The 56,847-nt window shown below is 69.9% G+C and carries 52 protein-coding genes and 1 tRNA gene (1 of these 53 only partly in view); 24 read left to right on the top strand and 29 right to left on the bottom strand.

Features of this window, described 5'->3' with window-relative positions; all coding sequences use genetic code 11:
- From C5C17_RS05610 to C5C17_RS05595, 4 genes are all read right to left on the bottom strand, one after another.
- Nucleotides 1-564, bottom strand: partial view of an ABC transporter ATP-binding protein gene (locus C5C17_RS05610; RefSeq protein ID WP_104252405.1) — the 5' portion only. 534 nt of this gene lie to the left of the window's left edge; 564 of the gene's 1,098 nt are visible here — the first part of the coding sequence; the start codon lies at nucleotides 562-564; its stop codon lies off the left edge, out of view.
- 4 nt (nucleotides 565-568) lie between these two features.
- Nucleotides 569-2,446, bottom strand: a complete 1,878-nt coding sequence (locus C5C17_RS05605) for an iron ABC transporter permease (RefSeq protein WP_219819763.1) — start codon at nucleotides 2,444-2,446, stop codon at nucleotides 569-571.
- Between the two features lie 211 nt (nucleotides 2,447-2,657).
- The gene (locus C5C17_RS05600) at nucleotides 2,658-3,029 is read right to left on the bottom strand and encodes a RidA family protein (RefSeq protein WP_104252404.1); all 372 of its coding nucleotides are present in this window, start codon (nucleotides 3,027-3,029) and stop codon (nucleotides 2,658-2,660) included.
- Between the two features lie 107 nt (nucleotides 3,030-3,136).
- Nucleotides 3,137-5,056, bottom strand: a complete 1,920-nt coding sequence (locus C5C17_RS05595; protein ID WP_258065985.1) for a BCCT family transporter — start codon at nucleotides 5,054-5,056, stop codon at nucleotides 3,137-3,139.
- A 270-nt stretch (nucleotides 5,057-5,326) separates the two neighbouring features.
- On the opposite strand from C5C17_RS05595, the gene C5C17_RS05590 reads away from it, so the two are divergent.
- Complete coding sequence (locus tag C5C17_RS05590) at nucleotides 5,327-5,782, top strand: YbhB/YbcL family Raf kinase inhibitor-like protein (protein ID WP_104252402.1); 456 nt, start codon at nucleotides 5,327-5,329, stop codon at nucleotides 5,780-5,782.
- A 51-nt stretch (nucleotides 5,783-5,833) separates the two neighbouring features.
- Here C5C17_RS05590 and C5C17_RS05585 read toward each other — a convergent pair whose 3' ends face one another.
- From C5C17_RS05585 to C5C17_RS05575, 3 genes are all read right to left on the bottom strand, one after another.
- Nucleotides 5,834-6,409 carry a hypothetical protein gene (locus tag C5C17_RS05585; RefSeq protein ID WP_104252401.1) on the bottom strand — a complete coding sequence of 192 codons (576 nt, stop codon included), beginning with the start codon at nucleotides 6,407-6,409 and terminating at the stop codon, nucleotides 5,834-5,836.
- A gap of 19 nt (nucleotides 6,410-6,428) precedes the next feature.
- Nucleotides 6,429-7,577, bottom strand: coding sequence for a zinc-dependent alcohol dehydrogenase (locus tag C5C17_RS05580; protein ID WP_104252400.1), 1,149 nt, complete (start codon nucleotides 7,575-7,577; stop codon nucleotides 6,429-6,431).
- Between the two features lie 140 nt (nucleotides 7,578-7,717).
- On the bottom strand, nucleotides 7,718-8,491 hold the full coding sequence (locus C5C17_RS05575; protein WP_258065983.1) for an MBL fold metallo-hydrolase: 774 nt from the start codon (nucleotides 8,489-8,491) through the stop codon (nucleotides 7,718-7,720).
- Between the two features lie 151 nt (nucleotides 8,492-8,642).
- On the opposite strand from C5C17_RS05575, the gene C5C17_RS05570 reads away from it, so the two are divergent.
- From C5C17_RS05570 to C5C17_RS05560, 4 genes are all read left to right on the top strand, one after another.
- Nucleotides 8,643-9,410, top strand: a complete 768-nt coding sequence (locus tag C5C17_RS05570; protein WP_104252398.1) for an alpha/beta fold hydrolase — start codon at nucleotides 8,643-8,645, stop codon at nucleotides 9,408-9,410.
- A gap of 149 nt (nucleotides 9,411-9,559) precedes the next feature.
- The gene (locus C5C17_RS18540) at nucleotides 9,560-9,730 is read left to right on the top strand and encodes a hypothetical protein (protein ID WP_181028498.1); all 171 of its coding nucleotides are present in this window, start codon (nucleotides 9,560-9,562) and stop codon (nucleotides 9,728-9,730) included.
- 52 nt (nucleotides 9,731-9,782) lie between these two features.
- Nucleotides 9,783-10,631 (top strand): phosphatase PAP2 family protein, encoded by an 849-nt coding sequence (locus C5C17_RS05565; protein WP_104252397.1) that lies wholly within the window; start codon nucleotides 9,783-9,785, stop codon nucleotides 10,629-10,631.
- A gap of 74 nt (nucleotides 10,632-10,705) precedes the next feature.
- A complete protein-coding gene (locus C5C17_RS05560; protein WP_146079087.1) occupies nucleotides 10,706-10,969 on the top strand; it encodes a hypothetical protein in 264 nt (87 codons plus the stop codon).
- A gap of 125 nt (nucleotides 10,970-11,094) precedes the next feature.
- On the opposite strand, the gene C5C17_RS05555 is transcribed toward C5C17_RS05560, so the two are convergent.
- Nucleotides 11,095-12,306, bottom strand: a complete 1,212-nt coding sequence (locus C5C17_RS05555; RefSeq protein ID WP_104252395.1) for a carbamoyl-phosphate synthase large subunit — start codon at nucleotides 12,304-12,306, stop codon at nucleotides 11,095-11,097.
- A gap of 183 nt (nucleotides 12,307-12,489) precedes the next feature.
- Here C5C17_RS05555 and C5C17_RS05550 point away from each other — a divergent pair, with 183 nt between their 5' ends.
- A complete protein-coding gene (locus C5C17_RS05550; protein ID WP_104252394.1) occupies nucleotides 12,490-13,575 on the top strand; it encodes an NERD domain-containing protein in 1,086 nt (361 codons plus the stop codon).
- Nucleotides 13,576-13,651: 76 nt separating this feature from the next.
- On the opposite strand, the gene C5C17_RS05545 is transcribed toward C5C17_RS05550, so the two are convergent.
- From C5C17_RS05545 to C5C17_RS05530, 4 genes are all read right to left on the bottom strand, one after another.
- Nucleotides 13,652-13,726 (bottom strand) — tRNA-Gln (locus C5C17_RS05545).
- A gap of 98 nt (nucleotides 13,727-13,824) precedes the next feature.
- On the bottom strand, nucleotides 13,825-14,910 hold the full coding sequence (locus C5C17_RS05540) for an NAD(P)/FAD-dependent oxidoreductase (RefSeq protein ID WP_104252393.1): 1,086 nt from the start codon (nucleotides 14,908-14,910) through the stop codon (nucleotides 13,825-13,827).
- Nucleotides 14,911-15,418: 508 nt separating this feature from the next.
- On the bottom strand, nucleotides 15,419-16,942 hold the full coding sequence (gene gltX / locus C5C17_RS05535; RefSeq protein WP_104252392.1) for a glutamate--tRNA ligase: 1,524 nt from the start codon (nucleotides 16,940-16,942) through the stop codon (nucleotides 15,419-15,421).
- A 41-nt stretch (nucleotides 16,943-16,983) separates the two neighbouring features.
- On the bottom strand, nucleotides 16,984-18,102 hold the full coding sequence (locus C5C17_RS05530; protein WP_104252391.1) for a GNAT family N-acetyltransferase: 1,119 nt from the start codon (nucleotides 18,100-18,102) through the stop codon (nucleotides 16,984-16,986).
- Nucleotides 18,103-18,295: 193 nt separating this feature from the next.
- Between C5C17_RS05530 and C5C17_RS05525 the strand changes: the two genes are divergently transcribed.
- From C5C17_RS05525 to C5C17_RS05505, 5 genes are read left to right on the top strand one after another with little or no spacing between them, the layout of a single operon-like run.
- On the top strand, nucleotides 18,296-19,240 hold the full coding sequence (locus C5C17_RS05525; RefSeq protein ID WP_104252390.1) for a siderophore-interacting protein: 945 nt from the start codon (nucleotides 18,296-18,298) through the stop codon (nucleotides 19,238-19,240).
- Nucleotides 19,237-20,250 (top strand): iron ABC transporter permease, encoded by a 1,014-nt coding sequence (locus tag C5C17_RS05520; RefSeq protein ID WP_104252389.1) that lies wholly within the window; start codon nucleotides 19,237-19,239, stop codon nucleotides 20,248-20,250. Before C5C17_RS05525 ends, C5C17_RS05520 begins: the two co-directional genes overlap by 4 nt.
- Nucleotides 20,247-21,317: an iron chelate uptake ABC transporter family permease subunit gene (locus tag C5C17_RS05515; protein ID WP_258065979.1), complete on the top strand. Its 1,071-nt coding sequence runs from the start codon at nucleotides 20,247-20,249 to the stop codon at nucleotides 21,315-21,317. The genes C5C17_RS05520 and C5C17_RS05515 overlap by 4 nt, the downstream gene beginning before the upstream one ends.
- A complete protein-coding gene (locus C5C17_RS05510) occupies nucleotides 21,314-22,180 on the top strand; it encodes an ABC transporter ATP-binding protein (protein ID WP_104252388.1) in 867 nt (288 codons plus the stop codon). The genes C5C17_RS05515 and C5C17_RS05510 overlap by 4 nt, the downstream gene beginning before the upstream one ends.
- Before the next feature lie 54 nt (nucleotides 22,181-22,234).
- On the top strand, nucleotides 22,235-23,269 hold the full coding sequence (locus C5C17_RS05505) for an ABC transporter substrate-binding protein (protein WP_104252387.1): 1,035 nt from the start codon (nucleotides 22,235-22,237) through the stop codon (nucleotides 23,267-23,269).
- 121 nt (nucleotides 23,270-23,390) lie between these two features.
- Here the strand turns inward: C5C17_RS05505 and C5C17_RS05500 are convergent, their stop codons facing one another.
- The 10 genes from C5C17_RS05500 to C5C17_RS05455 all read right to left on the bottom strand — a co-directional run bounded on the left by C5C17_RS05500 (nucleotide 23,391) and on the right by C5C17_RS05455 (nucleotide 33,106).
- The gene (locus C5C17_RS05500) at nucleotides 23,391-23,933 is read right to left on the bottom strand and encodes a heme-degrading domain-containing protein (protein ID WP_104252386.1); all 543 of its coding nucleotides are present in this window, start codon (nucleotides 23,931-23,933) and stop codon (nucleotides 23,391-23,393) included.
- Nucleotides 23,926-24,978: an L-glyceraldehyde 3-phosphate reductase gene (mgrA, locus tag C5C17_RS05495; RefSeq protein WP_104252385.1), complete on the bottom strand. Its 1,053-nt coding sequence runs from the start codon at nucleotides 24,976-24,978 to the stop codon at nucleotides 23,926-23,928. Before mgrA ends, C5C17_RS05500 begins: the two co-directional genes overlap by 8 nt.
- Nucleotides 24,979-25,011: 33 nt before the next feature.
- On the bottom strand, nucleotides 25,012-25,623 hold the full coding sequence (locus C5C17_RS05490) for a bifunctional 4-hydroxy-2-oxoglutarate aldolase/2-dehydro-3-deoxy-phosphogluconate aldolase (RefSeq protein ID WP_104252384.1): 612 nt from the start codon (nucleotides 25,621-25,623) through the stop codon (nucleotides 25,012-25,014).
- Complete coding sequence (locus C5C17_RS05485) at nucleotides 25,616-26,365, bottom strand: IclR family transcriptional regulator (protein ID WP_104252383.1); 750 nt, start codon at nucleotides 26,363-26,365, stop codon at nucleotides 25,616-25,618. Before C5C17_RS05485 ends, C5C17_RS05490 begins: the two co-directional genes overlap by 8 nt.
- Before the next feature lie 13 nt (nucleotides 26,366-26,378).
- Nucleotides 26,379-27,329 carry a sugar kinase gene (locus C5C17_RS05480; protein ID WP_258065977.1) on the bottom strand — a complete coding sequence of 317 codons (951 nt, stop codon included), beginning with the start codon at nucleotides 27,327-27,329 and terminating at the stop codon, nucleotides 26,379-26,381.
- A complete protein-coding gene (locus tag C5C17_RS05475) occupies nucleotides 27,298-28,806 on the bottom strand; it encodes a tripartite tricarboxylate transporter permease (RefSeq protein WP_104252382.1) in 1,509 nt (502 codons plus the stop codon). Before C5C17_RS05475 ends, C5C17_RS05480 begins: the two co-directional genes overlap by 32 nt.
- Nucleotides 28,803-29,315 carry a tripartite tricarboxylate transporter TctB family protein gene (locus tag C5C17_RS05470; RefSeq protein WP_146079086.1) on the bottom strand — a complete coding sequence of 171 codons (513 nt, stop codon included), beginning with the start codon at nucleotides 29,313-29,315 and terminating at the stop codon, nucleotides 28,803-28,805. Before C5C17_RS05470 ends, C5C17_RS05475 begins: the two co-directional genes overlap by 4 nt.
- A gap of 13 nt (nucleotides 29,316-29,328) precedes the next feature.
- Nucleotides 29,329-30,306, bottom strand: coding sequence for a tripartite tricarboxylate transporter substrate binding protein (locus C5C17_RS05465; RefSeq protein ID WP_104252380.1), 978 nt, complete (start codon nucleotides 30,304-30,306; stop codon nucleotides 29,329-29,331).
- A gap of 351 nt (nucleotides 30,307-30,657) precedes the next feature.
- Nucleotides 30,658-31,428, bottom strand: a complete 771-nt coding sequence (locus C5C17_RS05460; protein WP_104252379.1) for a fumarylacetoacetate hydrolase family protein — start codon at nucleotides 31,426-31,428, stop codon at nucleotides 30,658-30,660.
- A gap of 76 nt (nucleotides 31,429-31,504) precedes the next feature.
- A complete protein-coding gene (locus C5C17_RS05455) occupies nucleotides 31,505-33,106 on the bottom strand; it encodes an APC family permease (RefSeq protein ID WP_104252378.1) in 1,602 nt (533 codons plus the stop codon).
- A 199-nt stretch (nucleotides 33,107-33,305) separates the two neighbouring features.
- Here C5C17_RS05455 and C5C17_RS05450 point away from each other — a divergent pair, with 199 nt between their 5' ends.
- Nucleotides 33,306-34,619, top strand: a complete 1,314-nt coding sequence (locus tag C5C17_RS05450) for an LCP family protein (RefSeq protein WP_181028497.1) — start codon at nucleotides 33,306-33,308, stop codon at nucleotides 34,617-34,619.
- Nucleotides 34,620-34,735: 116 nt separating this feature from the next.
- Here C5C17_RS05450 and C5C17_RS05445 read toward each other — a convergent pair whose 3' ends face one another.
- From C5C17_RS05445 to C5C17_RS05435, 3 genes are read right to left on the bottom strand one after another with little or no spacing between them, the layout of a single operon-like run.
- Entirely contained in the window at nucleotides 34,736-36,316 is a 1,581-nt protein-coding gene (locus tag C5C17_RS05445) for an APC family permease (protein ID WP_104252376.1), read from the bottom strand.
- Entirely contained in the window at nucleotides 36,313-37,239 is a 927-nt protein-coding gene (locus tag C5C17_RS05440) for a universal stress protein (RefSeq protein ID WP_104252375.1), read from the bottom strand. The genes C5C17_RS05445 and C5C17_RS05440 overlap by 4 nt, the downstream gene beginning before the upstream one ends.
- 51 nt (nucleotides 37,240-37,290) lie before the next feature.
- Nucleotides 37,291-38,661, bottom strand: coding sequence for an NAD(P)/FAD-dependent oxidoreductase (locus tag C5C17_RS05435; protein ID WP_104252374.1), 1,371 nt, complete (start codon nucleotides 38,659-38,661; stop codon nucleotides 37,291-37,293).
- Between the two features lie 181 nt (nucleotides 38,662-38,842).
- On the opposite strand from C5C17_RS05435, the gene C5C17_RS05430 reads away from it, so the two are divergent.
- The 9 genes from C5C17_RS05430 to C5C17_RS05390 all read left to right on the top strand — a co-directional run bounded on the left by C5C17_RS05430 (nucleotide 38,843) and on the right by C5C17_RS05390 (nucleotide 49,683).
- On the top strand, nucleotides 38,843-39,505 hold the full coding sequence (locus C5C17_RS05430) for a TetR/AcrR family transcriptional regulator (RefSeq protein WP_258065973.1): 663 nt from the start codon (nucleotides 38,843-38,845) through the stop codon (nucleotides 39,503-39,505).
- Between the two features lie 121 nt (nucleotides 39,506-39,626).
- Nucleotides 39,627-41,249, top strand: a complete 1,623-nt coding sequence (locus tag C5C17_RS05425; RefSeq protein ID WP_104252373.1) for an NCS1 family nucleobase:cation symporter-1 — start codon at nucleotides 39,627-39,629, stop codon at nucleotides 41,247-41,249.
- Between the two features lie 4 nt (nucleotides 41,250-41,253).
- Nucleotides 41,254-41,985, top strand: a complete 732-nt coding sequence (locus C5C17_RS18755) for an aspartate/glutamate racemase family protein (RefSeq protein ID WP_104252372.1) — start codon at nucleotides 41,254-41,256, stop codon at nucleotides 41,983-41,985.
- Nucleotides 41,982-43,328: an allantoinase AllB gene (allB, locus tag C5C17_RS05415; protein ID WP_219820475.1), complete on the top strand. Its 1,347-nt coding sequence runs from the start codon at nucleotides 41,982-41,984 to the stop codon at nucleotides 43,326-43,328. Before C5C17_RS18755 ends, allB begins: the two co-directional genes overlap by 4 nt.
- On the top strand, nucleotides 43,325-44,518 hold the full coding sequence (locus C5C17_RS05410; RefSeq protein WP_104252370.1) for an acetamidase/formamidase family protein: 1,194 nt from the start codon (nucleotides 43,325-43,327) through the stop codon (nucleotides 44,516-44,518). Before allB ends, C5C17_RS05410 begins: the two co-directional genes overlap by 4 nt.
- Entirely contained in the window at nucleotides 44,515-46,212 is a 1,698-nt protein-coding gene (locus tag C5C17_RS05405) for an AtzH-like domain-containing protein (protein ID WP_104252369.1), read from the top strand. The genes C5C17_RS05410 and C5C17_RS05405 overlap by 4 nt, the downstream gene beginning before the upstream one ends.
- A 5-nt stretch (nucleotides 46,213-46,217) precedes the next feature.
- Entirely contained in the window at nucleotides 46,218-47,465 is a 1,248-nt protein-coding gene (locus C5C17_RS05400; RefSeq protein ID WP_104252428.1) for an alanine--glyoxylate aminotransferase family protein, read from the top strand.
- Nucleotides 47,462-48,874 carry a Zn-dependent hydrolase gene (locus tag C5C17_RS05395; RefSeq protein ID WP_258065972.1) on the top strand — a complete coding sequence of 471 codons (1,413 nt, stop codon included), beginning with the start codon at nucleotides 47,462-47,464 and terminating at the stop codon, nucleotides 48,872-48,874. Before C5C17_RS05400 ends, C5C17_RS05395 begins: the two co-directional genes overlap by 4 nt.
- Entirely contained in the window at nucleotides 48,871-49,683 is an 813-nt protein-coding gene (locus C5C17_RS05390) for a sulfite exporter TauE/SafE family protein (protein WP_104252368.1), read from the top strand. Before C5C17_RS05395 ends, C5C17_RS05390 begins: the two co-directional genes overlap by 4 nt.
- Nucleotides 49,684-49,951: 268 nt before the next feature.
- On the opposite strand, the gene gabT is transcribed toward C5C17_RS05390, so the two are convergent.
- Nucleotides 49,952-51,301 (bottom strand): 4-aminobutyrate--2-oxoglutarate transaminase, encoded by a 1,350-nt coding sequence (gene gabT / locus C5C17_RS05385; protein ID WP_104252367.1) that lies wholly within the window; start codon nucleotides 51,299-51,301, stop codon nucleotides 49,952-49,954.
- A gap of 138 nt (nucleotides 51,302-51,439) precedes the next feature.
- On the opposite strand from gabT, the gene C5C17_RS05380 reads away from it, so the two are divergent.
- Both C5C17_RS05380 and C5C17_RS05375 read left to right on the top strand, forming a co-directional pair.
- Nucleotides 51,440-52,894 carry a PucR family transcriptional regulator gene (locus C5C17_RS05380; RefSeq protein WP_181028496.1) on the top strand — a complete coding sequence of 485 codons (1,455 nt, stop codon included), beginning with the start codon at nucleotides 51,440-51,442 and terminating at the stop codon, nucleotides 52,892-52,894.
- A 48-nt stretch (nucleotides 52,895-52,942) separates the two neighbouring features.
- A complete protein-coding gene (locus C5C17_RS05375; RefSeq protein ID WP_104252365.1) occupies nucleotides 52,943-53,455 on the top strand; it encodes a hypothetical protein in 513 nt (170 codons plus the stop codon).
- Here the strand turns inward: C5C17_RS05375 and C5C17_RS05370 are convergent.
- The 3 genes from C5C17_RS05370 to C5C17_RS05360 form a co-directional block, all read right to left on the bottom strand.
- Complete coding sequence (locus C5C17_RS05370) at nucleotides 53,452-53,811, bottom strand: hypothetical protein (RefSeq protein WP_104252364.1); 360 nt, start codon at nucleotides 53,809-53,811, stop codon at nucleotides 53,452-53,454. The two genes, C5C17_RS05375 and C5C17_RS05370, sit on opposite strands and share 4 nt — an antisense overlap.
- A gap of 64 nt (nucleotides 53,812-53,875) precedes the next feature.
- The gene (locus C5C17_RS05365) at nucleotides 53,876-55,021 is read right to left on the bottom strand and encodes a branched-chain amino acid aminotransferase (RefSeq protein ID WP_104252363.1); all 1,146 of its coding nucleotides are present in this window, start codon (nucleotides 55,019-55,021) and stop codon (nucleotides 53,876-53,878) included.
- Nucleotides 55,018-56,100, bottom strand: coding sequence for a 3-isopropylmalate dehydrogenase (locus C5C17_RS05360; RefSeq protein ID WP_104252362.1), 1,083 nt, complete (start codon nucleotides 56,098-56,100; stop codon nucleotides 55,018-55,020). The genes C5C17_RS05365 and C5C17_RS05360 overlap by 4 nt, the downstream gene beginning before the upstream one ends.
- A gap of 73 nt (nucleotides 56,101-56,173) precedes the next feature.
- On the opposite strand from C5C17_RS05360, the gene C5C17_RS05355 reads away from it, so the two are divergent.
- Nucleotides 56,174-56,707 carry a hypothetical protein gene (locus tag C5C17_RS05355; protein ID WP_104252361.1) on the top strand — a complete coding sequence of 178 codons (534 nt, stop codon included), beginning with the start codon at nucleotides 56,174-56,176 and terminating at the stop codon, nucleotides 56,705-56,707.
- Nucleotides 56,708-56,847 lie beyond the last annotated feature (140 nt).

Below are 56,847 nucleotides of genomic sequence, written 5' to 3'. Positions count from 1 at the left end.
GTTGTGGATGCGCTTCAGCTCGGTCCGCATCTCCAGGCGCAGCCGGGAGTCGAGGTTCGACAGCGGCTCGTCCAGCAGCATCGTGTCCGGCTGCACGGCGAGCATGCGGGCGAGGGCCACGCGCTGCTGCTGCCCTCCAGAGAGCTGCGCCGGATAGCGATCGCGGTAGTCCGTGATGGAGAGCGAACGCAGCACCTCGTCGATTCGTTTCGCACGGGCCGCCTTGTCCAGCCTCCGGAGCTTCAGGCCGTAGTCGATGTTGTCGGCGACCGTCAGGTGCGGCCAGAGCGCGTAGCTCTGGAACACGAGACCCAGGTCGCGCCGCTCAGGAGGAACGAAACGAGCGGCTCCGGGTTCGTCGACGGCGCGGTCGCCGATGCGGATGGATCCGCTGGTCGCGTTCTCGAGGCCGGCGATCATGCGGATCGTGGTCGTCTTCCCGCATCCGGACGGGCCGAGGAGGCACATGAAGTCGCCGTCCTCGATGGTCAGATCGAGGTCGTCGACAGCGTTGGAGGCTGCCCCGTAGTTCTTGACGATGCTCTTGAGATCGATGGTGGGCATGGGGTTAGCCTCCTAGGCCGCGGGACAGGTCGGTCTTCATGATTTTCTGGACGGCGTAGGTGCCGAAGAAGGCGAGGGCGGAGACGACGAGGACGACCCCGTTGCCGGCTTGCGTGTACCCCACATCCAGAAGACGGATGGACAGTGTGGTGAGCACTTCGAGGCCGGGGACCGCGAGGATGACGACCAGGCTCAGGCTCTTGACGCCGGAGATGAAGGACATGAGCATCGACGTCGCCACGGCGCTCTTCTGGACGGGCAGGATGATCGTGCGGAAGCGGTGGAACCAGCCTGCGCCTGCGACTCGCGCGGCCTCCTCGGTCTCGCTCCCGAGCTGCATCATCGCGGAGATGCCGGCCCGCGAGGCGAAGGGCATCTGCTCCGTGAAGTAGATGATCACCAGCAGCGCCGCGGTCCCGTAGAGGGCCGGCACCGGCCCCCGCTGTACGGCGAACAGCGACAGGTAGGCGGTCGCGAACGCGATGCCGGGAACCAGGTACGGGAAGAACAGCATCTGTCGCAGCGTCCCGGAGAGGAGCCTCGACTCCGACCTGACGATGACGTAGCCGACGAGCAGCCCGACGACGCCGGCCATCACCGACGACAGCCCGACGATCCAGAACGTGTTGAAGGCCGCGCTGAGGACTTCCGCGTTGAGGAGGATCCCGTTCGGGAATCCGAACGTCTGCAGGTTCGTGCCGATCCAGAAGTCGAGTGTGAAGTTGTCGGGCGCGAAGCTGCCCGGCACGCGCATGACGGTTGAGAGCGCCAGCACGAGAATGGGGAGCGCCACGCTGACCGTGAAGAGCGCGACGCAGGCCAGGGTCGCGAAGATGCGAGACCTGCCGAGCCGCACCTCGTTTCCCGCCGAGCCGCTCTTCCCCGAGATCGTCACGAAGCGCTTCGCTTCCTTGAGGAAGTGCATGTCGACCCACAGCGAGATCGCGCCGATGAGCACGATCGCCGCGACGATGACCGCCGCAGAGCCTTGCTGGTTGCTGTAGACGCTCCGGTAGAGGCTCGTCGCGAGGACGTTCATGTTGACGGGCAGGCCGAGGACGTAGGCGACGCCGAACTCTCCGAGCACTTTGGCGAGGATGAGCGTCACCGCTGAGATCAGCGAGGGTCGGAGGATCGGCAGGACGATCGTGAAGGCGGTCCTGATGCGTGATGATCCGAGAATCTGGGCCGACTCCTCGAGTGTGGAATCGAAGCGCTTGAGGGCGTTGCCGACGAGCAGGATCACGAACGGGACGAAGTGGATCGCGAAGATCAGGATGATGGGCACTCGGCCGTAAGCGAGCCAGTCCGGGACGACGACCCCCATCGCCTCAAGCCATCCGGCCTGGCCTCCCGCTGAGCGATTCTTGAACATCGTCAGCCAGGCGAGCGCGAAGGTCCAGGCCGGGAGCATGTACGGCACGATGAGCGCGGTCGCGAACCACTTGCGACCCCACATGTTCGTGCGGACGAGCAGCCAGGCGGCGCACACGCCGATGACGAGCGCGAGCGCCACGCTGCAGACCGCGATGACGACGGTGTTGCCGAGCGGCCCCCAGAATATGGCGGCGGCCTGCGGCGAGAAGAGCACCCGCCAGAGGTAGTAGGAGGTGAACGACCCTTCCTCCTGCTGGGTGATCGCTGTGTCGGCCCGGTCGACCGTGATCCCGTCTCCGAGCAGCGAGATGATCGGCGCGACGATCAGGTAGGTGAAGAGCAGCAGGGCCAGGATGCCGATCGTCGTCGTGGGGTTCGTCGAGAGGACCCTGAGCCGGTACGCGAGCGGCGTCTTCGTCTTCGGTGGACGCTTGCCGCGCCTGGCTCGCGGGGGCACGGGCGGTTCCCCCTCCGGCGTCTCCGGAATGATGATGCTGGTTGTCAAGACATCCTCGTCTCACAGTGCAGGTGAATTGGTACCTTATTAGGTATGTTTAGAGGAAACACCCACCCCACCAAAATGTCAAGACAATAGATCGAAGTGACACCTCATTTCCGCGCCGGTCCAACAGAGCCCGCTGCGTCGGTGCGCACAACGGACTCGGGGCGGTGAGCCGAAGCCCACCGCCCCGAGAGACGTCCGAGAGAGACCGAAGCTACTCGCTGATGACGGCGTCGACCTCGACCTCGAGCAGCAGGTCCTTCGCAACCAGGCCGGCGGTGCCGATGAACGCGCACGCCGGGCGGATGTCGCCGAAGACTTCGCCGTGCACGGCGCCGACGGCGTCGAAGTCGCGCTCGATGTCGACGAGGAACACTCGCGTGCGTACGACGTCGCTCAGTGAGGCGCCCGCCTGCTCGAGCGCGGCCCCGATGCGTTCGAAGATCTCCCGCGCCTGCTCTTCAGCGTCGACACCCGGGGCCGTCGTGCCCGCCACGAAGACGAGCTTGCCGACCTTCACGGCCCGCGAGTAGCCGACCGTCGCCTCGTAGGGCGAGCCGGAGGAGATGTTCGTGCGTTCGGTCATGGGGGCTCCTTCTTGTGGTCAGGTTCCGCATCCGTCTGGGGAAGCGCGTCCTGGCAGGCGATGTCAGGGAGAGCATGCCATGCGGGCGGGCGCCGCGTGAACCCGCCTCAGACTCCGACACGGCCCCCGTCGTCATCGCGGTCCAGCTCCGGCTCCCCGGACTCGAGCGCCGCCCGAGCAGTCGGCGCCTCGATCCGCGCCGGGTCATCGGCATCCCGTCGGTCCGTGTCCCGTCCCTCCGCATCGGCCTTCACCACGTCGAGCATTCCCGTCGTGGCCTCCGTGTACCACTCGGTGAGCGCCGGGTCCGCGGTATCGAGCCACGCGCCGGCCCCATGCTCCGCCTCGACGACGCTCGCACCGAACACGAAGTCGTCCCCGTGCTCGGCGATACCAGCGCGCACGCCCTCGTCGATGGCCTCCTTCGCGTACCGGCGGCGCATCATGTACGGGTCCATGCGCAGGTCCTTCGCCCACGCCCACATGATGCCCATCACGACGAACGCGAACGGCAGCGCCGTGACGACCATGATCGCCTGCAACCCCGACAGCGCATCCCGGCCGCCCGCGAGCAGCAGCGACGCAGCGATCAGGCCGAGCATGAGGCCCCAGAAGATCGTGACCCAACGCGATGGCTCGGCCTTGCCCTGCTGGCTCATCGACCCCATGACGATGGACGCGGAGTCCGCGGAGGTGACGAAGAAGATGACGATCGATACGAGCGCGACGACACTCGTGATGGCCCCCAGTGGGAGCTCCGCCAGCAGGGTGAAGAGCTGCGCCTCCGCCGAGCCGGCCGCACTCACGCCAGCGCCCTGCGTCTCCAGCCACATCGAGGTTCCCCCGACGATGCCGAACCAGACGAGGCACACTGCGGACGGTACGACGATGACGACCGTCACGAACTCGCGCAGCGTGCGCCCGCGGGAGATCTTCGCGATGAACAGGCCCACGAACGGCGTCCACGACACCCACCACGCCCAGTAGTACGTGGTCCAGGCCTGCATGAACACCTCCGTCTCCTCACCCATGGAGGCGTTGCGCATCAGCATGGTGCCGAGTTCGCTGAAGTACGTGACGCCGGCGGCTGGGATGAGGTTCGCCAGCAGCAGCGTCGGCCCGGCGACGAGCACGAACAGGCCGAGGAGGCCCGCCACGACCATGTTGATGTTCGAGAGGATGCGGATGCCCCGCTTCACGCCCGACACGGCGGACAGGATGAAGAGGGCCGTGAGCACGGCGATGGCCCCGATGATGAAGCCGTTGCCGAGCGTGCCGAGCCCCGTCACCATCTCCACGCCCGACGCGATCTGCAGGGCGCCGATCCCCAGCGAGACGGCCGTGCCGAAGAGCGTCACGAGGATCGCGAAGACGTCGATTAGCGGGCCGAACCAGCCCTGCGTGCGCTGCGAGAAGACCGAGTCGAACAGGGCAGAGATCAGCGGTGGACGACCGCGGCGGTAGGCCGCGTAGGCGATGGCACCGCCGACGAGCGCGTAGTAGGCCCAGGCCATCGGCCCCCAGTGCAGCACGGTCTGCGCGACCGCCGTATGCATCGCATCCACGCTGCCCGGCGCGACATCGAAGCCGTGGGGCGGCGCCAGGAAGTAGGTGAGCGGTTCCATCGGCCCGTAGAAGAGCAGACCGATGCCGATGCCAGCGGAGAAGAGCATCGCGATCCAGGAGACCATCGAGAACTCTGGCTTCTCATCGTCCGCGCCGAGGCGCACCCCGCCCGTGCGGCCGTACCCGACGACGAGCATGAAGATGGCGACGACGATCGTGAGGAGCGAGAACAGCCAGCCGAAGTTCTCCGTCACCCAGTCGAGCGACACGGAGCCGACGGCCGAGATGCTCGCCGGGTCGACGAGAGCCCAGGCGATGACCGCGACGACGCCGGCGCCGGCGACCCCGAACACCCCCCAGTTCGTCCGGAACGACCTCCCAGTCTCCTCGACGCCGATGCCGGGGATGAGCGCTGGATGCAGCGGATCCGGATCGATCACCTCCCGGATGATGCGCGACATGGGCCTGCGTTGAGGCCCGAACGTCGCCGGCTCCTGCGCGAATCGGGAGGGTGGTGCGTCCTGTGAGTTCATGGCGTGCGGTGCATCCGTTTCTCTCGGGGGAAGGCAAACGGGGTGCAACGTTACCCGAAGGGCTTCCCGGCGCCGAGTCGAGCTCGCACCGCCGCGACCGTCTTCGCACGCGGCGACCGGCGCTGAGCAAGCTCGGAGGCCCGCGCGCAAGACTTGTCGGAGTCACGACGCTCACATCCCCAGCATCGAGGAGACCCAATGCCGCTCAACATCGCCGACCTCACGATCAGCAGCCCCGACTTCGAGGCCGGAAGCCGCCTCGCGGACACGTTCAGCGCCGACGGGGGCAACACCGCCCCTCGGCTCGAGATCACGGGCGTCCCGGCCGACGCCGTCGAGCTGGCCCTCATCGTGCACGACCCGGATGCGCCCATGCCGCTCGGCTTCACGCACTGGATCGTGTACGGCCTCCCAGCCCAGGACGGACCCGTCGACGCCACCGCCGACCACGCCAGGACCGCCGAGAACACGGCGGGCAAGAGCGAGTACATGGGGCCCCAGCCGCCGGAAGGCCACGGCGACCACCACTACTACTTCACGGTCTACGCCCTCGACCACCACGTCGAGGGAACGCCGTCCCGAGAGGAGTTCCTCGACGGGTACGCGCACGCGATCATCGAGCAGAACCGACTCGTCGGCGTGTACTCGAACTAGGCACTCTGTCAGCGAGACACGGCCGCCCTCGCGAGGAGCCCGCGCGCCCGCCTATCTCCGCCGAGCGCGCACGATGCGGGCGGCGCCCACGGCGAGGAGCGCGCCGCCGGCGATCCACGGCCCGGCGACGAGCAGCGGGTCGACCCACGCGTGCCGCTGGTCGACGCGTCTCGTGCGCAGCCGATCCGCGCCTGCCCCCTCCTGCAGCTCCGCGAGCGCACCCGTCTCCCGCAGCGGCAGGTCGGGACGCCCTGACAAGACCGAACGTGCGGCAGCTCCTGCCACGTCGAGACGGTCCGCGAGCATCAGCATCAGCCAGTGCGCCGCCCGCGCCTCGCTGAACCGCCGGTAGGCGTACCGGCGGACGGCGCCTGAGACCCCGTGGAGGGGCTGCGCCGTCCCGAACACGGGCGTCAGGAACGCATGCTCGATCGAACGCTCCCGCGGCGCCTTCTCCTCCTGCCGCTCCGGGAACTCCCAATGCGCACCGGTCTCCTCGGGGGCGAACCGCTCCCGGGGAACCGCGGGACGGTCGGCCGGGTCGAGGTCGGCGCCCCACCCGGGGATGCGGCGCCGGAGCTCCTCGGCGGTCGGCGGCGGCGTTGGCGTGTCGGCGACGTAGGCCATGATGCGCTGCTCCTTCTGGTCAGTCCGTGGGTGGAACGATGACGGGCTTGATGCAGCCGTCGAGCTTCGCGGAGAACAGGTGGTACGCCTCGGGTATCTGATCGAGCGGGATGCGGTGCGTGATCATGTCCCTCGGCGACAGGTAGCCGGCGCGGATGTGCTCGAACAGTCGCGGCCACTGACGCTTCACGGGTGCCTGGTTCGTCCGGATCGTGAGGCCCTTGTTGACCGCGTCGCCGAATTTGACGGCGCTGAAGATGGGCCCGTATGCCCCCATCACCGAGACCGTGCCGCCCTTGCGGACCGAGTCGATCGCCCAGTTGAGCGCGATCGGGGAGCCGCCCTGCAGCTTCAGCTTGGCGCCAGTCACGTGCTGCAGCAGGTTGCCGTCGGCCTCCGCCCCCACAGCGTCGATCGCCACGTCGGCGCCCCGGTGGTCGGTGAGGCGCTTCATCAGCACGACGACGTCGTCGTGCTCCGCGAAGTTGACGGTCTCGGCGAACGCGAACTCCCTCGCCTTCGCGAGCCGGTACTCGAGGTGGTCGATGACGATCACCCGACCGGCCCCCATGAGCCATGCCGACCTGGCGGCCGCGAGCCCCACGGGCCCCGCGCCGAACACCGCAACCGTGTCACCCTCCGCGATGTCGCCGAGCTGCGCCCCGAAGTAGCCGGTGCTGAAGGCATCCGTGAGCATGAGCGCGTCCTCGTCGTGCAGCCACTCCGGGATCACCGTCGGTCCGACGTCGGCGAAGGGCACCCGCACGCGCTCCGCCTGACCGCCGTCGTAGCCTCCCGCCGTGTGCGAGTAGCCGTAGATGCCACCGGCGGCCGTGGCGTTCGCGTTCACGTTGTGACAGTTCGAGATCAGTCCCCTGACACAGAACCAGCACGAGCCGCAGAAGATGTTGAACGGCACCATGACCCGGTCGCCCACCTGGAGCCGCTCCACGGAGGAGCCGACCTGCTCGACCCGGCCGATGAACTCGTGGCCGAAGGTGTGACCGACTCTCGTGTCGGGCAGGAGCCCGTGGTAAAGATGCAGGTCGCTGCCGCAGATCGCTGCGAGCTCGACTCGCACGATCGCGTCGTTCGGGTGCTCGATCACCGGGTCCGGCTTCTCGTCGACGCGGACCCGGTACGGCCCACGGTAGACCATGGCTCTCACGACGCCTCCCTCGGTCGCTGGTGCATCTTCGCTGGTGCCTTGCGCCCGACGCTAGGCGGGCGGCCGCCCGATTTCAGGGCGTTGCCTTTGCCGGAATCGTTTGCTATGCGGGCCCCTCGAGAACCGCGGCACCGTCGCCGCTACGAACGCCCCGCGGCTCTCGCGGCGGCGACGGCGTCGCTCAGCTCCCCCGTCCACGCAGCCCCGTGCCCGGGGAGCATCGTGCGCCGCCCGAGCTCGGCGATGGCGGCGAGTGAGCGCAGCGCTCGAGGCGAGTCGGCCGTGGCCGCTCCGGCGATGATGCGCGGCCCCTCGTGCCCCGTATAGGGGTCGAGGGTCACGAGCGCGTCGCCGGTGATCGTGGCGCCTCGGTCCGGGAAGTCGAGCGCGCAGTGCCCCGCGGTGTGCCCCTGCGTGAGGATGACGTTCGGACGACCAGGGAGCTCGGACGGCCCGGCAGGAAGTCCCTCCGGGATGCGGTCGAGGCCGCGCACCCGCAGCGCCCCGGCGCGCGCCATCCGCAGCAGCTGCGCCGCGCCCTTCGGATACCGGAGCGGGTACCCGAGACGCGGCCGCTCGTGCCGGTAGCGGTACGGGTGGAGCGCGAGGTACGCATCCGCCAGATGCACGTGCACGCTGCACCCCACCTCCTCCTGCAGCCGCCTCGCCATGCCGACGTGGTCGAAGTGGGCATGTGTCAGCACGATGGCCCGGAGCTCGGCGGGGGTACGCCGCAGCTGACGCAGCGCGTTCAAGAGATGCGGGTACGTGTTCGGTAGGCCGGCGTCGACGAGCAGCAGGCCCTGCTCGGACTCCACCAGGTACGTGTTCGTGTGCGCCTGCGTGAGGCGGTGGATGCCGGGGGCGACCGACTGCGTGAAGGTGACGTCTGGGGATGCGAGTCCAAGAACCACGATGTCCGTCCGATCTGTCAGCGTGACTGGGCCTTCCATCCGTACCACCGACGATGGCCAGGAAGGGGGCCTTGCCATTCGACGTCCGACTGTGCTCACACTGTGGACTTCCACTCCCTTCCCCTGACCATCGCGGAGAGCGAGGTGCACGATGCCGCCCAGCGGCGACCCCGAGCGCACGGTGCGCACGGTCACCGTCCGAGGCCTGGACTTCCGCGTCCACGAGGCGGGACCTGTCCGTGCCCATCAGGTGTTTGTGCTCGTCCACGGCATCGGCATGTCCCACCGGTATCTGCGCCGCCTGCAGGTTTCGCTCGCGACCGATGCCCTCGTGCTGACGCTCGATCTCCCCGGGTTCGGGTCGTCGCCGCGGCCGAAGCGCCCGATCAGCATCCCGGAGATGGCGACTGCGCTGGGCCAGCTGCTCGGGATGCTCCTGCCCTCGAGAGCAGTGCTCGTCGGACACTCCATGGGCACGCAGTGGATCACGGAGCTGTCCATCCTCGAACCGGCACTCGTCTCCGGCGCTGTGCTCATCGGTCCCGTCACCGACCGGCGCCGCCGGGCTCTCAGCGCTCATCTCCTGCGGCTGGCAGCTGACTGCACCCGCGAGCCAGCGGACGCGAACGCGCTCATCTTCGGCGACTACCTGCGCTGCGGCCTGGTCTGGTACCTGCGGCAGGCGCGCGCCATGATCGCGTACCCGCTCGAGGATCGGCTCGCGGACGTGTCTGTGCCCGTGCTCGTCGCCCGAGGAGCCCGCGACCCGATCGCTCCGCACGACTGGTGCCTCCTCCTCGCCGCCCGCGCGGTATCCGGCAGGCTGCTGACGATCCCCCACCACAGCCACGCGGTCCAGCACACCGCCGCTCCGGCCCTCGCGGGCGCGCTCCGAGCGTTCGCCGACGCTGCGCTGTAGCACAAGCAGCGCGGACGCCGACTGCCCACCCCGGGCCGGAAGTGGCGACGCCGGCAACCGAGGCGCACCACATTCCACGCGGATTCTCTACCCCTCATATTCGGCTTCGCCCTCGGAAAGACTGAAGCGCACGAGACGAGGAGGCGGCCATGTCCGACCATGCTGAATCGCCGGGCCTCCCTGCGGACCCCGCAGCGGATGAAGACCAGTACTGGGACGTCTACTTCCGGTCGGCGATGCCTGATGAGATCCTCGCCCTGTGCGCGATCACGGCCATGCTCACCGTGATCGTCGGCATCGTGGTCCTCGTCCTGGCGTGAACCGTGGGAGGTCCCAGGCAGCACCCCGGCGCCTGCCCCTACATTGGGGGCCGTGACCCACCCCCGCGATTCCTCCCAGGGTGTCGAGGGCGAGCTCGCCCAGGACACCGCATTCGACGACCGCGTCGCGCGAAAAGCCGACTCCAGAACGGCGGTTGCCGTCCGCCAGAGCATCCAGCGCGTCGGAGACAAGGTCGGTCCGAACAGCGCGCTGATCCTGCTCCTCGTGATCGGCGCGGCGATCATCCTCGGCCTGAGCATCCTCGCCGCCGAGATCTACGAGGCCGTCACCGACCGGGACGGCGTCGCGGGCCTCGACCAGCCGCTGCTCGACTACGCGATCACCCTCAGATCACCGCAAGCCGACTCCATCATCACCTCGTACACCGACATCGCCGGGCAGATCGGCATGCCCGTCATCGCCGTCGGAACACTGCTGATCCTGTCCATCCGCCGCCGATCGTGGACACCGGCCATCCTCATCGTCGCCGCGGGCGGCGGCTCGCTGCTCATGACGGTCGCCGGCAAGAACTTCATCGGGCGCGTCCGCCCCGAGCAGTCGGAGGCCGTGCCCCCGTACGAGACCTCGGCGTCGTTCCCCAGCGGGCACACCCTCAACGCGGTCGCCGTCATCGGCGTCATCGCCTACCTGCTCATCCTGCGCCGCCAGACCAGGCGCGCCCGAGTCCTCATCGCCCTCGGTGCCGCGCTCTTCGCCATCACCGTGGGCCTGTCCCGCGTGTACCTCGGGCATCACTGGTTCACGGATGTGCTCGCCGGCTGGGTCCTCGGAGCCGCCTGGCTCGCACTCGTCATCTGCGCGCACCGCCTGTACCTGCTCATCCGCGAGCAGCGCCATGCCAGGCAGCTCGAGCAGACGGCTCAGGACCGCGCCATCTAGGGCGATGCGTCCTGCCACGAGTCTCCCAGGAGGCTCAGACGACTCGTGGATGCACGCTCGCTACGGTCGCCGGCATGGTTAATCTCAAGAAGCGGGTGTCCACTGTCATCGCCGGTGCCGTCGTCGCGGGTGGCCTCATGTTCGGCGGGGCGACCGCCGCCCAGGCGGTGACGCCCAACTACAGCGTCGGCCCGTTCGCCACGGTGAGCGAGTGCGAGGCCGCGAAGATCACCTACATCTCCTCCTGGACGAAGATCAGCCAGGGCTGCACGTACTACCCGCAGCAGGGTGGCTTCGTCGACAACGGCTACTACTTCCACTACCGCGCGATCGCCTGATCGGGGTCGCCGGCACCACACGACCCAGCGAGCGATGCCCTCCGCCACACCGAACGTGGCGGAGGGCATCCTCGTTCATAGGCCGCCGCAGTTGCCGACAGTGGTGCGGGCGGCGGCCAGACAGCTCAGACGCGCTGCTCGTGCACGGCCTCGAGCGCCGCGCGGTCCTCCGGCAGCATCCCGTCGATGGGCTCGCCGTTCCAGACGATGTCGGCACCGAGCGCGGCGAGCAGCTCCGTGCGCTCTCCGTGCGAGAGCTGGGCCCCGTGCACGATCGTCGCCGGGCTCCACAGCATCGCGAGCTCGTCGTGCCACCCCGCGCCGACGTCGCGGACGTGGAGCAGGTCGTGGAGCGACTTCGGGAGGTGCCTGATGGGCTCGGCGAACGCATCCGCGAGCACCGCCAGCTTCACCTGCCGCTCGACGCCGGGCGCGACCACGAACGGCTCGGGGTTCGTGCCAGCGATGGCCTGCGAGACCTCCTCAGCCTCCAGCAGGATGACGCCGCTCGTGGGCCGCGGGTTGCATTCGATGGCGAACAGCCCGCCGTCGTTGTCGACGAAGTCGAACGACAGCTGCCCCGTGTAGCTGGAATCGAGCGCGTCGACGAGCTTCTGCGTGTAGTCGAGCGTCTCCGCGCTGTCGATCGCGAGGAACGAGATGCCCGTGCTGTGCGCCCACTGCTCGGGCGCGCGGTAGGTGCAGTGCGCCGTCACACGGCCGTCGACGACGATGCTGTACGTGCAGATCATCGGCCCATCCACGAACGGCTGCACGAGCCACGGCTGGTCGGGGGTCGGAACAGCGTCGTCCACCGACATCTTGCCAGCGAGCGGTCCCGTGTTCGTGAGCAGCCCCACCCCGCCGCGCGAGAACGCGGCGCGCGCGAAGTACCTCGGGTACTGGTCGATCGCCGCCTGCAGTTCCTCAGGACTGTTCGCCACGATCGTCTCCGGCACGGGGACGCCGGCCTCGATGGCGAGGCGCTTGAAGCTGGCCTTGTCGTGCAGGCGGGCGAGCTGCTCAAACCCGCCCGTGAAGACGCTCGTGCCGTCCGGCAGCTCGTGGCCGCGGGCCGCGAGGTAGAAGGCCTCCTCGAACGTCGGGATGATGACGTCGATCCTGTGCTCTTCCACGATGTTCACGAGGTCTTCGATGAACTCGTCCGTGTTGAATCGCGGCGAACTCGTCACGAAGTGCCCCGCGAGGTACCTGGAGTGGTTGCCGATCGCTCCGGCGTACGTGTCGCTCGCGAACACCGTGTGGCCGGTGCTGCCCAGCTTTCGGATGAGGTCGAGCGCGAACGTGTTCCGGGAACTGGTGACGAGCACTCGCACGGGGAGATCCTCTCGAAGGGGAATCGGGGTCCCGCCAGCCTAGTGAGGCTGGCGTCTGCGCCGGAAGCCTGAGTGTGTTCGGCTCCCTGCAACTCCCCGTCGAACTCCCCTGATCATCCCCACGCGTGCGCCGCCCGCCCGGCGTTCCCGCCCGATGTCGGGGGCCGGTGCTGTACTTGGCGTATGGAAACTCAGGGGTGGGTCGCGGTGAGCTTCGTGCTCGGCGCAGCAGTCGCCGTCATCGTCGCGCTCGTCTTCAGGGCTCGGGCGAACAAACGCTGGAAGGCCACGCTCGATGAGCGCGAGAACGCTGCAGAGGCTGAACGGAAGGCGCTTGCCGTCGAGGCGGAGCGAGCACACGCAGCGTTCGACGAGCGACAGCGGGAGCTCCTGCGGACGACGGATGCCCGTCTTGAACAGCTCGCGCAGGCCCACGACCAGGAACTCCAGCGACGCCAGATGGAGCTCGACCACCACCAGCGGCAGGCCAGGCGCTCCCTGGAGTATGAGCTCATTTCGATGGCGGCGATCCTCCAGGGCTGCGCGACCCTTGGGCTGGACGGGGTACTCGCGACCAATACGTGCATCCTCGTCGAGGCAGGCTTGAGCACCAACCGATACGTGACGCAGATCGACCACGTGCTCATCACAACCGCCGGGGCGCTCATCGTCGAGCACAAACGCTGGCGCGGAACCATCTTCGACGGCATCCGACCGAGCGCCGCGAGCACCTCGTACAAGAACCTCATCGACGACTCCAGACTCGATCCACCCTTCGCCGTGCAGATCGCACCCCGAAGCGGCCCGTTCCGAGGCGGCGAAGAGGAAGCCGGCGGGCTCGTCGTGCGCACGCACCTCGGCTCCAAGTCACCGCGCAAGCAGGTCAGAGCGCAGGCCGTGCACCTCTCCAAGCACCTCGACGAGCACCTCGGCGGTGCTCCCTGGATCGAGACGTGCGTGTTCTATTCGAGTTCCGACGCGACCGTCTTCACCGAGACGCGAGCCGGCACCGCGCAGGAGGACAAGACAGCGGTCGTCGCGGGCGAGCGGGAGTTCCTCGACCTCCTTGTGCGCCGAGAGCGGACCACGCGGGAGCGCCTCGACCATGACCTCGTGGAGCGGATGGCGGCGCTCCTGCACGCGGGCGGGGCCAAGATCGATGGCTTCGGAGCGTTCTCGCGCGGACCGGTACCGCTCCTCGCCAGTGAGGTCAACCCGGTGCTGGACACCCCGCCCTCCCCGGCGATGGTCGATGCGCCCACGGGGTGACCCGGACGACCGAGCGCAGCTACGCGAAAAGGCCCCGCTCGGCGGGGCCTTTTCGCGTTGCTTCTGTTGCTCAAACTGGCTGGGGTACCTGGACTCGAACCAAGAACAAAGGTACCAGAAACCTCCGTGTTGCCAATTACACCATACCCCACTGGCACCGAAGCGCCTCAGAGAGCATAGCGCACTCCCGGAGGCTGAACAAATCAGCGTGTCAGCGACCGGAGACGAGAGCCGCGCTCCAGAGCCGAGCTACAGGCCCAGGAGGTCACGATCGACGGCCATGCCCGTCTCCGCGCCGTTGCCCGCGGCGACGATCAGCATCTGCGGGCCAGGGCCCGTCAGCTCTCCGGTCGCGTAGATCCCCGGCACGCTGGTGCGGCCGTGCGCATCCGCGGCCACGAGCCCGAGGCCGTCGAAGTCGATGCCGAGCCCACTCGCGAAGTCGAGCTTCGCCACGTAGTTGGGGCGCACGAAGACCGCCTCCGCGGTCACGACGTCCCCGTCGGCGAGGGCGACCCCCGTCACTCCCCCTGGGCCGCCCTCGACGTCGACCACCTCACGTGTTTCCACGACCACGCCGCGATCGACGAGGTCGAGCTCCTGCAGCGCCCCAAGCTGCCCGTGCCCCGCGAACACGGTCAGCGCGCCGGTGAAGCGCGTCAGCTGCACCGCCCGCTCGTACAGATCCGTCACCCCGGGCGCCGCGATGACCGAGACTCGGCGGTCCCGCTGCGTCCACCCGTCGCACTCGACGCAGCTGTGGATGCTCGTGCCGTAGAAGGCGCGCAGCATCGGCAGCGCCGGCAGCACCTCCGTCAGCCCGGTCGCCAGGATCACCGAACGCGCGAACACCGCCCGGGCCGGCGTACCGCGCACGCCCTTCGCCTCGACCGCGAACCGGTACGGCACGCGCACACCACCCCGGCGACGAGACGCGATCTCGCGCGGATCCGTGCTGACACTCGAACCGTCCTCGGCGGGGACGCCACCCGCCACGAACGCGAACGACCCCTCGAACGCTGCCCCCTGCGAGGCCTCCGCGCCCACCGACTCCTCGTCGCTCAGCGCGCGCACCCGAGAAACCTGGGCGAATTGGATCTCCGCATCCTCGTACGCCTCGACGTCCTCACGCCCCAGCCTGCGCAGCTCGTTCGGAGCCGTGTGGTCACGCGTCAGGAAGCCGTGCGCCTCGAGCGTCGCCGAGTGCCGGGGCCGATTGCCGTCGAGCACCAGCGTCGAGTACCGGTGCCGCGCGAGGATCAACGCCGCCTGCAACCCCGCTGGCCCACCCCCGATGACGACGACGTCGTAGTGCGTGCCCAAGGCCTCGGTCATGCAGTCCTCCCGGAGTCTCCCGCCCGCAAGCTCAGGCCAGCGGGCATCCTCTGAGGGTATCCTCACCCGTCCCGACGTGCGAGGGGCGGCGCGATCCGCGGGCGTCCGGGCGCCATCGGGACCACCCACTCTGCCCCACTCGCGTCCGCTCGCACCTGAGCGCCACAGTCCCGGACACGAGTTTCGGGATGGGTTAATCGCTTCGGGATGGGAAAGAAACCATCCCGAAGCGCGTAACCCATCCCGAAACGAGGTGCGTGCGCGCCCGACGAGCCGCCGAGCGTTCCGCGAAACCTGCGGGCGCCATCGCATACGCCCACTCACGCCGACTGCGCGACTTCACTAGCCCCTCGCCCCCGGACACAAGTCTCGGGATGGGTTAATCGCTTCGGGATGGGAAAGAAACCATCCCGAAGCGCGTAACCCATCCCGAAACGAGGGGGTGAGTGCTCGACGAGCGAGGACGCGCGCGAGGACGCGCGAGCGGACGCGCGCGAGCCGGCGCGCGCTACGCGGCGAGGCGCGAGGCGAGCGAGCGGATGCGCGCGAGCGACTGCTCGCGGCCGAGCAGCTCGAGCGACTCGAAGAGGGGCGGGGAGATCTTGCGGCCGGAGACGGCGACGCGGATCGGGCCGAACGCGACGCGCGGCTTGAGGCCGAGGCCGTCGATGAGCGCGCCCCGGAGCGCCGCCTCGATCTGCCCCGTCGTCCACGCATCCGGCGCGTCGAGCGCGTCGAGGGCCGTGATGGATGCGTCGAGCACGCCGGAGACGTCGCCCTTCAGCGACCCGACCGCCGTGTCCTCGACTTCGAGGTCTGCAGCGTCGACGAAGAGGAAGCCGAGCATCTCCGGGGCCTCGCCGAGGAGCTGCATGCGCTCCTGCACGAGTGGCGCGGCGCGGCCGAGCAGCTCGAGCTGCGCATCCGTCGTCTCGAGCGGGAGCACCCCGGCGAGCTGCAACGGGGCGACGAGGCGTGACGCGAAGTCGTCGGCGCCGAGCAGGCGCATGTGCTCGCCGTTGATGGCCTCGGCCTTGGTGAGGTCGAAGCGCGCCGGGTTCGGGTTGACGTCTTCGACGTCGAACGCGACGATCATCTCGTCCATCGTGAACACGTCGCGGTCGGCGGCGATGGACCAGCCGAGCAGGGACAGGTAGTTGAGGAGCCCCTCGGGCAGGAAGCCGCGGTCGCGGTGGTGGAAGAGGTTCGACTCGGGGTCGCGCTTCGAGAGCTTCTTGTTGCCCTCGCCCATGACGTAGGGCAGGTGACCGAAGCGCGGGATGAACTCGGCCACTCCCACGTCGATGAGCGCGTGGTAGAGCGCGATCTGGCGGGGCGTCGACGAGAGGAGGTCCTCGCCGCGGAGCACGTGCGTGATGCCCATGAGCGCGTCGTCGACGGGGTTCACGAGCGTGTACAGGGGCTTGCCGTTCGGGCGCACGAGCACGAAGTCGGGGAACGACCCGGCCTTGAACGTGATCTCGCCGCGCACGAGGTCGTCGAACGAGAGGTCGGTGTCCGGCACCCGCAGGCGCAGCGCCGGCTCGCGGCCCTCGGCCTTGAGGCGGGCGATCTCGTCGGCGGACAGGTCGCGCTCGTAGTTGTCGTAGCCCATCTTCGGGTCGCGACCTGCGGCGATGTTGCGCGCCTCGATCTCCTCGCCCGTCGCGAAGGACTCGTACAGGTGGCCGGCGTCGCGGAGCTTCTGGATGACGTCGAGGTAGATGTCGGTGCGCTGCGACTGGCGGTACGGCTCGTGCGGCCCGCCCACGTTCACGCCCTCGTCCCAGCCGAGGCCGAGCCAGCCGAGGCCGTCGATGATCTGCTGGTAGCTCTCCTCGGAGTCGCGCTCCGCATCCGTGTCCTCGATGCGGAACACGAAGGTGCCCCCGGTGTGCTTCGCGTAGGCCCAGTTGAAGAGGGCCGTGCGGATGAGCCCGACGTGCGGGGTCCCCGTGGGAGACGGGCAGAAGCGGACGCGGACGTCGCTGCCCGTTGCGGTGGTTACGAGCGAAGAAGAGGATGCAGTCATGAGGCCCCCAGCTTACCGGGGCGTGCGACGGCGCCGGGTGCTCAGTCGAGCACCTTCCGCCAGGCGCCCTCGCTGATGAACGGACGGAAGCCGAGCGCCTCGTTGACGTTCAGCATCGGCCGGTTCTCTTCGGCGTTGTACGTGTAGACGCGCTCGACGTCGGGGTGCAGGCTCCTCCACGCGAGCAGGTTCTCCGCCTTCACGAGCAGGCCGAGCCGGTGGCCGCGGTGCTCGCTCAGCACGAGCGTGTCCTCCTGGTCGGCCCGCTTTGTGCCGTCGGCCATCCGCTGCAGCTCGGTGAAGGCCACGAGCTCGCCGCTCGGGAGGTGCTGGATCGCGCCGACCAGCACCTGGTCGCCGCGGGCGATGGCCGTCGACTCGAGCTCCTCGCGAACGCGCTTCGCGTCCCACGACTGCTCGTCCTCGGCGAGGTCGCCCTGCGGGGCGTCCGTGCTCATCCGCGCCTTGAGCTGCGCGTAGCCGTCGATGTGCTCCTCGGGCGTCGGGTAGGCCCATGACACGTAGCGGTAGTCGTCGCCGGCGATCTCGGCCGCGCCGTCGCGCAGCCCGCGGAGGCCGGCGTCGCGCCCCTCCCCGAGCTCGAGCACGCTCATCCGCTCGACCTGTCCCAGCTCGAAGCCGCGCCCGAGCAGCATCTGGGCGGCCGGGTCGAGGGCGGGGATGTCGCCGACCCCGGTCGGTGACGGGATGCGCGGCCCGTCGACCTCCCGGTGCACGGCCCAGGTGCGGATCTCGGTGCGGCCCGCTTCTCGCACCAGGCGCTCACCCAGCTCGTAGGCGGCGGCCCCGAACCCGCGGCGTCTCGCCTCCGGGTGGATCTCGAGCATCATCTTCGCCACGTTGATGTCTTCCGTGAGCGGGAGGTTGCAGAGGACCCGGCCGACGAGGCGCCCGTGCTCCCGGATGAGACGACCGTCGCGGCGCTCGTACTCGCTCGCTTCGTACCCCGGAAGCAGCACCTCAGCTGGGAGGACGAAGTCGTCGTTGCGGTACGTCTCCCGGGCGACGGTGTTGCGCAACGCCGTCATCTCGTGGAACGCATCGGCCGACGCATCGCCGAGCGATGAGGGGATGTCCAGGGGTTCGGCGGTGAATCCGTCTGGCTGGGTGGAATCGGGGGCGGTGGTGTCGAGCGACATCGGATGCTTCCTGTTGGTGCGGTGAAGCTGCGGCATCGCAGCCGGTCAGGATATCGGGGCTGGGATGCGCACCTCAACGGTTCGGCGTGGCGACCCGATGGATGGGCGACGCGAACGCCCCGCGGAGCGACCACGACGACCAGAACCGTTCCAGAACTGGACGCCAGGGTAAGGCAAGGCTTATCTTTGCTGGGTGACTGCTTCCGCTGCTCTTCAGACCCGCCCCGCCTACCGGCCGTACTGCGCCGAGGTCCGCTCGGTGCAGCATCTGTCGCCGGCGTTCACTCGGGTGACCTTCACGTGCGAGGAGTTCGAGCACTTCGGCACCACCGGGCTCGACCAGCGGATCAAGCTCATCCTTCCCATGGCCGACGGCACGACCAGCGACTTCGGGCAGCGCGACCAGGAGGTCCTCGACGCCGGCCTCTGGTACGAGCGCTGGCGCGAGACGCCGACGGCAGAGCGCAGCCCCCTGCGCACGTACACGGTTCGCCGAGTCGACCCGGATGCACGCGAGATCGACGTCGACTTCGTCGTGCACCACGGTGCTGGCCCCGCGGGAGCCTGGGCCGAGACCGCGAAGCCCGGCGACGACCTCGTCATCGTGGGCCCCGACCAGCGCAGTGAGCACTCGCACCTCGGCGCCGACTGGCACCCCGGTACAGCCAAGCGCCTGCTCCTCGCGGGCGACGAGACCGCGGTCCCCGCGATCGGCTCCATCCTCGAGTCGCTCGACGGGCGGTGCGAGGTGGATGCGCTCCTCGAGGTGCCGACGAGCGCCGACATCATCCGCATCGACGCGCCCGCGAACTTCCGCATCACGTGGCTGCCGCGCGACGGCGCCAAGCACGGGGCGCGCCTCACGGAGGCCCTGACCAGCTGGTGCGAGGCCTCCCCCGACGCGCTCGCGCAGGCCGCATCGCCCCGCCCGCAGCAGATCGCCGACATCGACGTCGACGTCGACCTCCTTTGGGACAGCCCAGCAGACGGCGAAGGTGAGTTCTACGCGTGGATGGCGGGGGAAGCGGCGACCATCAAGACGCTCCGGCGCCACCTCGTGACCGTGAACGGCGTCGACCGCAAGCGCGTCGCCTTCATGGGGTACTGGCGCCTCGGCCAGTCCGAGCACCAGGAATGATCGCGGGCGCACGCGCGCGCCGCATCCGCCTGGTCGCCGTCGGCGCCGTCGCGCTGCTGATTGCCGCCGTGATCCTGAGCCTCCTCATCGGAGCCCGCCCCATCGCCCCCTCCGTGGTCCTGGATGCGCTGCTCTCCCCCGATCCAGAGCTCGCGGACCACACCGTCGTGCGGGACCAGCGCATCCCCCGCACGCTGATCGGCCTCCTCGCGGGCGCGGCGCTCGCCGTCGCGGGCACCCTCATGCAGGGCATCACCCGCAACCCGCTCGCCGACCCGGGACTCCTCGGCATCAACGCGGGGGCCTCCGTCGCCGTGCTCGTGGCCATCACGTTCTTCAGCATCTCCGCGCCGACCGGATTCGTGTGGTTCGCGTTCGCGGGAGCCGCCGTCGCCGCCGTGGTCGTGGCCTTCGTCGGCACTCGGGGGCCCGACGGCGACAACCCGGCGAAGCTCGCGCTCACCGGGGCCGCGTTCACCGCCGGCCTCACCGCGGTGACCACCCTCATCTTGACGACCTCCATCGTGGCGCTCGACGTCTTCCGCTACTGGCAGGTCGGAGGGCTCACCTCGCGTGGCCTGGACACCGTCGCCGTCGTCGCCATCCCGCTCCTGGTCGGCGGCATCATCGCCGTCGCGAGCGCGCGCGGCCTCGACCTCATCGCCCTCGGCGCCGATACCGCGGCAGGCCTCGGGCAGAACGTGGCCCGCACCCGCGCGCTCGGCATCCTCGCGACCGTGCTGCTCTGCGGGGGCGCCACGTCGATCGCCGGCCCCATCGTCTTCATCGGGCTCCTCGTGCCCCACGCGCTCCGCGCCATCGTCGGCGACGACTACCGGCGCCTCCTCCTCATCGGCGCTCCCCTCGGCGGCGCCGTCCTGCTCATCGCCGACATCGTCGGCCGCGTCATCGCCCTCCCCGGCGAGGTGCAGGCCGGCGTGGTCGTCGCCTTCGTCGGCGCCCCGGTCCTCATCGCGCTCGTGCTGCGCCGAAAGCAGGTGGCGCTGTGACCAGGCTCGATGCGCTCCCCATCACCCCCGCCGATGGGGCGGACACGAGAGCATCCCCCCTCGAAGCGGTGCGGGCGCGCGTCCGCCGCCGCCGTTCAGCCGTCCTCATCGGACTCAGCGCGGCCCTGGCCGCGGTTGTCCTCATCGGCGTGACGACGGGCGACTACCCGCTGACGCTCGAGCAGCTCAGCCGCACCCTCTTTGGCGGCGGCGACCGCCTCGAGACGTACGTGCTGTTCCAGGTGCGACTCCCCCGGGTCCTCATGGGCGTCCTCGTGGGGGCCTGCCTCGGCGTCGCCGGCGCCCTGCTGCAGGGCGTGCTGCGGAACCCCCTCGCGAGTCCCGACCTCCTCGGCATCAGCGGTGGCAGCAGCGTCGCCGCCGTGTTCCTGCTCCTCGCCTTCGGCGTCACCGGGCCGCTCCTCGCCGCCGCCGCGTTCGCCGGAGGGCTCGCCGTCGCGCTCGTCCTCCTGCTCGCAGCCGGCCGGCGCGGCGAAGCCGGCTTCCGTCTCATCCTCGCCGGCATCGGCATCTCGTTCCTCTGCGTCGCCATCATGAACTACCTCATGGTCCGCAGCCAGGTCGAGCTCGCGCAGGCCGCACTGCTCTGGGTCACGGGCTCCCTCGCATCCACCGCCTGGTGGCACCTCCTCGTCGTCGGCGTCGTCGCCGCCGCCGCGCTCCCCGCCGTGACGCTGTCGGCCCGCTGGCTGCCCATCACGCAGCTCGGCGCATCAACGTCCGCCGGACTCGGCGTCAGCACCAGTCGGGTGCGGATGATCGCGGTCCTCACCGCAGTCCTCCTCACCGCCGTCACCTGCGCCTTCGCGGGCCCCATCTCCTTCATCGCCCTGTGCGCGCCCGCCATCGCCAGGTCGCTGCTCGGCCACGGCGCCATCGGCGTCGGCGCGAGCGCGGTCACCGGAGCGGTCCTCCTCACCGGCGCCGACCTCGTCGCGCAGTTCGCGATCCCCGAGACCTCACTGCCGGTCGGAGTCGTCACCGGCGCCGTCGGCGCCGTGTTCCTGCTCTGGCTCCTCGCCTCGACGAAAGGACGCCAGCTGTGACCGGCGACGACTCCGCGCTTGCCCCCACCGTCGACCCTTCCGCGACCACCGGTCCGGGCCCGCGCCTCTCGGCACGCGGCCTGTCCGCCGGCTACCCGGGCCGCACGGTCATCGAGGGGCTCGACCTCGACATCACCCCCGGCCGCATCACGATGATCATCGGCGCCAACGCCTGCGGCAAGTCCACCCTCCTCGGCGTGCTCGCCCGCCTCACCGCACCCCTCGCGGGCAGCGTTCACCTCGACGACCTCGACGTGGCGAGCATCCCGAGGCGCCGGTTCGCGCAGACCGTCGGGATGCTCCCCCAGCATCCGACCGCCCCCGACGGTCTCACGGTCGCGGAGCTCGTCTCCCGCGGACGCCACCCCCACCGCGGACTCTTCGGCCGCTGGGGTCAGGCCGACACGAAGCACGTCGACGAGGCCATGCGCCGCACCGGCGTCGCCGAACTCGCCGACCGCCCCGTCGGCGACCTCTCCGGCGGGCAGCGCCAGCGAGTGTGGATCGCGATGTCGCTCGCCCAGAACCCCGAGGTGCTCCTCCTCGACGAACCCACGACGTTCCTCGACCTCAGCCATCAGCTCGAGGTCCTCGACCTGCTCGTGAGCCTCAACCGGCGCGAGGGCACCACCATCGTGGTCGTGCTCCACGAGCTGAACCTCGCCGCCCGCTACGCCGACGAGCTCATCGTCATGCGGGACGGGCGGATCGTCGCAGGCGGAGCCCCCACCGACGTCCTCACGAAGGAGGTCGTCGCCGACGCGTTCGCGCTGGACGCACTCGTCATGCCCGACCCTCTCACCAAGACCCCCCTCATCGTCCCCGTCCCGGGCGGCGCCCACACCGGCAACGAGCCCGCCTAGTCCCGCCGCACCCCGACTTCCTCACTTCACACCCCCGCTCGAAAGGAACCACCCATGCACCGAATCCTCCGACCGATCGCCGCAGCAGCGGTCGCAGTCGCGGCGCTCGCGCTCAGCGCCTGCGCCCCCGCCGCCACCGCCACCGACGCGGGGGCGGCGGCCGCCGCCCCCGGCGACGCATCCAGCTTCCCCGTCACCTTCGAGCACATGTACGGCAGCACCACGATCGAAGAAGCACCGACCCGCGTCGCGACGTGGGGCTGGGGCGTCACCGACGCGGTGCTCGCCCTCGGCATCGTCCCCGTCGCCATGGCCTCGATGGACTACGGCGGAGGCGAGGACCGCATCGCGCCGTGGGTGTCCGACAAGATCGAGGAGCTCGGCGGCGAGACCCCCGTCATCCTCGACAACGCCACCTACGAGCTCTCCGTCGAAGCGCTCCTCGCCACCGACCCCGACGTGTTCATCGCGTCGTACTCGGGGCTCACGCAGGAGGAGTACGACGCCGTCACGGCAGCCGGCGTGCCGGTCGTCGCGCCGGAAGAGGCCATCTGGTCGACGCCGTGGCGCGACGTCATCACCGACACCGGGAAGGCACTCGGCCTCGAGTCGGACGCCACCGCGGTCCTCGCCGACCTCGACCAGCAGGTCGCCGACCAGGCCGCCGAGCACCCCGAGTTCGAGGGCACCACCATCGCCTACGCCTCAGAGGACGTCGACACCTTCTACCTGCTGCTCGAGAACGACCCGCGCGTCGAGCTGCTCACCGACCTCGGGTTCACGAGCGCGCCGTCCGTCGCGGAGCTCGCCACCGGAGAATCGACCTTCTCCACCACGGTCTCCAGCGAGAACCTCGACCGGATCGACGCGGACGTCGTCTTCACGCAGACCGAGACCGAGGAGCAGCTGCAGACGTTCCTGACCTCGGACCGCACGAAGCTCATCCCGGCCGTCTCGAAGGGCGCCGTCGCGGCACTCGTCGGCGAGGAGAACGGCGCGGCCATCTCGCCGACCGCGCTCTCGATCCCCTTCTTCCTCCCGACGCTGGTCGAGCAGCTCGCCACCGCCACGGAGGTCGCGAACAGCTAGCCGCGGCGCTCACGCGCGCGCAGCGAAGATCGCTGCCAGTCGATTCGCCCTTCGGGGCACCCCGGAAGGGCGAATCGGCTGGCAGCGATCGTGCTGTCCGAGCCCGATTCTGCGCGAGCCGCTACGCCTCGGCGAGGAACTCCCGCAGCTGCTCGACGACGAACGCGTGGTCCTCGACCTGCGGCAGGCCAGAGACGCCGACCGCGCCGACGACACCGACCCCCTCGATGCGCACCGGAAACACCCCACCGTTCGCGGCGACCTCGTTGGGGTCGAGCCGCGCCTCCTGCTCGTACACCCGGCCGAGGGAGCGGAACAGCGCGCCGACGCCAAGCGATGACTGCTCGAAGTGCAGAACCGCCCGCGTCTTGCGCTCGAGCCACGCGTCGTTGTCCGGCACAGCCCCATCGAGCGCAGCGTGGAAGACTCGCTGCTGGCCGACGACGATGCCGATGACCACCGGCAGCGAACGAGCTGCCGCCGCCTCGCGCATCCGGGAGCCGAGCCGCCACGCGTCATCACGCGAGAACCGGGCGAAGATCAGCTCGGCCTCCTCGGCGCGGATGCGCGTGAGGTCGGCCCGCGCGCTGGCTTGGGCCCCGCTCTCCTGCAGCTGCTCCGGCGCCCGCGCCTCGGGCTGGACCCGCGCGTGCGCGTCAGGCATCCGACGACGCCGTCCAGATGTTGATGCCGCCGTCGACGGCGTGCGTGTCGATCTCGGCCAGCTCAGCCTCGGTGAACGGCGCGGCGTCGAGGCACTGCACGAGGTCGTCGAGCTGCGAGGTGCGGGACGCGCCGATGAGGGCCGAGGTGACCCGCTCATCCCGCAGCACCCACGCGATCGCGAGCTGGGCCAGCGTCTGCCCGCGGCGCTCGGCGATCGCATTGAGCGCTCGCACCCGCTGGAGGTTCTCCTCGCTGAGCATGCCGTCGCGCAGCGTCTTGCCCTGCGTCGCCCGCGAGCCCTCGGGAACTCCGCCGAGGTACTTGTTCGTGAGCAGCCCCTGCGCGAGCCCGGAGAACGCGATGATGCCGGCGCCGGCCGCCGCGTTGGCCTCGAGCACGGACGGCTCGCCGTCCTCGATCCAACGGTTGAGCAGCGAGTACGACGGCTGCGAGATGAGCAGGGGCGTGCCGAGCTCACGCAGCAGCCCAGCGATCTCGGCGGTGCGCTCCGCGGAGTACGAGGAGATGCCGACGTACCGAGCCTTCCCGCTGCGCACGATCGCATCGAGCGCCGACGCCGTCTCTTCGAGGGGTGTCTCTGGATCGAACCGGTGGCTGTAGAAGATGTCGATGTAGTCGGTGCCGAGCAGGCGCAGGCTGTTCTCGAGGCTGCCGATGAGGTGCTTGCGACCGCCGCCAGAGCCGTTCGGCCCCGGGTAGACGGGGTAGCCGGCCTTCGTCGAGAGCACGAGCTCGTCGCGGAGCCCCGCGAAGTCCTCGCGCAGGATGCGGCCGACGTTGGCCTCGGTCGAACCGAAGGGCGGGCCGTAGCCATTCGCGATGTCGAAGTGCATGATGCCGAGGTCGAAGGCGTGGCGCAGCAGCTCCCGCTGCTTCGCGATCGGGGTGTCGTCGCCGAAGCCGTGCCAGGTGCCGAACGAGATTGCGGGCAGCTTCAGGCCGCTCCGGCCGACGCGGCGGTACTGCATGCGCTCGTAGCGGTCGTCTGCGGGGCTGTAGCGGGGGGTGAGTTGGGCAGTCATGGGTTCTCTTCCAGTCGAGTGCGGCGGGCGGGTTCAGCGGGTGGCGGCGGATGCGCCGAGCGCGGAGAGGAGGGGCAGCTGCGCTTCGTCCTCGAGGGCGCTCCCGACGGCCACCACGTCGGCGCCTGCGCCGAGGTATTCGGCGGCGTTGGCGGCGCTGATGCCTCCGGTCGCGACGATGCGCACCTCTGGGAACGGGCCGCGCATCGCCGAGAACCAGTCGACGCCGAGGACGCTGGCGGGGAACGCCTTGACCCAGGTGAGGCCGAGACTCTTGGCGAGCTGGATGTCGGTGCCGCTCGCCACGCCAGGCAGCGGCGCCAGACCGGCCTCGAGCGCGGCCTCGATGACGGCGGGGTCGAGGCCTGGTGCGACGGTGAAGGATGCGCCCGCCTGCTTGGCGTCGCGCACGTGGGCCAGCGAGATGACGGTGCCGGCGCCGACCGCGTGACCGCCAGGCTCGGCGGCGCGGACCACCTCGCGCAGCGCCTCGAGCGCCCGCTCGTTCTGGATGGGCACCTCGACGCTCGAGATGCCAAGCGACCAGGCGAGCCTCGCGAGCTCGACGCTGCGCTCTGGGGTGTATCCGCGCAGGATCGCCATGACGGGCGACGTGGCGAACATGGTGTCGAAGGTGTCAGTCATGTGGCCTCCAGCCGATGTCGTGGGAGATGGCGAGGACGACGTCGTTCAGTCGCTCCTGCCATTCCGCGAGCGCCTCGAGGTCGGCGCTCGCCTTCAGTGCTGTGATGGACACGGCCGCGACGACCGTGTCGCTCGCATCGCGGATTGGCATCGCGATGCAGTTGATGAAGTTCTCGTACTCCGCGTCGTCGACCGCCCAGCCCCGCTCGCGGGTGCGCTCGAGGTCGGCGTCGAGGGCGGCCCGGGACACGAGCGTGTTCTCCGTGTACGGCGTGTACTCGTAGCCCTCGAGCATCCGGTCGGTCTTGGCCGCATCCTGGTTGGCGAGCACCGCCTTGCTCACACCCGCCGTATGGAGGAGCACTGGCTGCCCGATCTGCGAGTACAGGCGGACCATGCCAGGCTGCTCGATCTTGTCCGCGTAGACGATACGGTCTCCCTCGAGGACGGCGAGGTGCACGGTGTGCGTGCAGTCCCTGCCGAGTTCTTGCAGCACTGGGCGGGCGATGTTGCGGAGGTCGAACTGGTCGCTCGCCGCCCGCGCGAGGCCGCTCAGTCGGTAGCCGACTCCGTACCTGCTGTCGGCGTGCCGGCGGGTGAGGCCGGTCTCCGTCAGCGTCTGCAGCATCCGCAGCGCCGTCGACCGGTGCACGCCGAGCTTGGCCGCGATCTCCGACTGGGTGCGCGGCGCGAGGCTCACGTACTCGAGGATCTCTGCAGCGCGGTGGATGCTCTGGGACATGGTGGTGCTCCGATCAGGCCGGGACGAAGTCGTGCGTGCTCCCGAGGGTGCGGGCTGCGAGCCCGTGCCCCCGGTTCAAGCACACGTCGACGGGTTCGCCGCCAAGCATGGCACCGAGGTAGCCGGCGGTGAAGGCGTCGCCTGCCCCGACCGCTTCCACGACGTCGACCGGATGCGCGGGAACGAACTCGACCGTGGTCCCGCTGTCCGCGGCCGCGACCTCTGTGGCCCCCACGCTGCCGTCCTTCACGACGAGCCTGCCGCGCAGGCCGAGCGAGGCGTGCAGCGTCTCGGGATGCCCCTCACCCCAGAGGGTCTCGGCTTCGTCGCGGCCGACGAAGACGAGGTCGGCGAGGGTCGCGAGCTCGGCGAGCCGCGGGGCGGCGGCTTCCACGCTCCAGAGCCCCGGCCGGTAGTTGACGTCGAAGGACACGACGATTTCGCGACGCCTCGCCTCGAGCATGACGGCCTCGAGCATCCCGGCGCAGCCCGCGGAGAGCCCCGCGGTGATGCCTGTCACGTGCAGGGCCGCGACGCCCCGCCAGTCGAGCTGTTCGAGCACCGTCGAGTCCATGCGGGACGCGGCCGAGCCCGCCCGGTAGTAGTAGACGGTCGTCTCTCCCTCGCCTGGGTCCTTGAAGTACACCCCGGTCGGTGCTCCCGCGATGAGCTGCACCCCGGCCACGTCGACGCCGCTCGCGCGGACCTCGTCGAGGAGGCGCCACCCGAGCGGGTCGTCGCCGAGCCAGCTGACCCAGCTCGCCGGCACGCCCGAGTCGGCGAGGTACATGGCGACGGTGGATTCGGCGCCGCCCGCCTTGACGGCGAAGCTCACGGCCTCGCGCAGGGGCGCCACGTGCGTCGGGGTGACCATGGCCATCGTCTCGCCGAGGCACAGCACCCGGCCAGCGTCCGGCCCAGGTGCGGACGGGCTACTTGAGAATGGGCTCTTCGGTGCGCTCACGCGACGACCGTCCTTTCAGCAGGGCGCGGATGCGCGGGGCGAGGACGGCGATGATGCTCAGGATGATGAGGGTCAGCGCGATGGGGCTCGTGAAGACCGCGCCGTAGCCGTCGATGAGCAGCGCGCGTCGGAGGTTGCCCTCCGCGAGCGGCCCGAGGATCAGTCCGAGCACCAGCGGGCCAGGCGGGAAGCCGAAGCGCCGCATCGCGAGGCCGAGGATCCCGAAGGCGAACATCAGCACGACATCGAAGACGGAGTTGGAGACGGCGAACGTGCCGACCATGCAGAACGTGACGATGACCACCGAGAGGTAGCGCTTCGGCATGGCGAGCAGCTTCACGACCCCGCGCATCCGCACGAGGGCAAGGGCGAGCGCCAGCACGGTCGCGACCAGCATGATCGCGGAGAGGCTGAACACGAGGTCAGGCCGGTTCGCGAAGAGGCTCGGTCCTGGCTGGAGGCCCCAGACGATCATGGAGCCGAGCATGACGGCCATGACCGAGTCGCCGGGCACGCCGAGCGACAGGGTCGTCGTGACCGAGCCGCCCATGGTCGCGGTGCTCGAGCTGTCGGCCGCGGCGACTCCTTCGAGCGCCCCCTTGCCGAACTTCTCCGGCGTCTTCGACGCGCGGCGGGCCTGGTCCCAGGCGATGACGCCTGCGATGTCCCCGCCGGCGGCCGGGATGACCCCGACGACGGCGCCGATGCCGGTCCCGATGGCCGTGGGCTTGCGCAGCAGCTTCCGTTCCGACTTGCTCGGCCACCACTTGCCGAGCTGGGTGATGGGCTGCGGTTCTGGCCCCTGCTTGGCGGAGATGACCTGGTTGAACACCTCGGCGATGCCGAAGAGTCCGATGATGGCCGCGATGAACGGCACGCCGCTCGACAGCTCCGGGATGCCGAAGGTGAAGCGCTGGTCGCCCGAGATCGGGTCGTTGCCGATCGTGCCGAGCCACAGGCCGAAGGCTCCGGCGGCGAGCCCCTTCATGACGCGGTCGCCTGAGACGCCGATCATCATGGTGAGCCCGAAGACGACGAGCGCGAACATCTCGATCGGGCCGAAGCTCAGCGCGAAGCCCGAGATGGGTTGGGCGAGGAACACCAGGATGAGGATGCCCGCGAACGAGCCGACAGCTGAGACGAGCGCCGAGCTCGTCAGCGCGATGCCCGCCTTGCCCTGCTTCGCCAGCGGGTATCCGTCGAAGGTCGTCGCGATGGACGCGGGCGTGCCGGGCGTGTTGATGAGGATGGACGGCACACGGTCCCCGAACTGCGCCGCGATGTAGATCGAGAGCAGCACGGCGAGACCCTGCAGCGGCTCCAGCGTGAGCGTGAAGCCCGCCGCGAGGGCGACGGCCATCGTCGCTGTGACCCCGGGGATCGCGCCCACGAGCGTCCCGAGGAGCACGCCGATGACGAGGCACAGCGCGATGGTGGGGTCCATGAGGGCGCCGAGGCCCTCGGTGATGCCGTTCACAGCGGCACCCCCAGGAGGACTCCGAAGACGCCGTAGAGCACAACCGTGACGATGACGGGGAACAGCGCGAGGTCGCGCCAGCCGCGACCCCCGAGCACGAACGTGAGGCCGGCGGCGAGGAGCAGCGTGACGATCACGAAGTGCAGGAAGTACCAGGCGACGCCGTAGGCCGCGATGGCGGCCAGCATGAGGAGCATCCGGACGAGGCCGCGCCTCGTAGGGGCATCCTCACTCGCCGCGTCCGGTCTGCGGATGGCGACCCCGACGAGCAGCGCGCCGAGGACCACGATCCCCACGCCGAGCAGGGTCGGCCACCAGCGTGGGCCGAATGGGTCGCCGCCCGTTGCAGGCACGACCGCGAAGGCCACGGCGATGGATGCACCGCCGACGGCGATCACGCCCGCCGCGATGAGCAGCTCCCTGCGCCGGCTGACCGGCCGCGAGTCGGTGGACTCCTCGTTGATCCCGAGGGCCACGTCGAGAGGGTTCGCCTCGACTGATCTGTCCATGACGGTCACGTCTCTACTCGCCGAACAGCTCGGCGAAGCGCTCGTGCTCCGCCGTCACGAAGTCGGTCGCCTCGTCGCCGGGGATGAACACGGGGATGTTGCCGCCGGACTCGATGAGCTCGATGTACTCGGAGCTGCCCGCGGCAGTCTCGATCGCCGCCTGGAGCGACTCCTTGACGGCGGGGTCCAGTCCTGCCGGGGCTCCGATGGCCGCCCAGCTGCCGATGACGACGTCGTAGCCCGCTTCTCCGGCCGTGGGGACGTCTGGCAGTGCGGGGGCGCGCTCCTCGGTGAAGACTGCGAGCACGCGGAGGCGGCCGTCCTCGTTGGCAGGCGCAGTCTCGCCGATACCGGCGACGACCGCGTCCACCTGTCCGCCGACCGCGGCCGTGACCGCGGGGGCGCCGCCGTCGAAGGGCACGCCTTGGAACTCGACGCCCGCGACGTTGCCGAGCTCGGTCGCACCAGCCTCCCAGATCGAGCCGGGGCCGGCGTTCGAGATCGTGACGCTGCCCGGGTTGGCCTTGGCCGCCGCGACGAGGTCTTCGAGGGTCTCGTACGGGCTGTCCGCGGGAACCGCGATCGTGCCTGGCTGCTCGTTGACGATGCCCAGGAAGTCGTAGTTGGCAGGGTCGATGTCGTAGCCCTGGTGGCCGAGCATGCTCACCTCGACGGGGAAGACCATGATCGAGTACCCGTCGGCGGCCAGGCTGGCGACGTGCGTCATGCCGACAGAGCCGGCCCCGCCCGGGCGGTTGTCGACGACGATCGACTGGCCGAGCTCCGCCTCGAGCTGACTCGCGAGCGTTCGCGCCGTGAGGTCGGTCGCGCCGCCCGCCTGGGTGGGCGTGTAGAAGGTGATCGACTGCGCGGGGAAGTCCTCGCCGCCGGCCGTGCCGCCCGCACGGTTCGCGCAGCCGGAGAGGGAGAGCACTGTCGCCGCGGCGGCGAGCAGCGCGAGGGGCGCCAGTTTCGAAGGACGTCGCTTCATCGGGGTTCCATCCACTTCATCGGGAATGTGTTGCACATGTTGCAACGCGGTTGCACTTACTGCACACATCGTATGAAACAGTGGATTCACGCGCAAGCCCCGCCCGGCAATCTCGCTGTCGCTCCGAGCGGCGCGGCCGAGCCCCGCATCCCGTGCGCACGCCGCACAACGCACGACGCACGACGCACAACGCACAACGCACAACGAGGATCGCCGCCAGTCAATGTGCCCTTTCGGGGCGCCCAGACGGGCACATTGACTGGCGGCGATGGGCCAACGCAAGGTCGGCGGGGCTCCAGCTACGGGCGGCGAGCGCGGCTCAGCGCGGCGAACTCTGCGGAGAGCGCGGCCCTAGCGGGCGGTGACGGGGTTCGAGAGCGAGCCGATGCCCTCGATCGTGCAGGTGACGGTGTCGCCCTTCGCGAGGGGACCGACGCCCGCGGGAGTTCCGGTGAGGATGATGTCGCCGGGCAGCAGCGTGAACACGCTCGACGCGTACTCGACGAGCTTCGCCACCGAGGTGATCATCTGCGAGAGGTCGCCTTCCTGGCGCAGCTCCCCGTTGACCTCGGCCGTGATGCGGCCCTTCGACGGGTCGAAGTCGGTCTCGATGATCGGGCCGAGCGGGCAGAACGAGTCGAAGCCCTTCGCGCGGGCCCACTGGCCGTCGCTCTTCTGCAGGTCACGGGCCGTCACGTCGTTCGCGATCGTGTAGCCGAAGATGACCTGGCCTGCATCGGCAGCCGGCACGTTGCGGGCGACCTGGCCGATGACGACGGCGAGCTCAGCCTCGTGGTCGACGCGCTCGGACTGCGGGGGCAGCACGATGGGGTGGCGTGGGCCGATGACCGAGGTGTTCGGCTTGAGGAACATCATCGGGACCTCGGCGGCCTCGTTGCCGAGCTCGTTGGCGTGCTCCGCGTAGTTGCGGCCGAAGCCGATGACCTTCGAGCGGGGCAGTACGGGCGACTGCAGCTGCACCTGGTCGATCGGGATGCGTTCGTCGAGCGTCTCGTAGCCGAGGTAGAGGGGGTCACCCGCCAGCTTGACGTAGACCTTCTCCTCCTCGTCGAGGATGCCGAAGGTGAGCTGACCCTGGTATTCGAAGCGCGCGATCTTCACCGGGCCAGCCTACAGCGGCCCCGGCCGCCCGCGGTCGGGCGACGCCCAGCCGCGTCGCGCCAGGTCGCGTCGCGAGCTACTGCAGGGCCGGGGCCGGCTCCGCGTCGCCGTCGGCGCCCGTCTTGATGGTCTCGCCGCGGAAGAAGCCGGGGCTGCGGAAGTACTGCACGACCATGAGCACGACCCCCAGCAGGAGCACCCCGACGCCGAGCACGAACACGAGGCCGATGCCGTCCTGGGCGATGCCGTCCGCGTCGTAGCTGGTCGCGAAGATCGCCGAGCCGGATCCGAACGACGGCGAGAGCGACGCCCTCGCGGTCTCGAAGAAGAAGTAGAGCAGCGCGAGGCCGCCGAGCAGCGGGAACAGGAACCGGAAGAACACGTTGCGCGTGGATGCGAACAGGGAGCGACGGAAGTACCAGACGCAGGCGAGCCCGGTGACGCCGTAGTAGAAGCAGACCATGAGGCCGAGGGCCGCGATCGTGTCCCACAGCGCGTTCTCGGAGAGGAGGCGCAGCACGATGTAGAAGGCGATGGCGGCAACGGCCGAGGCGATCGTCGCGACCGACGGCGACTTGAAGCGCGGGCTGACGCTCGCGTACGCCTTGGGTAGCGCCCCGTAGTGGCCCATGGCGAGCAGCGTGCGCGACGGAGACACCATGGTCGACTGCAGCGAGGCGGCCGAGCTGAACATGACGGCGACGGTCATGAGCAGCGCGAACGGGCCCATGATCGGCTCCGCGAGGGAGGCGAGGATGCTCTCCTGGTTGTCAGGGTTGCCTGCGCCGAGCCCCTCCTCGCCGATCCCCGCGTAGGCGAGCACGGCCAGCGTCATGAGCACGTAGATGGCGACCATGACGAAGATGGTGAGCATGGATGCGCGTCCCGGGGTCTTCTCCGGGTCCTTCGCCTCCTCGTTCATCGTGATGACCGTGTCCCACCCCCAGAAGAGGAAGATCGACAGCGAGACTCCCGCGGAGATCGCGGCGAGGGAGCCCACCTCGAACGGGTTGAACCAGGACAGCTCGATGGGCGTCGCGTCGAACGCAGTGCCGTTCCCGACGTGCACGAACGCCGCGATGATGAACCAGACGATCGCGATGAGCTGCACCACGACGAGCACGTACTGCACCTTCTTCGTCGACTCGACGCCCCGATACGAGATCCATGCCGCGAGCGCCGTGAAGATCACGGTCATCGGGATGTTGATCCACAGCACGCGGGTGAGGTCGGCGAGCTCCGGGTTCTGGAGGATCTGCGCCAGCATGATGAAGAAGAAGTCGACGGCGACCGCCGCCAGGTTGGAGAGCACCAGCACGGTGGCGGCGATGAGCCCCCATCCGCCCATCCACCCGATCCACGGGCCGAACGCGCGGGTCGCCCACGTGAACGAGGTGCCGGAGTCGGGCATCGCCGTGTTGAGCTCCCGGTAGCCGAAGACGACGAGCAGCATCGGGATGAAGCCGACCAGCATGATCGCCGGCGTGTACACGCCGACCTCCGCGATGGTGGGGCCGAGACCGGAGGTGACCGCGTAGGCGGGGGCGATGCAGGAGACGCCGATGACCGCGGCTCCGAGCACGCCGACCTTGCCGGCGGAGAGGCCCTTCGCGCTCAGTCCCCCACCGTGGAGCTCCTCGTTGAGCTTCGTGGCGGCTGAGGTTTCCGATGTTGTCATTTGGTGATGATGACCCATGACCGGGGACCCGTCAATGGGCCGAAACGGCCCGGAAATAAACGCGAATCGACAGAACGGCCAGCGGACGTTCCGGGGCCGTCGGTTTGCAATCCGGCCGGGCCCGCGAGACATTGGCACCTGCTCGCGCGTGTCCTCCCCCTCGAGAGTTGGTGGGCAGCACCCTCGACCGAGAGGCACCATGAAGAGGCCGACAGACCCGCATCCCGTCATCGAGACCCTGCTGGACGGTGCCGACGACGACGCAGCCCGTCCCAGCCCGCGGTCGCCGAGGCGCGCATCCGCACCCTCCGCCCGCCGCCCCAGGACTGGCGAGGGCCGCCACGTGTCCAGGCGCAGGCGGACGAGCTCGAAGTTCGTCAGACGCCGCATCATGGTCGCCGCGGCGGCGGCGGTCTGCGTGACGATGGTCGCCGGCATCAGCTTCGTGTCGGCCACGTACTTCCAGGTCGTCGGCAACCTCGCCGACAACGCGGTCGGCCGCGCCGACGGAACGGGCACCGAGATATCCGGATGGGACGGCGCCGTTAACATGCTCATCATGGGCTCCGACTCCCGGGACGGGCAGACGAGCGCCGACTATGGGGAGGCGGGAGGGGACAGATCCGACGTCATGATGCTCCTGCATGTGTCGGCAGACCGCGAGGACGCGACGCTCATCAGCATCCCCCGCGACACGATGCTGCCGACCCCGGAATGCACGACCCCGGCGGGCGACATCGTGCCAGCGCAGGAGGCCGCGCAGATCAACGCCGCCCTCGAGAACGGGCCGTTCTGCTCGCTCGACACGATCCGCGCCTTCACGGGGCTCCCCATCGACCATTTCATCGTCGTCGGCTTCGACGGCGTCATCGGCATCACGGAGGCGATCGGCGGGGTCGACGTGTGCGTCGAGAACGACATCGCCGACGACTACTCCGGCCTCTACATGACCGCCGGCACGCACAGCCTGCAGGGTGAGGCGGCCCTCGCGTTCCTCCGCACGCGCCACGGCTTCGCAGACGGCAGCGACCTCGGCCGCATCCAGGCGCAGCAGGCGTTCCTCGCGTCCCTCGCACGCAAGGTGACCAGTGCCGGCACCCTCACGAACCCGGGCGCCCTGTACGGCCTCGCCGACTCGGCGTCCAAGGCCATGACGGTCGACGAGGCGCTCGCGCAGCCGAGCAGTCTCGTTGCCCTCGCGCAGACGCTCTCGAACGTCGACCTCGGCCGCATCGTCATGCTGCAGCTGCCCGTCGTGCCGTACTGGGCAGACGCGAACCGCGTCGAGCCGCTGACCGAGGAGACCGACGCGATCTTCGCGACGCTGCGAGCTGACCTGCCGTTGTCGTTCCAGGACGACGAGGCTGCGGATGCGGCCGCCGGGGTGGCCCCGGAAGCCCAGCCCGACGACGCGCAGCAGCCCGATGGGGTGGCGGATGCCCCGAGCGAGCCCCTGACGCTGTCCGACGACATCGTCGGCCGGACAGCGGAGGACACCACCTGCGCGAGCTGACGAAGCACCGCGCACGACGGCAGAAACTGGAGGTGCGCATCCCGATCAGGTGATCGGGATGCGCACCTCCAGTTTCTGTCTCAGGCTCGGCGCGGGCCGGGCGGGAGCGCCGGGCGCTAGTCCTTCAGCACCTCGATCGACTGCGTGTCGCGGTCGTTGCCGATCTGGATCGTCTCGCCGCGGAAGAAGCCGGGGTTGCGGAAGTACTGCACGACCATGATGACGACGCCGAGCAGGAGCACCCCGATGCCGAGCACGAACACGAGCCCGATGCCGTCCTGGGCGATGCCGTCGGCGTCGTAGCTGGTCGCGAAGATCGCCGAGCCGGATCCGAACGACGGCGAGAGCGACGCCACTGCGGTCTCGTAGAAGAAGTAGAGCAGCACGATGCCGCCGAGCAGCGGGAACAGGAACCGGAAGAAGAAGCTCCGTGCGGAGGCGAAGAGGCTGTGCCTGAAGTACCAGACGCAGGCGAGGCCCGTCACGCCGTAGTAGAAGCAGATCATGAGGCCCAGGGCCGCGATCGTGTCCCACAGCGCGTTCTCGGACAGCAGCCTCATGACGACGTAGAAGACGACGGCGGCGATGGCCGAGGCCAGGGTCGCGACCGACGGCGACTTGAAGCGAGGGCTGACGTCCGCGAACCGCTTCGGCAGCGCCCCGTAGTGCCCCATCGCGAGGATCGTGCGCGACGGGGAGACCATCGTCGACTGCAGCGATGCCGCCGACGAGGAGAGGATGGCGAGCGACATGAGCAGCGCGAACGGGCCCATGACCGGGCCGGCGAGCGCCGCGAAGATGCTCTCCTGGTTGTCCGGGTTCCCCGCCCCGAGGCCCTCGGTGCCGATGCCCGCGAAGACGAGCACCGCGAGGGTCGTGAGCAGGTAGATCACCATGATGATGATGATCGTGAGCATGGCGGCGCGGCCCGGGGTCTTCTTCGGGTCCTTCGCCTCCTCGTTCATCGTGATGACCGTGTCCCAGCCCCAGAAGAGGAAGATCGACAGCGAGACGCCGGCGGCGACCAACGACATGTCACCCAGCTCGAACGGGTTGAACCAGGACAGCTCGACGGGAGTCGGGTCGAAGGCAGTGTTGTTGCTCAGGTGCATGAACGCGGCGATGATGAACCAGGCCAGCGCGATGACCTGGAACGCGACGAGCCCGACCTGGATCTTCTCGGTCGCCTCGACACCCCGGTACGAGATCCACGCGGCAAGCGCCGTGAAGAGGATCGTGACGGGGATGTTGATCCACAGCACCCTCGTGAGGTCGGCGAGCTCCGGGTTCTGGAAGACCTGCGCCAGGAGGATGAACAGGAAGTCCACCGCGACGGCGGCGAGGTTCGAGAGCACCAGGACGGTTGCCGCGATCAGCCCCCATCCGCCCATCCACCCGATCCACGGCCCGAACGCGCGCGACGCCCACGTGAAGGTCGTGCCGGAGTCGGGCATCGCCGAGTTCAGCTCCCGGTAGCCGAACACGACGAGCACCATCGGGATGAAGCCGATGAAGAGGATCGCGGGCGTCTGCACGCCCACCTGCGCGATGGTCGGGCCGAGGCCCGAGGTCAGCGTGTAGGCGGGGGCGATGCAGGAGATGCCGATGATGGTGGCGCCGATGACGCCGACCTTGCCGGCGGAGAGGCCCTTGGCGCTGAGCCCGCCCCGCTCCGTGCTGTCTACTGTCTTCGTCATCGCCCTGTTCCTGTCTCAGTGGGTTCGGCACCGCGGGCGCGCTTCGGGGTCTCGGCGGGGAGCACCGCGCGCGGCACGACGATGACCGGCACCGTCAGCACCCGCAGCAGTCGTTGCGCGCGGGCGCCGAGGAAGATCCGGCCTCCCTGCGCGAGTCGGCTGGAGCCGACGAACGCCACGTCGCCCGCACTCCAGTTCGCCTTCTCCAGCGCGGCCTCGAGGTTCTCGCCCTCGACGGTCTCGACGGTCGCCTTCCCGGACTCGAGCAGCGCCTCCGCACGGCCCGCGAGCACGGCGCCGCCGAACTCGCGCACGAATTCCTCGACCTCCTGCACCTGGCTCGGCGGAACGCGGTCGAGCTGCACGAGCGAGAGCAGGCGCAGCTGCACGTCGCGCTGGAGCGCGCTCTCGACGGAGGTGCCGATGAGCGCGGCCGCGCCGGAGCGTGTCCCGAAGAGGGTCGTGATGCGGGTGACGGGGCCCTCCTCCGCGAAGCCGGCCGGCGCGAGCGCCACGGGCAGCGGGGAGGCGTGCAGGAGCGTGGATGCGACGGTCCCGACCGTGAACTGACGCAGGAGCGCCGTCGTGGCCGCCCCGATGACGATCGCGACCGCACCGAACTCAGCGGCGACGTCCATGAGGCCCTGCGCTTCGCCGGAGGCGCTACGCACGACGCCCTGCGCCTGGATGCCCGCAGGCACCTGCGCGAGCGCTTCGCTCATCCACGTGTCGATCTGCTTGCCGATGATGCTGTCGGCGTCGTCGAGCGGCAGCGGGTGCGTGCCGCTGTACGGCGACGTCTCCGGGGTGATCATCGCGATGATGAGCTCCGTGTCCGTGCCCTTGGCGAGGAAGGAGGCGAGAGCCAGGGCGTCGTGCCCTCGGTCGCTCGCGATGTAGCCCACTACGAAACGCTGCGTCATGCTGCCTCTCCAGTTCTTCGGGTGTCGTCCGATTTCACGTGCCGTGGGCGCTCAGGACTCGAGGATGCGCTTCGCCGTAGCTTCGCCCATCCGCACTGCGCCGTCAACGTGCTGGTAGCCCTCGGCCGCGAGGTCGGAGCTGGACCAGAAGATCGGGCCGACCGGGTCGTGCTGGATGGCGCCCCAGCGGGCGAGCCCACCGAGGTCGTAGCTGGTGGCGTACGCGCCTCGCGTCCACTCTTCCGCGCCGAAGTCGGAGAGGTAGAACACCTCGGGCTCGAGGGCCTTCGGGCCGAGGAATTCGGCGACGGCGCCGAGCACGGCCGCCTTGCGCTCCTCTTCGCCGAGCGCCCACATGGCTTCGGCCGCCTCGTCGGTGATGAACCCGACGAGCGTGCCGCGCTCATCCTCGTGGTTGGTGTTGTCGTAGACCTCCTGGACGAGGTGGCCGGCGCCGAAGGCGGTGCCGCTGAGGCCGTCCTCTCGCCAGAACGGCGTCGCGTAGGTGGCGTGCACCTTGATGACGAGGCCCATGGAGATGTGCTGGTGCACGATCATCTGCTGGCGAGGCAGCGCTGGCACGAACGAGACGCGCGAGTAGAGGTTCGGCGGCACGGCCATGATGGCGTGCTGGGCCTTCACGGTGATGTGGTCGGCGATGGCGGTCACCGGAGCGGCCTTGCCTGCCCCGTTGTCGTCCCAGTGGAGGAAGCGCACGGGGTTGCCCGGGAACACGACGTCGTCGCCGAGGTCTGCCGCCATCTGCTGGCTGACGGACTGCATGCCGCCGACGACGCGCTTGTCGAGGATGAAGCTCTCGTCGACGAGGTTCGAGAACGAGCCGGCGGATGCGGCCATGAGCACGGCCTGCAGGGCCGAGAACGCGAAGGCCGGCTTGGTGAGCATGCCGCCCGCGACGAAGAGCCCGATGTTGTTGCACGCCTCCTCGTCGTCGGACTGCTGACGCAGCCAGTGGTGGAAGGAGATCGTGTCGAGTTCGCGCGCCTTGGCGTGCGCCCAGGGCTCGTGGGGGCCGATCTCGGCGGCGAGGCCGTCCAGGATCTCGATCATGCGGTCCATCTCGGCGGCCGTGTGCTCGCTGACGGGGAAGGTGTCACCCTCGTAGACGGTGCGCTCGCCCTTCGGGCTGATGTAGACGGACTTGCCTTCGCGGTAGCGCGAGAAGGTGTCCTTGCCGAGCTCTTCGAGGAGGGCGAGGAGCGCCGTCTGGTCGGGCGAGACCCACTGGCCGCCGATCTCGAAGAACTGGCCGTCGATGATGTTGCTCCACGTGCGCCCGCCGACGCGGTCGCGCGCTTCGAGGACGGCGACGGTCTTGCCCGCCTGGGTGAGGCGGCGTGCCGCTGTGAGCCCGGATGGGCCCGCTCCGATGATGACGACGTCGCGTTCGATGGTCTGCATTTCCGCTCTTTCCGTTGTGACAGCCCCAAGCGCCCTGGCTTCGCCGTCGAAGTGAGTCAGGATGGCGACCGGATTCGTGACCGGGCCATCCAAATGAACAGGATTAATTTACGTTAGTCGACACCGCCCCCTCGGACAAGGAGCATTTGCGAGGCGATATGGTCGGGAGACGGGAGGGCCAGTGAGCACCAGCGAACATGTGGAGTCCGACGGACAGCGGCGTGCCGGGCGACCCCGCACGCGCATCCTGACGCAGAAGCGCATCACCGACGCCGCCATGCGGGTCGCGAGCCACGACGGCTACGACGCCCTGACCATGGCGAAGCTCGCCAAGGCACTCGACGTGACCCCCGCCGCGCTCTACAACCACGCACACTCGAAGCGGCAGATCCTCCGCTGGATCGAGGACCGCCTCATGGCCGCCGTCGACGCCTCCGCCTTCGAGACCGAGCCATGGAATCTGGCCCTGGCAGCGTGGGCGCGCAGCTACCGACTCGTCATGAAAGAGCACGACTCGCTCGTCGAGGCGATCGCGAAGATGCCCGTCGCCGGGGCGACCGAGACCCTCTCGATGTACGAGAGCGTCGCCGCAGGCCTCCGCCGTGCGGGGTGGCCCGACGCGAGCATCATGCCGGCGATCGTCGCCATCGAATCCTTCATCTACGGCTCCGCGTACGACCTCAACGCCCCGCTCGACATCTTCGACCTGGGCGAGCAGGCGGACGCAGCACCGACGCTCGCGGCGGCCGTCGCCGCGCATCCACCACAGGAGCTGCGCGAGCAGGCATTCGAGCGCGGCCTCGCAGCGCTCATCCGCGGACTCGCGCCATCCTCCGAGGCCTGAACGGCGCCTCGACCCGGAGGTCGTGTGAAGCGGCCACTGCACACCATGGCGCTCAGGCGGATTTACACGAGCGTTACATCGCAGAAACCTGCCGACGAGCGTGAAGTCATAACTTCAACGCATGACCGATCAACTGGCACAGCCTGGCGCACCGAACAGCGTGCGCGCCGCGGACACCGCGGCCCCCGCCGGCAGCACGCCCAACGACGTCCTCGGAGCCGCGGGCCACCCCGCAGGCGAGGGCAACATGAAGCCGAGCTACGACCCGCGGCTTGCCAACGAAGACCTCGCCCCCCTGCGCAGGCAGCGGTGGGGCTCCTACAACATCTTCGCCTTCTGGATGTCCGACGTGCACAGCGTCGGCGGCTACGTCACCGCCGGCAGCCTCTTCGCGCTCGGCATCGCGAGCTGGCAGGTGCTGATCGCGCTCATCGTCGGCATCCTCATCGTGCAGTTCTTCACGAACCTCGTCGCGAAGTCGAGCCAGAAGACGGGCGTGCCGTACCCCGTCGTGAACCGTGCCATCTTCGGCGTCAAGGGCGCGAACATCCCCGCGATCATCCGCGGCCTCATCGCGATCGCCTGGTACGGCGTGCAGACGTTCCTCGCCGCGGAGTCGCTCAACATCGTCTTCCTCAAGTTCATCCCCGCGAGCGAGGTGCTGCGCACCGACTACTCGTTCCTCGGGCTCTCGGCGCTCGGATGGATCTCCTACGCCATCCTCTGGTTCGCGCAGGCCGCGCTGTTCTGGGGCGGGATGGAGTCCATCCGACGCTTCATCGACTGGGCGGGCCCCGCCGTCTACGTCGTCATGATCGTGCTCGCCATCTCCCTCGTCGGCCAGGCCGGCTGGGAGAACATCGACTTCAACCTCTCCGCAGGCGAACCGCTCGACTTCTGGGCCTCCATCCCGGTGATGTTCACGGCCATCGCCATCGTCGTCTCGTACTTCTCCGGCCCCATGCTGAACTTCGGCGACTTCTCGCGGTACGCGAAGAGCTACAAGGCGGTCAAGAAGGGCAACTTCCTGGGCTTGCCCCTCAACTTCCTCTTCTTCTCGATCCTCACCGTGCTCACCGCGAGCGCCACGGTGCCCGTCTTCGGCGAGCTCATCACCGACCCGATCCACACGGTCGAGCGCATCGACACCCACTTCGCGATCCTGCTCGGCGGCCTCACGTTCGTGACGGCCACCGTCGGCATCAACATCGTCGCGAACTTCATCGCCCCCGCCTTCGACTTCTCCAACGTGGCGCCCAACAAGATCAGCTGGCGCATGGGCGGCATGATCGCGGCCGTCGGCTCCGTGCTCCTCACCCCCTGGAACTGGTACAACAACGACGCCGCCATCCAGAACACGCTCGGCGTGCTCGGCGCGCTCATCGGCCCGCTCTTCGGCATCCTCATCGCCGGGTACTTCGTGATCGGCAGGCAGCGCATCAAGGTCGACGAGATGTTCACGATGAGCGAGACGGGCGCCTACTGGTACAAGAAGGGCTTCAACCCGAACGCGGTCTGGGCCATGGTGGCGGCGGGGGTCCCGACCGTGGCGATCGCGGTGCTGACGCGCCCGCTCGCCGAGGCGGGCATCCTCGACCTCAGCTACCTGGCTGACTTCAGCTGGTTCATCGGGTGCGGGCTCGGCTTCTCGCTGTTCGTGCTCTTCGAGCGCCAGCGTCCGCTCATGCCGACGTTCGAGGGCGAGACGGCCGGCATCTCCGACGGCTCGATCGACGAGGACTGACCACGTGCGCATCACACTCATCAACCCGAACACCTCCGTGGCGATGACACGGAAGGTCGAAGCCGCTGCCAGGGAGGTCGCTGGCCCTGGCGTCAAGATCGTCGCCCTGTGCCCGCCCCCCGGTGACGGACCCGAGGCTGTCGAGAGCCACTTCGACGAGGTGCGAGCGGCATCCGTCGTCGTCGACCTCATCGAACGGGACCTCGAGGCCGGCGGGAGCGACGGCTACGTCATCGCCTGCTTCGGAGACCCTGGGCTCGACGCCGCCCGCGAGCTCGTCGATGTGCCCGTCATCGGCATCGCCGAGGCGGCCATGCACGTCGCTGCGCTCACGGGCCGCACGTTCGGCATCGTGACCACCCTCTCCCGCACCCTGGGACGCGCCGACGACCTCGTGCTGCGGTACGGCTTCGAGCGGGCCTGCGTCGCGGCGTACGGCACGGGCATTCCCGTGCTGGCCCTCGAGGAGACGGGGTCCGCGGCCTTCGAGGACATCGCCGCGTGGTGCGAGCGAGTGGTCCGCGAGGACGGCGCGGACGCGGTGGTGCTCGGATGCGCCGGCATGGCCGACCTATGCGCCCGGCTCTCCGCGCGAGTCGGGGTGCCGGTCGTCGACGGCGTCACCGCCTCGGTCGGGCTCGTCGCCGCGATGTCGCGCATGGGCGTCGGCACGAGCAAGCGCGACGAGTACGCGAGGCCATCGCGGGCCCGAGTCCGAGCGGCGGCGATCGCGTGAGGATCGCCGCCGAGCGCGCCTTCATCGACGGCGCGTTCTCCCCCGCCACGGTCCGCTTCGAGGACGGGGTCATCACGGGCATCGAGCGCTTCGACGCCTCAGCCGACGTCGTCCTGTCGACGGCCCAGGTGCTCCTCCCCGGCCTCGTCGACACGCACGTGCACCTCAACGAGCCCGGCCGCACGCACTGGGAGGGCTTCGCGACCGGTACGGCCGCGGCCGCGGCCGGCGGGGTCACGACCGTCGTCGACATGCCCCTCAACTCACTGCCCGTGACGACCACCGTCGAGGCCCTCGAGGCGAAGCGGACCGCGGCGGCGGGCCAGCTCGCGGTCGACCTCGCCTACTGGGGCGGTGCGGTGCCGCAGAATCTCAGCGCCCTGCAGCCGCTCCTCGCAGCCGGGGCCGTCGGCGTGAAGTGCTTCCTCGCGCCGAGCGGCATCGACGAGTTCGACCCGCTGTCGATCGGCGACCTCGAGCTGGCGCTCACCGAGCTCGCCGAGGTCGACGGCCTCCTGATCGCCCACGCCGAGCTCGACGACCACCTCGGCGAGGCATCCGGCCCCGTCTTCACCGACTTCGTCGCCACCAGGCCCCCCGCCGCTGAGGTCGAGGCGATCCGCGCCGTGGTCGAGGCGGCGAGGCGCACGGGCGCCCGCGCGCACATCGTGCACGTCTCGGCAGCCGAGGCGCTCGACGTCATCCGCGCCGCGAAGGCCGAGGGGGTGCGCATCACGATCGAGACCTGCCCCCATTACCTGAGCCTCCGCGCCGAGGAGGTGCCGGACGGCGACGGGCGCTTCAAGTGCTGCCCGCCCATCCGCGACACCGCCAACCAGGACGCGCTCTGGGACGGCGTCCTCGACGGCACGATCGACGCCATCGTGAGCGACCACTCCCCCGCGACGCTCGAGCTCAAGGCCGGCCCCGACCTCGGCACGGCGTGGGGCGGCATCGCGGGTCTGCAGACGGGGCTCACCGCCGTCTGGACCGAGGCGCGGCGGCGCGGCATCCCGCTCGATGCCATCCTCCCGCTCTTCACGACGGGGCCCGCCGCACTCGTCCGCCTGGGCGACCGGGGCCGCATCGCACCGGGCGCGCCCGCGCACTTCGCCGTCTTCGAGCCGGAGCTCGAGCACACGCTCGAGGAGAGCGCGCTCGAGTACCGCACCAAGATCAGCCCGTGGCACGGGCAGCGGATGCACGGCGCCATCACCGCGACCTACCTGCACGGCGACGAGATCTACACTCGCGCGAGGGGGCTCAGCTCGCGCCGCGGACGCGAGGTGCTCGCAGAACCGGCATCTGCCGGGTTGGATCTCGACGAGGAGCAGGCAGCATGACGACGTCGAGCATCACCGACCCCCGGGCGATCGCGAACCGGTTCGGCGTCAGCTCGAACACCCCCGCCTTCGCTCGGACACCGATCCTGCAACCGGGCACCGCCCTGCCGGACGGCGTGACCTATCTGCCCTCTGGGCGGGCGACGTCCCTCTGGGGCCGGCTCCCCGCGCGCGACGACGCCCCGGTGCTCACGATCGAGCCCGGCGCCACCGTCGTCGTCGACACCGTGAGCCACGAGGGCCTGCTCCCCGACCAGGGACAGGACCCGGCCCGGTTCTTCGGAGCGCACGGCGTGCAGGCCGACGCCGTGCTGCTCGACGCCATCGAGATCGCGCGCGACTCCGCGCGCGATGCCGCACAGGACGGACCGCACGTCGTGACGGGCCCGATCGAGATCGAGGGCGCCCTGCCGGGCGATCTGCTGAGGATCACGGTCGTGAAGCTGGAGCCGCGCGTGCCATACGGCGTGGTCTCCAACCGCCACGGCAAGGGCGCCCTGCCAGGCGTGCTGCCGAGGAGCGGCACGACCGTGAGCGTCTTCACCCCCGTCGAGGAGCGCGACGGCACCCTCGTCGGGACGATGCCGCTCACCGAGGGCGGTGAGCGGCACGTGGCGTTCCCGCTCGCCCCGTTCCTCGGCACGATGGGCGTCGCCCCAGCAGAGGGAGGACGCCTGCACTCGGTGCCTCCCGGCCCGCACGGTGGCAACATCGACATCAAGCTGCTCACCGAGGGCAGCGTGCTCTACCTCCCCGTCCAGGTCGCGGGCGCCCTCGCCTACGTCGGCGACCCGCACTTCGCGCAGGGCGACGGCGAGGTCGCGCTCACCGCACTCGAGGCCTCGCTGCGCGCCACCCTCACCTTCGACCTCGTACCGGCGGCGGATGCGCGCGAAGCGTTCGGCGAGCTGACCGGGCCCCTCGTGCGCACCCCCGACTACCTCGTGCCGACCGGCCTCGACCCCGACCTGAACGTCGCCATGCGCAACTGCGTGCGCGCCTCCCTCGACCTGCTGCATGCGCGGTGGGGAATGGACGAGCACCTCGCCTACGCCTACCTCTCAGCGGCCGCCGACTTCGACATCTCCCAGGTCGTCGACGTCGTCTGCGGCGTGCACGCCCGCATCCGCGAGGCAGACTTCGCCGACGTGCAGAGCGGCCCCAGCCGGCAGACAGGAGCATCCGCGTGAGCGCAGCAGAGCACCGCCAGGTCGGCGCGGCCCCGGACCAGGCCGCAAGCGCGGCGCCGGGCACCCCGCCGGCAGAGCTCCTCGCGGCCTTCGAGGCCTACGAGCGAGCCGTGCAGGACAACGACCTCGACGAGCTCGACGCCTGGTTCGCGCCCGGCGCCGAGACCATGCGCGGCGACGACGCCGGGCTGCTCGTCGGCCACGAGCAGATCAGCGACTTCCGCTCGCAGCGCGGCGGCGTCGCGAGACGACGCATCGAGACCATCCAGTACCGCCCCCTGGCGGACGGGGTCGCGCTGCTCGTCTCCACATCGGTCTTCGCGTCAGGCGGCCGCGGGATGCAGACGCAGCTCTGGCAGCTGCTGCCAGAGGGGTGGCGCATCACGGCCGCGCACGTGACCCCGCGGCCGCGCGCCTTCGACAGCTCCATCTGGCGCGCCGTCGGCGACCCGCTGTTCCAAGGCGCCTGGGAGGGGCCGCTCGGTGGGCTCACGGTCGCCGTCAAGGATCTCTTCGCGATCCGCGGGTACCGGATCGGCGCCGGCAACCCCAGCTACCTCGACTCCGCGAAGGCCGAGACCAGGACGGCACCGGCCGTGCGCGACCTGCTGCGCGGCGGCGCCTCCCTGCGAGGCATCGCCCGCACCGATGAGTTCGCGTACTCGATCGCGGGAGACAACGCCCACTTCGGGACCCCGCCGAACGCCGCCGTCCCCGGCGCGCTGCCCGGCGGCTCGTCGAGCGGGCCCGCATCCGCCGTCGCCGCCGGCCAGGCAGACATCGGCCTCGCCACCGACACCGCCGGATCAGTGAGAATCCCGGCCTCCTACCAGGGACTGTGGGGCCTGCGCACAACCCACGACCTCGTGCCACGCCAGGGCCTGCTGCCGCTCGCGCAGTCGTTCGACACCGTCGGCTGGCTCACGCGGGACGGCGAGACGCTGCAGGGCGTCGCCGACTGGTGCCTGTCGTACGAGAGCTCCGACTCGACCGCGAGCGCTGCCGGACAGCGCGGCGACGACCTGCCCGCCCGCCTCCTCGTCCCGACTGAGATCCTCGCCGCGGCCTCGACCGAGACCGCGGCCGCCTTCGAAGCCTTCCTGCTGGGGCTCGAGACGGACGGCGCGCTGGATGCCCCCGTCGAGCGCGTCTCGATCGGCGAGCTCTCGGGATACCAGGAGCCGTTCCGCATCGTGCAGGGCGCGGAGGCCTGGCGCAACAACCGGCGCTGGCTCGAGGAGCATCCCGGCACCACCGGCCCCTCGGTGGCGCAGCGCTTCGCGGCCGCGGCACGCATCACCGCGGCGGAGGAGCAGGCGGCTCGCGACGCCCTCGCCCCCCTCAGGGCGCGCCTCGAGCAGCTCGTCGGCGACGCCGTGCTGCTCTTCCCGACGGCCCCCGGTGCCGCGCCGAACCGCACCGCGGACGCGACCTCGATCGACGCGACCCGCACCGCCACCCTCCGCATGACGACCCCGGCGGCGGTCGCCGGACTGCCCGCCCTCTCAGTCCCACTCCTCCGAGTGCCTGCCGCGACCGGAGGGCACGAGGCCCCCGTCGGCGTGTGCCTCGTCTCGCGCGCCGGATCGGACCTGGCGCTCGTCCGGCTCGGCAGGCAACTCGCATCCGCCGCCGCATCAGCCCCGACTTCCACCCACCCCGCCGCGACCGGCGAGCGAGCCACGAAAGAATGATCCAGATGACTGCGATTCCCCCGATCGAACCACCAGCCCGCCTCCTCATGGGCCCCGGCCCGATCTCCGCGTACCCGAGCGTGCTGCGCGCCATGTCGAGCACCCTCGTCGGGCAGTACGACCCGTTCATGACGCAGGCCATGAACGAGACACAGGAGCTGTACCGGCAGGTGTGGTCGACCGCCAACGACGCGACGATGCTCATCGACGGCACCTCGCGCGCAGGCATCGAGGCGGCCCTCGTGTCGCTCATCCGCCCCGGAGACCGGGTGCTCGTGCCCGTCTTCGGGCGCTTCGGCCACCTCCTTGCCGAGATCGCCGAGCGTGCCCTCGCCGAAGTGCACACCATCGAGGTGCCGTGGGGGCAGGTCGTGCCCGTCTCGCAGATCGAGGAAGCCGTCGTGCGCGTCAAGCCGACCCTGCTCGCGCTCGTGCAGGGCGACACCTCCACGACCATGAACCAGCCGCTCGACGAGGTGGGCGCCATCTGCGCGAAGCACGGAGTGCTCTTCTACGCCGACGCCACCGCGTCGATCGCCGGCAACGAGTTCCTCGCCGACGAATGGGGCCTCGACGCCGCGACGGCCGGCCTCCAGAAGTGCCTCGGCGGCCCGAGCGGCTCGGCCCCCATCACCCTCTCCGAGCGCGCCGTCCACGTCATCCGCTCCCGCACGCGCGTCGAAGCGGGCATTCGCGAAGCGGGCGACGAGTCGGCGAGCGACTTCATCCGCTCCAACTACTTCGACCTCGGCATGATCCTCGACTACTGGGGGCCACGCCGCCTCAACCACCACACCGAGGCGACATCGATGCTCTACGCGGCCCGCGAGTGCGCCGCGGTGCTGCTGCGCGAGGGCCTGGACAACGCCATCGATCGCCACCGCGTCGCGGGCGCGGCGATGCTCGCCGGCGTGCAGGCGCTCGGGCTCGAGGTCTTCGGCGACGTCGCACACAAGATGAACAACGTCGTCGCGGTTGCCATCCCCGACGCCGTGCCCGGCGACGCCGCCAGAGCTGACCTGCTCGACGACTTCGGCATCGAGATCGGCACGTCCTTCGGGCCGCTGCACGGCAAGGTGTGGCGCATCGGCACGATGGGCTACAACGCACGCAAGGACACCGTGCTCACGACCCTCGTGGCACTCGAGGCCGTCCTCCGCAGGCACCGTGCTTCGGTGCCCGTCGACGGCGGCGTCGAGGCCGCCGCCGATGTCTTCCGCGCGTCAGCCCTACCCCTCGGATCCGCCTCGTGACGGCCGCCCGCCTGGCCGCCCTCGAACCCGCGGCCTTCGAGCTCGCGGCCCGCCGCGTCATGGCCCGCTGCGACGAGCTCGCGCGCATCACGTCGACACCCGGCACCATCACCCGCGTGCACCTCTCCCCCGAGCACGCACGAGTGAACCGGCTCACCGCCGAGTGGATGCGCGAGGCCGGCCTGCAGACCAGGCAGGACGCCGCAGGCAACCAGCTCGGACTCCTCCCAGCCGTCGACCCCGACGCCGCCGTGCTCATGCTGGGCTCCCACCTCGACACCGTCGTCAACGCCGGCCGCTACGACGGGGTCGTCGGTGTGCTCATGGCCATCGAGGTGGTGCGACTGCTGCAGCGCCGCGACGGCACGGCCGCTGATGCGGGTGCGCCTGCTCAGTCCCCCTTCGAGTTCGGACTCGAGGTCGCCGCGTTCTCCGACGAGGAGGGCGCCCGATTCGGGAAGGCCCTCCTCGGCTCCTCCGCCGTCGCCGGCACGTGGGACGACTCGTGGTGGGAGCTCGAGGACCCCGACGGGACGACCCTCCGGGAGGCCGCCCTCGAGTTCGGCCTCGATCCCGGTCGAGTCGCCAGCGCCGCCCGCCGTCCAGACCAGCTCGTGGGCTACCTCGAGGCGCACATCGAACAGGGCCCGGAACTGCACGCGCGGGGCGAATCGCTCGCCGTCGTCTCGTCGATCGCCTCCGCCCGCCGCTTCCAGCTCGTCGTCGAGGGCGAGGCCCGCCATGCAGGGGGCACGCCGTACGACATGCGGCGCGACGCGCTCCTCGGCGCGAGCGAGGCCGCCCTCGCCGTCGAGCGCATCTGCTCGGCGCAGCACCACATCATCGGCACCGTCGGCCAGTTCGAGGCGTTCCCCGGAGCCATGAACGTCGTGCCGGGTGAGGCGAGGTTCAGCCTCGACCTGCGCGGTGAGTTCGATGGTGAACGCGATCGGGTCTGGGACCAGATCTCCCGCGAGCTCGACGAGATCATGGGCCGCAGGCGCCTCCGATGGCACACCCGCGAAGTGCACAACGCCCCTGCCCTGTTCTGCGCACCGCTGCTGCAGGACGTCGTGAGCGAGGGCATCCGCGCAACCCTCGCCCCCGGGTCCAGCTCCGCAGCCGGCGCCGGTGCCGGCGCCGGTGCCGGCGCCGGCGCCGGTGCCGGCGCTCTGGCGTCGAGGCGGGTCGACGACCCCACGACCCTCTTCAGCCCGGCTGGCCACGACGGCATGGCGATCGGTGCCATCACCGACGTCGGCATGCTCTTCATGCGCAACCCGGACGGCGTCAGCCACCACCCGGACGAGGCGGTATCCTTCGGCGACGTCGCACTCGGCATCCGCGCCCTCGCAGAAGCCGTCGCCCACCTCGCCGCGGAGCACCGCAGCACCCAAGGAGCTTCATGACCACGCCAGCCCCCACCAGGTCCCGCCGCGACTGGATCGCGCTCATCGCGATCGGGCTCGCGGCCGGCTTCCTCTCCGGCTTCCTCGGCGTCGGCGGCGGCACCATCATCGTCCCGGCGCTCACGGGCTTCCTCGCCTTCAACCAGCGCCTCGCAGCCGGCACCTCGCTGGCCGCGATCATCCCGCCGGCCATCGTGGGCGTCATCGGCTACGTGGTGACGGGCTCCGTGAACTGGATCGCCGGGCTCATCCTCATCGCCGGCGCCATCGCCGGCGCCTGGATCGGCTCGTGGCTGCTCAACAAGCTCCCGCTCATCGTGCTGCGGTGGATGTTCATCGTCTTCCTGCTCGGCGTCGCCGTCTCCCTCTTCTTCGCCGTCCCGAGCCGTGACGCCGAGGTCGACATCTCCGCACTCACCGCGCTCATGCTCGTCGCCCTCGGGCTCGTCACCGGCATCATCTCCGGACTCATCGGCGTCGGCGGCGGCGTCATCCTCGTGCCGGCCCTCATGCTGCTCTTCGGATCGAGCGACCTCGAAGCGAAGGGGACGAGCCTGCTCGTCATGATCCCGACCACCATCACGGGCACCATCGGCAACTCCCGCCGCGGCAACGTCGACCTCAAGGCGGCCGCCGCGATCGGCCTCACGGCCGCCCTCACGAGCCTCCTCGGCGTGTGGTGCGCCGTGCTCATCGACCCGTGGGTCGGCAGCATCCTCTTCGGCGGCTACCTGCTCTTCATCGCTGGACAGAACGCCTACAAGACCATCAAGTCGCAGCGCGCGGCCAAGCGGGCCCCCGCCGCCTGACCCGCCGCGCGCTGCGACGGCGACGGCGACGGCTCCTGCTGCGACGGCGACAGCGCAGACATACGGGAAGTGCAGGTTCGTTTCGAAACGAACCTGCACTCCCCCTATGTCTGCGGCCAAAGCGGCCAATTCAGGTGAGCGCAGTCGCCGGGCGAGCGCGGAGACACCTCGACGCCCCGGCGGCGCGGAATGTGCCGGGGCGTCGAGATTCTGGTGCCGAGGCTCTCGCCCGGCGGTCTGGTGCGCGCCCGTGGCGGGCGCGAGCGGCTTACGCCTGCGCGCGGATGGCGGCTTCGAGCACGTCGAGGCCGTCGTTCAGCAGCTCGTCCGTGATGGTGAGCGGCGGGAGGAGGCGCACGACGTTGCCGTAGGTGCCGCAGGAGAGGAGCACGACGCCCTGGCTGAGCGCGTCGGCGACGATCGCCTTCACGGCTGCCGGGTGCGGCTTCTTCGTGGTCGTCGCCGTGCCGGCCTCGACGAACTCGAACGCCAGCATGGCACCGCGTCCGCGGACCTCGCCGATGATCGTGTTCTCGCCGAGCTCGGCGCTGAGCGCCTCGAAGCGCGTCTTCACGATGGTCTCGATCTCGAGGGCGCGGGCGGCGAGCTGCTCGTCCTCCATGATGCTGATCGTTGCGAGCGCGGCGGCAGTGGCGACCGGGTTGCCCGTGTAGGTGCCGCCGAGTCCGCCGACGTGCACGCTGTCCATGATCTCGGCGCGGCCGACGACGGCCGAGAGCGGCATGCCGCCTGCGACGCCCTTGGCGATCGTGACGAGGTCGGGCACGATCTCCTCGTGCTCGGAGGCGAACCAGGCGCCCGTGCGGCACATGCCGGCCTGCACCTCGTCGGCGATGAAGACGACGCCGTTGGCCTTCGCCCACTCGACGAGTGCGGGGAGGAAGCCCTCGGCGGGGACGATGAAGCCACCCTCGCCCTGGATGGGCTCGATGATGATGGCCGCGACGTTCTTGCCGCCGACCTGCTTCTCGATGACGTCGATCGTGCGAGCCGCCGCCTCTGCGCCGGTCAGGCCGTCACGGTACGGGTAGCTCATGGGCGCGCGGTAGACCTCTGGCGCGAAGGGTCCGAAGCCGTCCTTGTACGGGATGTTCTTCGCGGTGAGGGCCATCGTGAGGTTCGTGCGGCCGTGGAAGGAGTGGTCGAACGCGATGACGGCGTTGCGGCCGGTCGAGTGGCGGGCGATCTTGACCGCGTTCTCGACGGCTTCCGCACCCGAGTTCAGGAGGACGGCCTTCTTGGCGTGGTCGCCTGGCGTGATCTCGATGAGCTTCTCGGTGACGGCGACGTAGCCCTCGTACGGGGTGATGCCGAAGGCGGTGTGCGTGAAGTGCGACGCGGCTTCCTGCACGGCGGCGACGACGCGGGGGTGGGATGCGCCGACGTTGGTGACGGCGATGCCCGCGCCGAAGTCGACGAACTGGTTGCCGTCGACGTCGCGGATGATGGCGCCATCGACGTCAGCCGCGTACACGGGGACTGCGGGAACGAGCGATGCGGAGACGCTCGCCTCACGACGGGCTGTCAGGGCCTGGGACTTGGGGCCTGGAATGGCGCCTTCGAGCTTGCGCTCCTGGGCAATGCGGAACTCCGTCACGATGCTTCCCTTCCTCGGGGTTCGACCTCTTGGTATGGCTTGAAGGCTACGCGGTTCTCCCCTCCGCTACGAATGGGCACGCGCACGACCCGTCCTACCGCGGCTGTGCATCCGTCTAAGCGTGCCTACAATCGGGGCATGCTTGCCACCGTCGACACGCTTCTCGCGGACCGCTCCCTCGGCCTGACCCTGCTCACCGGCGCCCCCACGCGGAGGCGGGCGGGCATCGAGTGGGTCGCGACGACCGAGCTGCTCAACCCGCAGCCGTTCCTCACGGGAGGCCAGCTGGTGCTGACGACGGGGATGCGCCTGCGCGGCACGCGCGCGTACCGCTCGTTCGTGGACTCGCTCGTCGCCGCCGACACCGTGGCGCTCGGCGTCGGCACCGGCTTCACGCACGAGAGCGTGCCGGAAGCCCTCGTCGCCGCAGCCGAGCAGGCTGGCCTCCCCCTGTTCGAGGTGGCCTACGAGACGCCGTTCGCGGCCCTCACCAAGATCGTCACGCAGGCGAGCACCGACGCGCAGCACTCGCGCCTCGAGGGTGAGCATCGTCAGCAGCAGCAGCTCGTCACCGCGCTGCTCTCCGATGGCGGCGTCACCGGGCTCGCCGCGCGCCTCGGGAGGCTCACGAAATCGCACGTCGCCGTCACGCGCCTCGGTGAGCTCCTGGCTGGGAGCCTCGACGTGCAGGATGAGGCCGTGAGCAGCTGGGATGCGCTCCCCATCTCCACTGGCCAGTCTGCCGGTGCGACGCTCCACATCACGAGCCCGCGCATCAACGAGGGGCTCGTGAACTACGCGCGCTCCCTGCTGAGCCTGCAGCTCATGCAGGACGCGCGCCGCGTGCGGGCGGCCCGCGACGCATCTGGTCTCGTGCTGCACGACCTGGTGCAGGGGAAGTTCTCGGTCGAGGACGCCGAGCGGCGACTGACCGCGCTCGGCGTCGCGACAGGGCAGGCCGCGCGCGTCCTCGTCGCCGAGACCGACGAGCGGCGGACCGCGGAGCTCACCGCGCTCCCCCTGCCCGCCGAGCTGCAGTCGTCGGTCTCCGCGGTGTTCGACGGCCGCCTCGTGGTGATCGTGCCCGAGCGGACCCGCATGCCCGCGGCAGCCGAGGCACTCATCGGCCTGGCGCGGTCGGCGGGCATCGCGGCCAGGGTCGGCATCGGCGACCTGTACCCGACGTCGCTCGCGCTGCGCTGGAGCTACTTCGAAGCCCGGGATGCCCTTCAGGGCGCTCCGCAGGACGTCGACGTCGCCACCTCGGCCCGCCTCTCCATCTCGTCGCTGCTGCTCGCGAGCCGCGACGTGCCCGTGCTCGAGCTTGCCGCGGAGGTGCTCGGCCCGCTCGAGACGCACGACACCGAGCACGGCTCCACGCTGCTCGCGACCCTCGACGCGTACTTCTCGCACTCCGGCCAGATCGCGCAGGTCGCGGAGGAGCTCGGCACGCACCGCAACACGGTGCGCTACCGGCTCGAGCAGATCGCGAGCATCACGGGCCTCGACCCCCGCGTCATGGCCGAGGGCGTGCAGCTGTGGCTCGCGGGCGCGGCCAGGCGGCTCAGCCCGAGCGGTGGGATGCGCGACTGAGCTGCGCGGGCGGCCCCTGCGGGCCGTCCGCTCTGCCAGACTTGGCGCATGCGCACCTCCGTGACCCTCCCGAACGGCGTCGAGATCGAACGAGGCAACGCCGTCGACGTCACCGTCGACGTCCTGGACGTTGAGGACCTCGCCTTCGCGCACGTGTGCCGCTCTCTGCGCCCGCAGCTGCAGCCACCCGCTGGCCTCATCGTGGCGATGCCCGCCGGCGACGACGTGCTCGGCTACGTGTACCGCGAAGAGCAGCGCGAGGACGGCCGACGTGACGAGCTCGACGACACCGACTCGCTGTTCGTCGACATCCACGAGCTGACGTTCGAATTCGACGCGCCCCGAGACGCCGGCATGCACGAGGACGGCGTGCGAGCCCTGCTCGCCCGTGCCCGCCCCGAGACCGCGCTGAAGATCGAGGGCGTCGAGCTGCTCGACCTGCGTGACGGCCCCATGTCGCTCATCACGTGCCGTCCGCCTCGCGCGTGGACGTTCCGCCAGCTGGTGCTGGAGGTGCAGCTGCTCCGCGGCTCCTACATGGCGTTGCACTACAAGAGCTAGCGGCGGCGCTGCGTCACCTCTCGCCAGCGGACTGCGCGCGAGGGGGCCACGGCGAACGTCAGGAACCAGCCTCCGGCGTAGGCGAAGAGCGCGACCAGCCCCATCGCGGCGACTGGGCTCGCGAACACGCCGAGCGCGAGCATCCCGAGCACCGCCGAGATAACAGCAGCCCGCCGCAGCCATCCCGGGGCGCGCACGAGGTGCCTCGTGGTCGCCCACCCGGCGAGGGCGGCGACCACGAGCACCACAGGTCCCAGCCAGAACTCGGCGAGCGCGAGGAACACCGCGAACGCGGTCGCCAGGACGAGCTCGAGGACCGCCAGGAGCACGAAGCCGCGCCTCGACGGCGCAGCCATGGCCCGCTCCTGATACTCGGCGCCCTTGCGGGCAGCCCACCCGTAGACCATGTGAACGATGCCGCTACGCCAGGCGCTGCGTCCAGCCCATGAGGTCGGGCAGCTCGCCGTTCTGGATGCCCGTCAGCTCGGCCCGGATGCGCATGCTCACCGAGTCCGCCGTGACCGCCGGGTTCTCGATCGTGAAGTCGGGCGACTTGACCTTGCCGATGGGCGAGATGACTGCCGCGGTGCCGCACGCGAACGCCTCGACGATCGACCCGTCGGCGACGCCCTCGCGCCACTCGTCGATCGTGATGCGCCGGTGCTCGATCCTGCGACCCGCCCGCTCGCACAGCTCGAGCACGCTGTCGCGCGTGATGCCGGGGAGGATGGAGTCGCTCAGCGGGGTCAGGATCGTGCCGTCGGACTTGATGAGCACGATGTTCATGCCCCCGAGCTCCTCGAGGTACCTGTTCTCGGACGAGTCGAGGAACAGCACCTGCTCGCAGCCGTTCGCGTACGCCTCCTCCTGCGGGAGCAGCGACGACGCGTAGTTGCCGCCGCACTTCGCCGCACCCGTGCCGCCGGCGCCGGCGCGCGAGTACTCCTGCGAGAGCCAGATGTCGACGGGGCGCGTCGGGTCGGAGAAGTACGAGCCAGCAGGGCAGGCGATGACCATGTAGCGCACCGTCTGCGCCGCCCGCACGCCGAGGAAGTTCTCGAACGCGATCATGAACGGGCGCAGGTACAGCGTCTTGCCCTCGCCGGCCGCCGGAACCCACTGCTCGTCGATCTGCACGAGCTGGCGCACCGACTCGAGGAAGAGCTCCTCGGGCAGCTCTGGCAGCGCGAGGCGCTTCGCCGAGTTCTGCAGGCGCTGCGCGTTGCGCTCTGGCCGGAACCCGAACACCTCTCCCCCGCCGTGGCGGTACGCCTTGAGGCCCTCGAAGATCTCCTGGCCGTAGTGGAACACCGCCGAGGATGGGTCGACCTGCAGCGGCCCGTACGGCACGACGCGGGCGTCGTGCCAGCCGTCGGCGACGGTCCAGTCGATGATCACCATGTGGTCGGTGAAGTGCTTGCCGAACCCGGGGTCGGCGAGCACCGCATCCCGCACCTCGGCGGATGCGGGGGCCGGGTTGCGTTCGATCGAGAACTCGAGGGACGCACCCTCGGTGCGTCCGGCCTGGGTCGTCGTGCCTGGGTGGGTGCTGCTGGTGTCGCTCATGCGTTGGTTCCTTGCGCGGTCAGTCGGGAGATGATGGCGTCGCCGATCTCGGACGTGCTCCTGGATGCCCCGCCTCGCGAGGCGAGGTCGGCGCGGCAGGCTGCCTCGAGGGCTGCGGCTGCGTCGATGAGTCCGAAGTGCTCGAGCAGCAGAACGACGGAGAGGATCGCCGCCGTCGGGTCGGCTTTGCCGAGGCCCGCGATGTCTGGTGCCGAGCCGTGGACGGGCTCGAACATGCTGGGGAACTCGCCGTCGGGATTGATGTTGCCCGAGGCCGCCAGCCCGATGCCGCCGGTGATGGCTGCGGCAAGGTCGGTCACGATGTCACCGAACAGGTTATCGGTGACGATCACGTCGAACCGCGACGGGTTCGTGACGAAGAAAATCGTAGCAGCGTCGACGTGCAGGTACTCGACGGCGACGTCAGGGTAGTCGGCGGAGACGCGGTCGACGACGCGCTGCCAGAGCACGCCCGCGTTGACGAGCACGTTCTTCTTGTGCACGAGCGTGAGGTGCTTGCGCGGGCGGGACTTCGCCTTCTCGAACGCGTAGCGGACGGTGCGCTCGACGCCGTAGGCCGTGTTCACGGAGACCTCGGTTGCGATCTCCTGCGGGGTTCCCACGCGGACGACGCCGCCGTTGCCGACGTACGGCCCCTCCGTGCCCTCGCGCACGACGACGAAGTCGACCTCGCCGGGGTCGCTCAGCGGGGTCTTCACACCGGGCGAGATCGCGCCAGGGCGCAGGTTGATGTAGTGGTCGAACGCGAAGCGCAGCTTGAGCAGCAGGCCGCGCTCGATGATGCCCCCGGCCAGCCGCTCGTCGGCCGGGTCGCCGCCCACGGCACCGAGGAGGATGCCGTCGTGCTGCGCGAGCGCGTGCAGCTCCGCATCCGAGATGATCTCGCCGGTCTCCAGGTAGCGGGCCGCGCCGAACGGGTACTCGGTGAGCGTCAGCTCGACGCCCTCTGGCAGCGCAGCCTGCAGGGCACGCTGCGCCTGCGCGGTGACCTCCGGGCCGATCCCGTCGCCCGCGATGACGGCGATGTCGAGCTTCTCTGGCGCTGCACGTTCCGACACGAGGCGTCCTTTCCTGCCGACGGCGGTCGCGGCTCCCCCAGTTTAGGCCGCAGCGGGGCTAGCGTCTGTCGTCATGACCACCGCGATCCTGCGCCGCAAGGACGATCTGCCGCGTGCGCGCGCCGCCAGCCGCCTCACGGCCTACGTGTACGGCAACATCATCATCCTCGCGACGCTCCTGGGACTCGTGCACGCGGGCGAGGAACCCGGCGAGGGTGCGGTCGTGATCCTCGCGACGGGCGGCACGACGCTCCTCGCGCACCTCATCGCCGACGCGGTGGGCCACTCCACGAGGGCCAAGGCCGGCGACCGCCGCGAGCGCGCAGCGCACATCGAGTTCCTGCACGAGCTGCGGGATGCGGTGCCGATCGCGTCGGCTGCGTCCATCCCGGCCGCGATCCTCGGAGTGGCCGCACTCGGCGTCATCGACGGCGAGACGGCGCAGCTCGTCGCCGAGATCGTCATCATCGTGCGGCTCGCCGCCATGGGCTTCACGGTGCAGCGCATCCGCGGCGAGCGGCCCTCGTTCCGCACCTTCGCCGCCGGCATCGGCCTCGCCCTCATCGGCGTCGCCATCTCCGTGCTCAAGGCGAACCTCGGACACTAGCTCCTCGTGCCCCGCTCGCCTGAGCGCACCCCCCCTCCTCACGCGCCGCGGCCTGCTCGTAGCACGACCAACTGGCGGGTGGCCAGCTCGTGGGATGGATGCCGGTCGGCGGGCTCTTGCGAGGCTGTCTTGGCGCATCC

The organism is Pseudoclavibacter sp. RFBA6, from assembly GCF_002931575.1.
GTDB lineage: Bacteria > Actinomycetota > Actinomycetes > Actinomycetales > Microbacteriaceae > Pseudoclavibacter > Pseudoclavibacter terrae.
This window is presented reverse-complemented; position numbering and strand designations above follow the sequence as displayed.

Coding starts and splice junctions, on each gene's coding strand:
- C5C17_RS18540 (WP_181028498.1), top strand. CDS start 9,560: ATGTCCGACCATGCTGAATCGCCGGGCCTCCCTGCGGACCCCGCAGCG.
- C5C17_RS05505 (WP_104252387.1), top strand. CDS start 22,235: ATGCACCGAATCCTCCGACCGATCGCCGCAGCAGCGGTCGCAGTCGCG.
- C5C17_RS05590 (WP_104252402.1), top strand. CDS start 5,327: ATGCCGCTCAACATCGCCGACCTCACGATCAGCAGCCCCGACTTCGAG.
- gltX (WP_104252392.1), bottom strand. CDS start 16,942: ATGACTGCATCCTCTTCTTCGCTCGTAACCACCGCAACGGGCAGCGAC.
- C5C17_RS05570 (WP_104252398.1), top strand. CDS start 8,643: ATGCCGCCCAGCGGCGACCCCGAGCGCACGGTGCGCACGGTCACCGTC.
- C5C17_RS05560 (WP_146079087.1), top strand. CDS start 10,706: ATGGTTAATCTCAAGAAGCGGGTGTCCACTGTCATCGCCGGTGCCGTC.
- C5C17_RS05455 (WP_104252378.1), bottom strand. CDS start 33,106: ATGACAACATCGGAAACCTCAGCCGCCACGAAGCTCAACGAGGAGCTC.
- C5C17_RS05440 (WP_104252375.1), bottom strand. CDS start 37,239: ATGACGCAGCGTTTCGTAGTGGGCTACATCGCGAGCGACCGAGGGCAC.
- C5C17_RS05410 (WP_104252370.1), top strand. CDS start 43,325: ATGACGACGTCGAGCATCACCGACCCCCGGGCGATCGCGAACCGGTTC.
- C5C17_RS05450 (WP_181028497.1), top strand. CDS start 33,306: ATGAAGAGGCCGACAGACCCGCATCCCGTCATCGAGACCCTGCTGGAC.
- C5C17_RS05595 (WP_258065985.1), bottom strand. CDS start 5,056: ATGTCGCGCATCATCCGGGAGGTGATCGATCCGGATCCGCTGCATCCA.
- C5C17_RS05585 (WP_104252401.1), bottom strand. CDS start 6,409: ATGGCCTACGTCGCCGACACGCCAACGCCGCCGCCGACCGCCGAGGAG.
- C5C17_RS05520 (WP_104252389.1), top strand. CDS start 19,237: ATGATCGCGGGCGCACGCGCGCGCCGCATCCGCCTGGTCGCCGTCGGC.
- C5C17_RS05550 (WP_104252394.1), top strand. CDS start 12,490: ATGGAAACTCAGGGGTGGGTCGCGGTGAGCTTCGTGCTCGGCGCAGCA.
- C5C17_RS05465 (WP_104252380.1), bottom strand. CDS start 30,306: ATGAAGCGACGTCCTTCGAAACTGGCGCCCCTCGCGCTGCTCGCCGCC.
- mgrA (WP_104252385.1), bottom strand. CDS start 24,978: ATGACTGCCCAACTCACCCCCCGCTACAGCCCCGCAGACGACCGCTAC.
- C5C17_RS05370 (WP_104252364.1), bottom strand. CDS start 53,811: ATGGCTGCGCCGTCGAGGCGCGGCTTCGTGCTCCTGGCGGTCCTCGAG.
- C5C17_RS05470 (WP_146079086.1), bottom strand. CDS start 29,315: ATGGACAGATCAGTCGAGGCGAACCCTCTCGACGTGGCCCTCGGGATC.
- C5C17_RS05540 (WP_104252393.1), bottom strand. CDS start 14,910: ATGACCGAGGCCTTGGGCACGCACTACGACGTCGTCGTCATCGGGGGT.
- C5C17_RS05375 (WP_104252365.1), top strand. CDS start 52,943: ATGCGCACCTCCGTGACCCTCCCGAACGGCGTCGAGATCGAACGAGGC.
- C5C17_RS05500 (WP_104252386.1), bottom strand. CDS start 23,933: ATGCCTGACGCGCACGCGCGGGTCCAGCCCGAGGCGCGGGCGCCGGAG.
- C5C17_RS05600 (WP_104252404.1), bottom strand. CDS start 3,029: ATGACCGAACGCACGAACATCTCCTCCGGCTCGCCCTACGAGGCGACG.
- C5C17_RS05425 (WP_104252373.1), top strand. CDS start 39,627: ATGACCGATCAACTGGCACAGCCTGGCGCACCGAACAGCGTGCGCGCC.
- C5C17_RS05365 (WP_104252363.1), bottom strand. CDS start 55,021: ATGAGCGACACCAGCAGCACCCACCCAGGCACGACGACCCAGGCCGGA.
- C5C17_RS05485 (WP_104252383.1), bottom strand. CDS start 26,365: ATGTCCCAGAGCATCCACCGCGCTGCAGAGATCCTCGAGTACGTGAGC.
- C5C17_RS05390 (WP_104252368.1), top strand. CDS start 48,871: ATGACCACGCCAGCCCCCACCAGGTCCCGCCGCGACTGGATCGCGCTC.
- C5C17_RS05445 (WP_104252376.1), bottom strand. CDS start 36,316: ATGACGAAGACAGTAGACAGCACGGAGCGGGGCGGGCTCAGCGCCAAG.
- C5C17_RS05355 (WP_104252361.1), top strand. CDS start 56,174: ATGACCACCGCGATCCTGCGCCGCAAGGACGATCTGCCGCGTGCGCGC.
- C5C17_RS05435 (WP_104252374.1), bottom strand. CDS start 38,661: ATGCAGACCATCGAACGCGACGTCGTCATCATCGGAGCGGGCCCATCC.
- C5C17_RS05380 (WP_181028496.1), top strand. CDS start 51,440: ATGCTTGCCACCGTCGACACGCTTCTCGCGGACCGCTCCCTCGGCCTG.
- C5C17_RS05400 (WP_104252428.1), top strand. CDS start 46,218: ATGACTGCGATTCCCCCGATCGAACCACCAGCCCGCCTCCTCATGGGC.
- C5C17_RS05530 (WP_104252391.1), bottom strand. CDS start 18,102: ATGTCGCTCGACACCACCGCCCCCGATTCCACCCAGCCAGACGGATTC.
- C5C17_RS05490 (WP_104252384.1), bottom strand. CDS start 25,623: ATGACTGACACCTTCGACACCATGTTCGCCACGTCGCCCGTCATGGCG.